The organism is Faecalimonas sp. LCP19S3_D12 (assembly GCF_052121495.1).
Taxonomy (GTDB): domain Bacteria; phylum Bacillota; class Clostridia; order Lachnospirales; family Lachnospiraceae; genus Faecalimonas.
The window spans coordinates 1-44,352 of sequence record NZ_JBQKED010000028.1 but is presented as its reverse complement, the minus strand read 5'-3'; the positions used below and the strand labels follow the sequence as shown (position 1 = coordinate 44,352).

The 44,352-nt window shown below is 45.1% G+C and carries 42 protein-coding genes and 2 pseudogenes; 7 read left to right on the top strand and 37 right to left on the bottom strand.

Annotation, left to right across the window (positions count from 1 at the left end):
* Nucleotides 1-276: 276 nt before the first annotated feature.
* Nucleotides 277-477, top strand: coding sequence for a hypothetical protein (locus ACTQXY_RS09855; RefSeq protein ID WP_002596235.1), 201 nt, complete (start codon nucleotides 277-279; stop codon nucleotides 475-477).
* Nucleotides 478-541: 64 nt separating this feature from the next.
* On the opposite strand, the gene ACTQXY_RS09850 is transcribed toward ACTQXY_RS09855, so the two are convergent.
* The 12 genes and pseudogenes from ACTQXY_RS09850 to ACTQXY_RS09795 form a co-directional block, all read right to left on the bottom strand.
* Entirely contained in the window at nucleotides 542-736 is a 195-nt protein-coding gene (locus tag ACTQXY_RS09850) for a transposon-encoded TnpW family protein (protein ID WP_002596234.1), read from the bottom strand.
* Between the two features lie 14 nt (nucleotides 737-750).
* Nucleotides 751-1,593: an ATP-binding protein gene (locus tag ACTQXY_RS09845; RefSeq protein WP_002596233.1), complete on the bottom strand. Its 843-nt coding sequence runs from the start codon at nucleotides 1,591-1,593 to the stop codon at nucleotides 751-753.
* Nucleotides 1,590-2,324 carry a replication initiator protein A gene (locus ACTQXY_RS09840; protein ID WP_087325174.1) on the bottom strand — a complete coding sequence of 245 codons (735 nt, stop codon included), beginning with the start codon at nucleotides 2,322-2,324 and terminating at the stop codon, nucleotides 1,590-1,592. The genes ACTQXY_RS09845 and ACTQXY_RS09840 overlap by 4 nt, the downstream gene beginning before the upstream one ends.
* 132 nt (nucleotides 2,325-2,456) lie before the next feature.
* Entirely contained in the window at nucleotides 2,457-2,843 is a 387-nt protein-coding gene (locus tag ACTQXY_RS09835; protein ID WP_002596231.1) for a cysteine-rich VLP domain-containing protein, read from the bottom strand.
* Complete coding sequence (locus tag ACTQXY_RS09830) at nucleotides 2,833-4,458, bottom strand: relaxase/mobilization nuclease domain-containing protein (protein ID WP_002596230.1); 1,626 nt, start codon at nucleotides 4,456-4,458, stop codon at nucleotides 2,833-2,835. Before ACTQXY_RS09830 ends, ACTQXY_RS09835 begins: the two co-directional genes overlap by 11 nt.
* Nucleotides 4,430-4,828 carry a plasmid mobilization protein gene (locus ACTQXY_RS09825; RefSeq protein WP_002596229.1) on the bottom strand — a complete coding sequence of 133 codons (399 nt, stop codon included), beginning with the start codon at nucleotides 4,826-4,828 and terminating at the stop codon, nucleotides 4,430-4,432. The genes ACTQXY_RS09830 and ACTQXY_RS09825 overlap by 29 nt, the downstream gene beginning before the upstream one ends.
* A gap of 497 nt (nucleotides 4,829-5,325) precedes the next feature.
* A complete protein-coding gene (locus ACTQXY_RS09820; protein ID WP_002586615.1) occupies nucleotides 5,326-5,538 on the bottom strand; it encodes a helix-turn-helix domain-containing protein in 213 nt (70 codons plus the stop codon).
* Nucleotides 5,531-5,953 (bottom strand): sigma-70 RNA polymerase sigma factor region 4 domain-containing protein, encoded by a 423-nt coding sequence (locus tag ACTQXY_RS09815; RefSeq protein WP_002586616.1) that lies wholly within the window; start codon nucleotides 5,951-5,953, stop codon nucleotides 5,531-5,533. The genes ACTQXY_RS09820 and ACTQXY_RS09815 overlap by 8 nt, the downstream gene beginning before the upstream one ends.
* Nucleotides 5,954-6,124: 171 nt before the next feature.
* Nucleotides 6,125-6,892, bottom strand: coding sequence for a class I SAM-dependent methyltransferase (locus ACTQXY_RS09810; RefSeq protein WP_002586626.1), 768 nt, complete (start codon nucleotides 6,890-6,892; stop codon nucleotides 6,125-6,127).
* A gap of 50 nt (nucleotides 6,893-6,942) precedes the next feature.
* A complete protein-coding gene (gene tet(W), locus ACTQXY_RS09805; protein ID WP_441659297.1) occupies nucleotides 6,943-8,862 on the bottom strand; it encodes a tetracycline resistance ribosomal protection protein Tet(W) in 1,920 nt (639 codons plus the stop codon).
* Between the two features lie 641 nt (nucleotides 8,863-9,503).
* Nucleotides 9,504-9,644 carry a Maff2 family mobile element protein gene (locus tag ACTQXY_RS09800; RefSeq protein ID WP_007037419.1) on the bottom strand — a complete coding sequence of 47 codons (141 nt, stop codon included), beginning with the start codon at nucleotides 9,642-9,644 and terminating at the stop codon, nucleotides 9,504-9,506.
* Between the two features lie 219 nt (nucleotides 9,645-9,863).
* Nucleotides 9,864-10,109 (bottom strand): annotated as a pseudogene (locus ACTQXY_RS09795) (VirD4-like conjugal transfer protein, CD1115 family); the annotation flags it as partial.
* A gap of 312 nt (nucleotides 10,110-10,421) precedes the next feature.
* Between ACTQXY_RS09795 and ACTQXY_RS09790 the strand changes: the two are divergent.
* The 5 genes from ACTQXY_RS09790 to ACTQXY_RS09770 all read left to right on the top strand — a co-directional run bounded on the left by ACTQXY_RS09790 (nucleotide 10,422) and on the right by ACTQXY_RS09770 (nucleotide 17,792).
* Nucleotides 10,422-11,279: a helix-turn-helix domain-containing protein gene (locus tag ACTQXY_RS09790; RefSeq protein ID WP_008978098.1), complete on the top strand. Its 858-nt coding sequence runs from the start codon at nucleotides 10,422-10,424 to the stop codon at nucleotides 11,277-11,279.
* Nucleotides 11,280-11,462: 183 nt separating this feature from the next.
* On the top strand, nucleotides 11,463-12,047 hold the full coding sequence (locus tag ACTQXY_RS09785; protein WP_008978099.1) for an MptD family putative ECF transporter S component: 585 nt from the start codon (nucleotides 11,463-11,465) through the stop codon (nucleotides 12,045-12,047).
* Nucleotides 12,047-12,748: an energy-coupling factor transporter transmembrane component T gene (locus ACTQXY_RS09780; protein ID WP_020990933.1), complete on the top strand. Its 702-nt coding sequence runs from the start codon at nucleotides 12,047-12,049 to the stop codon at nucleotides 12,746-12,748. Before ACTQXY_RS09785 ends, ACTQXY_RS09780 begins: the two co-directional genes overlap by 1 nt.
* An 11-nt stretch (nucleotides 12,749-12,759) precedes the next feature.
* Complete coding sequence (locus ACTQXY_RS09775) at nucleotides 12,760-16,044, top strand: energy-coupling factor transporter ATPase (RefSeq protein ID WP_008978101.1); 3,285 nt, start codon at nucleotides 12,760-12,762, stop codon at nucleotides 16,042-16,044.
* The gene (locus ACTQXY_RS09770; RefSeq protein ID WP_008978102.1) at nucleotides 16,038-17,792 is read left to right on the top strand and encodes an ABC transporter ATP-binding protein; all 1,755 of its coding nucleotides are present in this window, start codon (nucleotides 16,038-16,040) and stop codon (nucleotides 17,790-17,792) included. Before ACTQXY_RS09775 ends, ACTQXY_RS09770 begins: the two co-directional genes overlap by 7 nt.
* 114 nt (nucleotides 17,793-17,906) lie before the next feature.
* Here ACTQXY_RS09770 and ACTQXY_RS09765 read toward each other — a convergent pair whose 3' ends face one another.
* From ACTQXY_RS09765 to ACTQXY_RS09735, 7 genes are all read right to left on the bottom strand, one after another.
* Nucleotides 17,907-19,559 (bottom strand): recombinase family protein, encoded by a 1,653-nt coding sequence (locus ACTQXY_RS09765; RefSeq protein ID WP_441659296.1) that lies wholly within the window; start codon nucleotides 19,557-19,559, stop codon nucleotides 17,907-17,909.
* A 71-nt stretch (nucleotides 19,560-19,630) separates the two neighbouring features.
* Nucleotides 19,631-19,798: a hypothetical protein gene (locus ACTQXY_RS09760; RefSeq protein ID WP_215629828.1), complete on the bottom strand. Its 168-nt coding sequence runs from the start codon at nucleotides 19,796-19,798 to the stop codon at nucleotides 19,631-19,633.
* A 267-nt stretch (nucleotides 19,799-20,065) separates the two neighbouring features.
* Nucleotides 20,066-21,424 carry a virulence-associated E family protein gene (locus ACTQXY_RS09755; protein ID WP_008978105.1) on the bottom strand — a complete coding sequence of 453 codons (1,359 nt, stop codon included), beginning with the start codon at nucleotides 21,422-21,424 and terminating at the stop codon, nucleotides 20,066-20,068.
* The gene (locus ACTQXY_RS09750) at nucleotides 21,384-22,022 is read right to left on the bottom strand and encodes a CHC2 zinc finger domain-containing protein (protein WP_330588830.1); all 639 of its coding nucleotides are present in this window, start codon (nucleotides 22,020-22,022) and stop codon (nucleotides 21,384-21,386) included. The genes ACTQXY_RS09755 and ACTQXY_RS09750 overlap by 41 nt, the downstream gene beginning before the upstream one ends.
* Nucleotides 22,023-22,085: 63 nt before the next feature.
* Entirely contained in the window at nucleotides 22,086-23,330 is a 1,245-nt protein-coding gene (locus ACTQXY_RS09745; protein ID WP_020990931.1) for a plasmid recombination protein, read from the bottom strand.
* Between the two features lie 426 nt (nucleotides 23,331-23,756).
* The gene (locus tag ACTQXY_RS09740) at nucleotides 23,757-24,062 is read right to left on the bottom strand and encodes a hypothetical protein (protein WP_004612788.1); all 306 of its coding nucleotides are present in this window, start codon (nucleotides 24,060-24,062) and stop codon (nucleotides 23,757-23,759) included.
* Nucleotides 24,046-24,339: a hypothetical protein gene (locus ACTQXY_RS09735; protein WP_002594258.1), complete on the bottom strand. Its 294-nt coding sequence runs from the start codon at nucleotides 24,337-24,339 to the stop codon at nucleotides 24,046-24,048. The genes ACTQXY_RS09740 and ACTQXY_RS09735 overlap by 17 nt, the downstream gene beginning before the upstream one ends.
* Nucleotides 24,340-24,680: 341 nt before the next feature.
* Between ACTQXY_RS09735 and ACTQXY_RS09730 the strand changes: the two genes are divergently transcribed.
* Nucleotides 24,681-25,529, top strand: coding sequence for a helix-turn-helix domain-containing protein (locus tag ACTQXY_RS09730; RefSeq protein ID WP_002594259.1), 849 nt, complete (start codon nucleotides 24,681-24,683; stop codon nucleotides 25,527-25,529).
* A 50-nt stretch (nucleotides 25,530-25,579) separates the two neighbouring features.
* Here the strand turns inward: ACTQXY_RS09730 and ACTQXY_RS09725 are convergent, their stop codons facing one another.
* The 18 genes and pseudogenes from ACTQXY_RS09725 to greA all read right to left on the bottom strand — a co-directional run bounded on the left by ACTQXY_RS09725 (nucleotide 25,580) and on the right by greA (nucleotide 44,244).
* Nucleotides 25,580-25,963 carry a TnpV protein gene (locus ACTQXY_RS09725; RefSeq protein ID WP_002593334.1) on the bottom strand — a complete coding sequence of 128 codons (384 nt, stop codon included), beginning with the start codon at nucleotides 25,961-25,963 and terminating at the stop codon, nucleotides 25,580-25,582.
* Between the two features lie 95 nt (nucleotides 25,964-26,058).
* Nucleotides 26,059-27,681 (bottom strand): annotated as a pseudogene (locus ACTQXY_RS09720) (VirD4-like conjugal transfer protein, CD1115 family); the annotation flags it as partial.
* A gap of 50 nt (nucleotides 27,682-27,731) precedes the next feature.
* Entirely contained in the window at nucleotides 27,732-28,250 is a 519-nt protein-coding gene (locus ACTQXY_RS09715; RefSeq protein ID WP_270651285.1) for a PcfB family protein, read from the bottom strand.
* The gene (locus tag ACTQXY_RS09710; protein WP_270651286.1) at nucleotides 28,231-28,512 is read right to left on the bottom strand and encodes a hypothetical protein; all 282 of its coding nucleotides are present in this window, start codon (nucleotides 28,510-28,512) and stop codon (nucleotides 28,231-28,233) included. Before ACTQXY_RS09710 ends, ACTQXY_RS09715 begins: the two co-directional genes overlap by 20 nt.
* Entirely contained in the window at nucleotides 28,496-28,642 is a 147-nt protein-coding gene (locus ACTQXY_RS09705) for a hypothetical protein (protein ID WP_186292040.1), read from the bottom strand. The genes ACTQXY_RS09710 and ACTQXY_RS09705 overlap by 17 nt, the downstream gene beginning before the upstream one ends.
* A gap of 74 nt (nucleotides 28,643-28,716) precedes the next feature.
* Complete coding sequence (locus tag ACTQXY_RS09700) at nucleotides 28,717-34,638, bottom strand: SpaA isopeptide-forming pilin-related protein (RefSeq protein ID WP_441659295.1); 5,922 nt, start codon at nucleotides 34,636-34,638, stop codon at nucleotides 28,717-28,719.
* 430 nt (nucleotides 34,639-35,068) lie between these two features.
* Nucleotides 35,069-35,899, bottom strand: coding sequence for a hypothetical protein (locus ACTQXY_RS09695; RefSeq protein ID WP_441659294.1), 831 nt, complete (start codon nucleotides 35,897-35,899; stop codon nucleotides 35,069-35,071).
* A gap of 82 nt (nucleotides 35,900-35,981) precedes the next feature.
* The gene (locus ACTQXY_RS09690) at nucleotides 35,982-36,425 is read right to left on the bottom strand and encodes a sigma factor-like helix-turn-helix DNA-binding protein (RefSeq protein WP_441659293.1); all 444 of its coding nucleotides are present in this window, start codon (nucleotides 36,423-36,425) and stop codon (nucleotides 35,982-35,984) included.
* A gap of 16 nt (nucleotides 36,426-36,441) precedes the next feature.
* A complete protein-coding gene (locus ACTQXY_RS09685; protein ID WP_441659292.1) occupies nucleotides 36,442-37,059 on the bottom strand; it encodes a sigma-70 family RNA polymerase sigma factor in 618 nt (205 codons plus the stop codon).
* 178 nt (nucleotides 37,060-37,237) lie between these two features.
* Nucleotides 37,238-37,639 (bottom strand): helix-turn-helix domain-containing protein, encoded by a 402-nt coding sequence (locus tag ACTQXY_RS09680; protein WP_441659291.1) that lies wholly within the window; start codon nucleotides 37,637-37,639, stop codon nucleotides 37,238-37,240.
* 115 nt (nucleotides 37,640-37,754) lie between these two features.
* Complete coding sequence (locus tag ACTQXY_RS09675) at nucleotides 37,755-38,078, bottom strand: DUF6050 family protein (protein ID WP_441659290.1); 324 nt, start codon at nucleotides 38,076-38,078, stop codon at nucleotides 37,755-37,757.
* Nucleotides 38,075-39,316 (bottom strand): replication initiator protein A, encoded by a 1,242-nt coding sequence (locus ACTQXY_RS09670; protein ID WP_441659289.1) that lies wholly within the window; start codon nucleotides 39,314-39,316, stop codon nucleotides 38,075-38,077. Before ACTQXY_RS09670 ends, ACTQXY_RS09675 begins: the two co-directional genes overlap by 4 nt.
* Complete coding sequence (locus ACTQXY_RS09665; protein WP_441659288.1) at nucleotides 39,297-40,202, bottom strand: ParB/RepB/Spo0J family partition protein; 906 nt, start codon at nucleotides 40,200-40,202, stop codon at nucleotides 39,297-39,299. The genes ACTQXY_RS09670 and ACTQXY_RS09665 overlap by 20 nt, the downstream gene beginning before the upstream one ends.
* The gene (locus tag ACTQXY_RS09660; RefSeq protein ID WP_441659287.1) at nucleotides 40,192-40,977 is read right to left on the bottom strand and encodes an AAA family ATPase; all 786 of its coding nucleotides are present in this window, start codon (nucleotides 40,975-40,977) and stop codon (nucleotides 40,192-40,194) included. The genes ACTQXY_RS09665 and ACTQXY_RS09660 overlap by 11 nt, the downstream gene beginning before the upstream one ends.
* Nucleotides 40,978-40,979: 2 nt before the next feature.
* A complete protein-coding gene (locus ACTQXY_RS09655; RefSeq protein WP_004611644.1) occupies nucleotides 40,980-41,153 on the bottom strand; it encodes a hypothetical protein in 174 nt (57 codons plus the stop codon).
* Between the two features lie 12 nt (nucleotides 41,154-41,165).
* Nucleotides 41,166-41,600 (bottom strand): DUF6075 family protein, encoded by a 435-nt coding sequence (locus ACTQXY_RS09650; protein ID WP_118014152.1) that lies wholly within the window; start codon nucleotides 41,598-41,600, stop codon nucleotides 41,166-41,168.
* Nucleotides 41,601-41,817: 217 nt separating this feature from the next.
* Nucleotides 41,818-43,743, bottom strand: coding sequence for a lysine--tRNA ligase (gene lysS, locus ACTQXY_RS09645; protein WP_441659286.1), 1,926 nt, complete (start codon nucleotides 43,741-43,743; stop codon nucleotides 41,818-41,820).
* Between the two features lie 18 nt (nucleotides 43,744-43,761).
* Nucleotides 43,762-44,244 (bottom strand): transcription elongation factor GreA, encoded by a 483-nt coding sequence (greA, locus tag ACTQXY_RS09640; RefSeq protein WP_441659285.1) that lies wholly within the window; start codon nucleotides 44,242-44,244, stop codon nucleotides 43,762-43,764.
* Nucleotides 44,245-44,352 lie beyond the last annotated feature (108 nt).

The window sequence follows — 44,352 nt, the reverse complement described above, 5'->3', positions numbered from 1 at the left end:
CAATCTCGGATAAAGGGCGGTAATGAGGTTTTGGGTGGCTTGTCTTAACATAAAATCCTCCGTTTCCGACAGCCAGCCCCACTATTCCGTGGTTTCATTGTACCACGGAACGGCGGGGGCTGTACAGCGGCAAAAGCGTTAAATTTGCTTCTTTACAGCTTTTCAATTTTCCGATTTTTATGGTATGGGTTGTCGTCCCATATTTGCAGTAGAAAAGTTCATAACTCCGTGGTATACTCTGATTTAACAAAAAAATCAGAAGTTAAAGGAGAAAACATGAAGTATACAATAGATGAATTAACCGCGGCCAAAAGGCAAATTGATTCAACTCTGCACAAGCTAAGAGAAACAGTAAAAACATTTGAATCAAAGGATAATTCCGAGCGTTATAAATCACAAATCACATTGGCAAAGAGAAGAATAAAAGCCTTTGAAATTGCAAATTATTTTATAGAGAATGAGATTAAGAATTGCTAAAGCACTTCCGATTTTCGTTCCAGCGGTCATGCTCCCTGGCATGGCCGCTTTTCCATGCCCCGGTTCACGCCGGATAAGTCGGCTCCTGTGTAGCAGCGGCTTCCGCTTCCAGTACCCGCGCCATTTTGTCGGCGGCTGTGGTTGTGGTGTCTTTCTTGAAATAGCCGGACACGACAAGGACGGAATTGCCCATGCGGATTTCCGTCACACAGTCAGGGCGGCGGGTGGTGCGGGTGTCGTGCTGCTTGTTATCTGCCATAGGCAATACTCCTTTCAGTCGGTAATCAGTTTCTTCATGCTCTCCATTTTCCGCTTGGCGGTTTCCTGCCGGAAGTTGTCGCCGGTAAAGCGTACCGGGACGCACATGGAAAGCAGGCGGTCATAAATCCGGGAATGGGCGGTGTCCTCCGGGTTGTGCAGGTCGTCCAGCGTAAGGTTGGTCGTGACGATCAGCGGCTTGCCGCTGCGGTAACGGCTGTCAATCACATTGAACACCTGTTCCAGCCCGTATTCCGTCCCGCGTTCCATGCCGAAGTCGTCAAGGATCAGCAGCGGATAACGACAAAGGCGGGAAATGTACTCGTTGCGCCCCTCAAAGCTGGCGGCAAGGTCATTGAGGATAAGAGCAAAGTTCGTCATGCGGACGGGGATTTCTTTCTCCATGAGGGCGTTTGCGATACAGCCTGCAAGGTAGCTTTTGCCGGTGCCTACGCCGCCCCAGAACAGGCAGCCGATATTGTCTGTCCGCATATCTTCCCAATGCTCCACATACCGGCGGGCAAGCCCGGTCTGCGGGTTCCTGCCGTTGTCGTTCTCGAAAGTCCAGTCCCGCATGGTGGGGTCGGTAAAGCCCCGGCGTTTCAGTTCTTCCACGGTGTCAAGGTGTCTGCGCCGCTTTTCGGCGGCTTCCCGTTCCTCGCGGGCGGTTCTCTGGCAGTCGCACTCTGCCGGGTGGCGGTCGCGCCCGAAGATAGCGGCCTTATCCGGCGCAAAATAGGCTTCTTTCGGCTTGCGGCACTTGCCGCAGTACAGTAAACCGTCCTCGCCGGTGTAGTCCTCCGGCTCCGGGATGGTGGTCGTCATATTCTCCAAAACCGCGTTGATTTCATTCTTCATAAACTCTCGCCCTCCTTGCATGAGTAGTCTGGTATGCCCTTTTTAGGGGCTTCCTTTTTGTCGTTCCCCGCCCATATCCGCAGGGCGGCGGCATAGTTCTGGTAGCTTTTCCCGTTGGCGGCAAGGTAGCGGCTCATTTCCTCGATGAACCGTTCCAGCCTGTCAGGGTACTCTGCCTGCAACTCGTCGTATTCGGTCTGTGACAGAAAAATATTTCCATATCGGCCATAGGGCGCGGACGGCCCCCCACTCACTCCCTTTGTTTGGCTCTCTGTAAGGTTGTTTATAGTAGTTTGGTTAGGGGACGGTTTTCCGACCATCATAAGGTCGGTTTTCTGACCATCAGTAGGACGGTTTTCCGGCTCTATGAGGGGCGGACTTCCGGCCATCAGTTGGTCTGAAAACTGTACCTGTGGCACTGGCGGTACTTTGACATAAAGCCGGTTCGGTGCGGAGAAGCCGCCCCGTTCCCGTTCCAACAGCCCCGCCGTGTCCAGTTCATTAAGCGCCCCCTTGATGGTGGTGCTGCCTTTATCCAGTATTTCTGCTATCTCCGCGATGGGATAGATAATATAAATCCTGCCCTCGTCGTCCAGCCACTTGTTTTTCTGGGAGAGGGTGGAACGGTCTAACAGCAGCGAATACAGCAGCTTGGCGGTCTGTGAAATCTCCATTTTCAGCAGGAAACGGGGATACGGCAGATAGGCGGGCAGCCGCGTGTCTGCCCTGATATAATCAGCGATAGGATCACCTCCCTGTGTTCGGGTTGATTTTGGCGTATTGTCACGCATTAAAACGCCGTTTCCGGGGGAAAAGGATAAATGTATCGCGTACCCTTTGACACCCACGAAAAAAGCCTTGATTTATGCGGGTTTGAAAGGCTCTAAAGCGTGACATCTCTGCCTTTGTTTCCGCTTTCTCTCGGCGGCTTTGATTTTCTTCATGCGCCCGGCGCAGTCGGGGCAGTATTTTCCCCGGTTGGATTTGGGGACAAAGGCCGCCCCGCAGACGGCACACCGTTTCCGGCTTCCCCGGCACAAGAGGGCTGCGGCCAGCTCCCCGTCAAGGGGCAGGACAGCCACACGGAACCAGTGGCACATGAGGGAAAAGGAAATGCTCTGGACGCACACGCAAGGCTCCCCGTCGTCCAATAGCAGGCAGTTCCCCTCATCGTAGTTACAGCACTCATGTACCAGCCGCCGCGCCCGCCGGTGCTGGCGGTAGTCCATGTGGGGCAGGTTATCGCTCATGGCTCTGCTCCTTTCTGCGGTGCGGCTCGTCCCGGCGCAAAATCTGGTCGATGTTCCGCTTGACGGTCTGCAACTCCTTGAACCGCTGTTTCTGTTCGTGATAGGTGTTATACAGGCCGTCTTTCTCGGAGATAAGCTGCTCGATCTCGGCCTGCAACGCTTTCCGGGCGGGCAGCTTGGTAATGCCATGCGCCTTGAAATACCGGGCTGCTGCGTCGGCTATGATAAAATCGCTCTCATGGGCCTGCCGGTATGCGGCGCGGGCTTTCTCGGATTTCTGTGCCCGCAGCCCGTCGCGGGCGGCCTTGGTCTGGGCGTAGGCCAACACCTGCCGCTGCAACTTCTTTTTCCCTTGCAGCTTCGTTTCCAGTGCTTTCAGTTCGCCGCTGGTCTGGCGCATTTTCTGATAGGCGGTGTCAACGGCGGCTTCTAACTGCTCCGGGGAAGTAAAGCCGTATTGCTGGTAGACGGACAGCGTTTTGGCGGCCTGCTTCAGATTGTGTATCTTCGCCCAGCGTTCATAGCCCCGGCCTTTGCCCTCGGCCATTTTCTGCTCAATGTCCACAAGCCGCTGCACTCCGTCCTGTTTCGGGGCGGCTATCTCGGCTCTGGCAACCTGCAAGCGGTCTTTTATGGTGCGTGGGGGATCGGGGGATCTGGCTGGCGCTTCGGCTGCTCTGGCGGCGTTTTGCTCTAAAACGGCAAAGACAGCGGCGCGGTCAAAATCGTCGCCCAGCTTCCGGGCGGTAATTGGCTTTGTCCTGTCCGGCGTGAGGTAGGAAAGCCGCCCCCGGCTCTCCTTGACGGTCACACCCTCCTGCAGCAACAGAGAGGAAAACTCGTCAAAGCTGGCGGCGGTGGCAAGGGCTTTCCGTAGGGTCTGCCGCAGCTTCTCCTTGTTCGTTTCAAACTTGGTCTGCCGGGGCGTGATACTATCGGCAATCATGGGGGCGTTCTGCTTGTCCAGCGCGGCCTGTCCCTTTTTCTGCGCCCAATACTCCCGGTCGGTGACGCGGTTCTTGCTGCCGTTCAAGAGGTCGATTTGATAAAGCCCCTCCCGGTGGCACATCTCCATGACTTCGGATTTGAAGTAGCGCAGGGCAGCGTCGGTACATCGGTGCTTGCAGCCGACTTTCGTATCGGCCGGCCTGTCCATGTAGGGCAGGAACGGCACTTCCTCAATCCGCAGGCTGTTTATGACGATATGCACATGAATGTTGCCGCTGTGGTTATGCCCGTCCGGGTGGGTGCAGACAAGGGCCTGGTGGCCGGGAAAATGCTCTTTACAGAATTGTTCCCCCAACGCCTGCGCCCGGTCTACGGTCAGGCCGTTGTCCGGCCCGTCCCGCGGGTCAAAGCTGATGATGTAGTGGTGGCTTTTCACATCTTCCCGCCGCTGGTTTTTCTGATAGCGGAGATTGGCCCGCATACACGCAACGGCAAAATCCTCCCCGTCGCAGTTCAGCGTGGACAGCCGGTAGTCCTCGCGGGGGATAAGCCTGCCGGTTTCATCAAGGACGGGCTTCATGGTAAACTCGTCATGCTCAAAGAGAAGATATTGCTCGGCGGCTCCGTAGTCGGCGTTTTTAGAGTTGATATGCTTGAGTGTTGCCAACCGCGTCACCTACTTTCTTGAGGACTTCATACTTGAGGACGGCAAGGTCGGATATGGCGGCGCGTACCTCGCCGGAAAGGGTGTTGTAGGGTACGCCGTATTCGTTCAGATACCGGGCAATCTGATTGAGGTTGCCGCCGATCCTGCCGTACTCGGCTGTCAGCTTCCCGACAGCGGAAAGCAACTCGTCATTGACCGACGACACATGGACAACCGGGCGTATGGTCGCCCGCCGTATCGCCTGCCGGAGAAATTCGGACTGGCTGATACCATAGGGCGCAAGCCGCGCTGTGAAGTCGGCATACTCATCTTCGGACAGCCGGGTTTTCACAACGCGGCTGCGGTGGGGCGTGTTGTATTTCTTTCGCATGGTGTGACCTCCTTTCTCGCCCGTAAGGGCGCATGAGCAGGGTTTGGGGAAGGCACTCCCCAACAAGTTTCCCGCGAGGGGCAAAACTGCAGAATTGCGGATTTTGGCACCGTGGTAGAAACTTGCTCTCCGTGACTGCAAACTTTCTCTCACTTCCGTCCGCCACTTTTTTGGAAAACTGCAACCACAAAAGTTTGTTTCTCTTTTTCTGCTACTACTAATCCTGTAAAGGGCATTCCTGCCCGCTTTCGCTAAAATGACACCGGACGCAGTGGTTTCTACCCGGTGTTGGAGAAATCCTTTCTCTTTGCCCTCTACTACGGGTAAATGCTCCAAATGCCAAACACCAGGGCAGAAAAATTCCCTCCTCGCTTACTACTACAACCGGCAGGGGGCAAAATGGCCGGGAGCGGAGCCGGACAACAAAAAAAGCAGTAAATCTTTTTCAAGACTTACTGCTTTCGCTGGCCGCGTCGGTGGCGGCTGGTATTCAGTTTTTATGACTTGTCCGGTGGTTCGTCAAGCCGGAACTTGAATTGACAGTCAATTAACCGCTGCTTTACATAGTCCTCCACCTCGGCGTTGACCTGCCCGTTCACTTTTGAGAAATAGCGGATATATCCGGCGTAGTGGAGCAGGACAGCGTTCACGGCTTCTGGGTCGCCCTCACGGGCTTTGAGGATTGTTTCATAGGGGAGAAGTCTACTCATACCGGCTCACCCCCATTTCTTCGCGTAGCCGCTGCAAGGCAAGCTGGATATGCCGCCCCGCTGTGCTGCGTGACCGGCCAATACACGCGCCGATCACGCGCTGCGGCTGGCGCAGAAAGTAATAGCGCAGGATTTCTTCCCGCGTCTGCTCCGGCAAAACAGAGATCGCGTCGGCAAGGGCGGCGTTGCAGAGCAGGACGGTCTGACCGCAGACGGTAAATGGGTATTCCTCGTCCGGCTCCGACGCGGCAAACTGGACAAACTTCTCGTTCATCAGATAGTCAAGGGAAACTTGCCGTTCCCATTGCCGTTTAAGCTTCAAAATCTTGTCCAAGGCGGCACAGCGGATAACAGTCTTGCAAAAGGCGTTGTACCTGCGCTGGATATATTCTTGATAGGCTATCTGGTCGGTCATGGAAATTCCCCTTTCTGAATAATAGTGCGGGGCGGTGGCACTTCTTGCTGTCGCCCCTTGATTGCCTACCAGCAAAGGCGGGCGGGGCTGTCAACGGCTGCGCATATGCGCCGTTCATCTTGACCGTTGACTGGCTCGGCTGGGTTTGCTATTTACCCGACAAACTTGAATTTATTTTAAGCTATCACGTTTTACCTTCTTAAGCCTTACTATCATTACCATAGGAATTTCTTTGTTGGTTTTAAAACATTCTTCATAAAATCCATCAATGACAAATCCAGCTCTAAAACAAAGGTTAAAAATATCTTGTATGGAACGATGATAATAAATCTGCTCTTTCGGTTGCCCTTCAATCGCTATATCATAGTAACTGTGCGGTGTCATATATTTTTCAGTCAACGTGACAAAACAAGGGTGTTGCGTTGCAAAGACAAAAATTCCGCTTTCCTGCAACAGTTCATAAACAGCCATAAGAAGTGGTTCAATATCCGTAATATCCATAATTGCCATATTAGAAACTGCTTTCGTAAAGGCTCGATTTCTTTTTAATTCTAATATACTTTTTCTATCGGTCGCATCCGCCACACAAAATTCAATTTGTTTTGCATATTGTGATTGCCGTCTTTTAGCCAATTCTATCATTTTTTTGCTGTAATCAAAAGCGACAACCGAAGCGCCTCTTTGTGCAAGATACGAAGAATAATTTCCATTGCCACACGCAATATCCAAAATGTAATCCGCAGGATTAGGAGATAGAAGTTCCGTTACTTTGGGACGCACTACCTCTCTGTGAAATTCATTAGATTCGTCACCCATTGCATTATCCCAAAATTGTGCGTTCTCCTCCCAGATTTTTTTACTTTCCTCTGTTCCCATGTTCTCTCCCACTCCCCAAATTTGCTTTTTTGCTTCCATTAAATCTTCCTTACTATATTCCATTGTTACCCTCCATAACTTCTGATTGTTGCCGTCTTGACGATTATGTATCTTTACATTACCTTCTGAAACATATGGCGCACCTTGTCCAGGCGGCTGTTTGGACGGCGGGGCTGGATGACCGGCTGACCGACAGCGGCCTGATATCCTTTCAGCTCTGTAAGGCATACGCTCCGCCCGTTGGTGTAAAAGGCCAGATCAGTACGGTATGCCTGTATACAGCGGGCGGGAATCTCGCCAGTAAAGACAACTTCATCCTTTTTTACCTGGGCCGTTTCGATGGTGGCACAGTATTTCGGTGCATCATGATAAGCCCTGGAAAGGTATTCCTGGGGCGCATAGAGGATGAAGGAGAGATAAGGTTCCAGCAGCTGCGTCCCCGATTCCTTCAATGCCTGTTCCAATACAATCGGGGCCAATGAGCGGAAGTCCGCCGGCGTGCTGACCGGACTGTAATAAAGCCCGTATTCAAAGCAAATCTTACAGTCCGTTACGTTCCAGCCGAACAAGCCCTGCTCCAGCCCGTAACGGATACCATCCCTGACAGCGTTTTGAAAACTCTGGTTCAAGTATCCCAGCGAAACCCGGCTCTCGTATTGTACACCGGAGCCAAGCGAGAGTGGTGTAACAGACAGTCCTATGGATGCCCAAAACGGGTTGGGCGGCACCTCGATATGGATGGTGTGGCTGGCTGCTTTGAGCGGCCGCTCCATATAAATGACGGAGGGTTCCTTTACCACTGTTTCAAGCTTGTATTTTTCCGACAGCAAAGCGGAAACAACCTCCAACTGCACCCGGCCCAAAAAAGAAAGAATGATCTCATGGGTGATGGAATCCACTTCGCAACGCAAAAGCGGGTCAGTATCCGCAAGTTGCGTAAGAGCGTCCAGCAGCCGTTCTCTTTGCGCTGCCGTTTTCGGCGCAATCGTCGTCCGCAGCATGGGGAGGGGGTCCTCGCGCCACCTTTTACGAGGGAGCCGGGTTTGGTCCCCTAATACATCGTTTAACCTCACGCTGTCGCTGGGAAGGATAACAATTTCACCCGGATAAGCGGTGTCTGTCCGAACAATTTCCCCTTTGGATGGAATACGCATCTCTGTGATTTTCAGCTTTTCTCTCCCGGCCAGGGCCACCGTATCCCGCAGGCGCAGCGTTCCGCTGTATAGCCGTAGATAGACACGCCGCTGGCCGCAATCTGTATACTCCACCTTGAAAACGCTGCCGCATAGGGCGGCGCTCCCCTGTTCCCCAATCGGTTGGAACAGCCCTGTCACCGCATCCATCAACGGTTGAATGCCAAGGCCCTTTTTGGCGCTGCCATAATAGACCGGGAACAGGGAGGCGTCTTGAACCCGCCGCTGTTCCTCCCGCACAAGTTTTTCCCGGCTGATTGGTTCTCCTGCGATATACTTTTCCAATAATTTATCGTTATTTTCGATGACCGCATCCCATGCTTCTATGTCGGTATTTTCCTCCAGGACTATTTCCGGGGACAGCGACACCGTCTGCTTGATGATAATATCGGCGGAGAGCTTATCCCGAACAGACTGAACCACGCTCTGCAAATCAACGCCAGCCTGGTCGATCTTGTTGATAAAGATAACGGTGGGAATGTTCATTTTCCGCAGGGCATGGAACAGAATACGGGTCTGGGCCTGCACGCCATCTTTAGCGGAGATCACCAAGATGGCCCCATCTAAAACAGCCAAAGAGCGGTACACCTCCGCCAAAAAATCCATGTGGCCGGGCGTATCCACAATGTTGACTTTACATCTGTGCCACTGGAAGGAAGTGACTGCCGCTTGAATGGTAATTCCCCGCTGCCGTTCCAAAATCATAGTGTCTGTTCTTGTAGTCCCTTTATCCACGTTTCCCTGTTCCGCAATCGCTCCACTGGTGTATAGCAGACTTTCCGTCAATGTTGTTTTTCCTGCGTCTACGTGGGCAAGAATGCCAATATTGATTATTTTCATGTGATTGTCCTCCTTTTACAGCCCGAAAGGGCACAAAAATCCCCAGCAGTAAAATACTTTTACCACTGGGGATTATAATTTGCGGACATACACATATACAGCATACACCTATTTGTGACTGCTGTTTTTTTGGATATGTCAAAATTGATAAGGCAAAAGTATTCTTAAATTGGGTACAAAAAATCAAGCCCCCACAAAAGGAACTATCATAATCCTTTGTTCCCACTATTTGATTATAGTTTTATTTAAGAATACCTTGCCGCATATTTTTTACTCCTTTTCTGGAATGAAACTATTATATCACATCAGTTTTAGGAAAGCAAGTACCTAAAAGAAATTTTTCTTCCCCTTATATGTAACAATCATACCGGCTTCCTGGCGTTCAGAATGGTTTCTGCTGTCTGCTGTGGTGTTTGGTTGGAATTGTCCAGCCAAAAGCCGATCCGTGGTGTTGTCTGCATTTTACTAAATACAAATTCAATGTATACAGAAAGATATAAGGAGTGGGAGGGATTCCGCCGTAGTTGGCATTGTAGGAAAATCCAAAAGTTTAGATTTTCCCACAATGCTTATCTTTTGGTCTTTGGTTCGGAATAGTGTAGTGCTGGCGGTCTATCTCTTGTTTTCGGTTGCTTGCTTCCTTACCGTACATGAGCATTTGCACCAGGGTTGTCGTTTCCGTAACCTTCCAGCAGGTTGATGACGCCCCAGATACCAAGACCGGCACCGAGCGCGATAACGAGGGTCTGAAGAACGGTGATTGCCTGTTCAAAAAATGCCATATAGTTTGTTAGCCGGAATCTGATTAAAAAATAGGTTTGTCATGTTTCATAGGCATACAAAAGCCGGAACAATCTGCCACCCGGTTTCCGGGGGCATGATTCCGGCTGTCCTCCTTTTTCATTATTTTTTCTTGCGATTGTCCGCTTTGTACGCCAATGGCCCCAAAAGGGCAGTTGCGGCGAATAGATAAGATCACTCCCTTCTAAAGCGGAACGAAATTAAGCGCCCTGAGTATCTACTTCGTACACGTCGCAGACCTCATTGGGCTTGAGTTTCAGCCGGGTGGACAGGAACGCTTCAATGTCAAAAGTGTTCTTGTCGCTTGCGTCGGCTGTGTATTTGAAATTGGGGTGCTTGGTAATGTCGTACTTATCCGAAAGGAAAGGCCGCACACCGCGCAGCTGAAGGATGCACTTGCCGCCGTCCATAACGGCCAGTTCATCCTGGCTCATCAGCTCTTTGCCACAATGTCAAGTGATGAATTAAGAAAATAAACATACAGCCATCTTCTCCACAAAGAAAAATAAATCACTGTCGATTCCAGTGTAGATAAATTTTCTTTTGCTTTCTTCATAAGGAACTTTTCTGTGTTCAAATTGACTTTTATGTCCCCGTATTGTAAACTATGATTAGTTGCCGCTAACCATATAAAAGCGTCATCTGGAGGTGTATCAGCTACGACAGAACTTCAATATTTAAAGCAAGATAAGAAAATTCCGGGCAAGGAACCTTTTATTACTTATGTAGATTATCAGGCGGGCGATGCCCCTGCTGATATGTGGGTATATGATATTTTTTCGGGCGTACAGTTAATGGTGGTTGATTTTGCTATCGAAAGCTGTTTTCGTGGAAGCGGAAAAGAAAATGTGATTGGAATTAATCATTGCGAAAAAGGTAGATATGAGTGCGCTTTCGATAATAAGAGCTATATCTATTTAGGAGAAGGAGATATTGCGATTAACAGTCAACTGCATCCTCCGGTTGCTTCTTCTTTTCCTTTAAAATATTTTTACGGCTCTACCATTCTGCTTTTTCCGGAAATCATGAAAAGGGGACACGAATTACAGGCTTTTCAAATCAGCGCAGAGAAAATAGTTGAAAAATATTCTCTCAATACAGAATGCCATGTATATCGCTGGAATGCGGAAATAGAGCATGTATATCAGGAGTTATATGCGCATTTGACACTTCCGCATCCATCGTTGCCATTTTTGAGATTAAAGGTGTTGGAGCTGCTTTATCATTTTCAGTCAAAGCAAATTGTTTTTGAAGAAAATCGGGAGTATCTTTCAGGGGCAACTGTGGAGCGTATTAAACATGTAAAAGAGCATTTACTGCAGGACATGACGCAGAGAACAAATTTGAAGGAGTTGGCTTTGGAGCATGGTTTAAGCCTGACGCAGCTGAAAGATGGCTTTCGGCAAGTGTATGGAGAATCTCCTTATGCGTATTTGCGGAATTACAAAATGCATCAGGCTGCGCAGCTGCTGCGTCAGACTGATCAGAAAATCAGTGAGATTGCACTAATGATGGGGTATGAGAATCCAAGCAAGTTTTCAGAAGCATTTTACGCCGTGATCGGATGTAAACCCAAAGCCTATCGTAAGACGCAAAAATCAAGTAATACGGTGTAGCCAAAGCAAAATCAATAGGAACGAAAGATTCGGTGATGCTGTCTTTTGATAGCGTCACTTTTTGGCTTTTTGGAGCATTTTTGCAATTTTTCGGCTTTTTAGAGTAGAAGTAAATCGGGATAATTGCTATAATGCAGGAGTTAGCAACAACTAACCAATAATAATGAAAAGGTAGGTATCTATATGAAAACAAAACTTACGACAAAAGATTTAATTGCCGCAGGAGCTTTCGGCGCGATTTATCTGGTAATCCTGACCGTCCTGTCATCATTGGTTCTGCCCATTGTTCCGGTTCTCTTTTTAGCAACTCCACTGATTGCCGGCATCGTTCTGGGTACAGTATATATGCTGTATGCGACAAAGGTTCAAAAGAAAGGCGCAATCTTGATATTGGCTGTGTTGGTGGGACTGATTACTTCTATGTCAACATTTTATCCGCTGCTGTTTTCCGTTATCTGGGGAATCCTTGCGGAAGTGATTGCTTCCAGGAAAGAGAGAAAATCTGCCGGTATGCTGGCTGCAAGCTATGTTGTATTCAACATGACTTCAATGGGCCCGTTTTTTGCGATTATCCTCGCAAAGGAAGCGTTTCTTGAAAATTGTGCAACCTATTATGGTGCAGATTATGCTGCAACATTGAACACCCTGACGCCTAATTGGATTGTTGTGGTTCTGATCGCATTTGCGCTGATCGGCGGTCTTCTGGGTGGTCTCCTTGGAAAGCGCATTCTGAAAAAGCATTTTGAGAAAGCGGGAATTACTGCGTGATGGCGCGGAGTAATCCGACTGGCATGTTAGATCCGAGGAGCAAGCTTGCAGTCTTTGTCGCAGTTTGCTTCTCGGTTTTTTCGGGCTTGTCGTACATACAGGAAATATCGTTGCTTGCATTATGCGTGGTTACCTTGCTTCTTTGCCGCAAATGGAAACGGGCATTTTATATCAGTGTTCTCTTTCTTGCCATGCTACTTTCGGATTTGTATGTTGTACCGCATTTAACCGGTGTATCAAGGAACATTACGACATCCATCTGCCATGTTTTGCGTTTTATTCTTCCCCTGTTTGCGTCCTTTTATCTTGTTACAAGGACGACAAAAATTGGAGCATATATATCCGCACTGACCAAAATGCATATGCCGTCCGAGATTGTGATACCACTGGCAGTAATGTTTCGTTTTGTTCCCACGATTCAGGAAGAATGGCAAATGGTAAATCAAGCGCTCCGCTTGAGGGGGCTGGCATGGAACTGGCACAACGTTTTTACTCGGCCTATCCATATGCTGGAGTATATGATGGTTCCTTTTTTGATGCAAAGCTCCGTTGTGGTGGACGAAATGTCAGCCGCTGTGATGGCAAGAGGATTTGACCGTGACACACGCCGCAGCAGCTACATAGAGGTAAAATTGTCATTTCTGGACTGGTGCATCGTTGTCGTATCTGCCGGAATATTGGCATGGAACCTGATTGTTTGAAGGAGGGAACTATGATTACCTTTGATGATGTCAGCTTTACATATCAAGGCAGTATTTCAGACGGATCAGAACCACCGGTTCTCCGGCATATTCATTTTCATGCAGAACGTGGCGAATGTATCGTATTATGCGGCAAAAGCGGATGCGGGAAAACGACAATGCTACGCATGGTCAATGGTCTTGTTCCTCATTTTTATCAAGGATGTCTGGAGGGAGACATTACTGTTGGAAACGTCAATATAAAGGAGGCGTCTCTTCCTCAGATTGCCGCCGTTGCAGGCAGCGTGTTTCAGAATCCAAGGACGCAGTTTTTCCATCTGGATACGACCGGAGAAATGGCGTTCAATATGGAAAATTTGAATGTCCCGCATGACAAAATGGTAGAACGCTTAAAGGAAACTGCCTGGAAGTTGGATATACAGGCTTTGATGGATCGAGATATTTTTCAACTATCCGGTGGGGAAAAGCAGCAAATTGCATGTGGTTCCGTGTATGCCTCTATGCCTGCGGTCATCGTTATGGATGAACCATCCTCAAATCTGGACATGGAAAGCATCCGAAAGCTGCAAGACCTGATCAGAACCATGAAGGACGAAGGAAAGACGATTCTAATCTCCGAACACCGTTTATGGTATTTGGAAGATATTGCAGACAGGTATGTTCTGTTGAATGACGGACAGATAGAACATGAATTTACAGGGGATGAAATCCTGACGCTATCATCCCGAAAGCTTGAGCAGGCAGGCTTACGAGCAGTACGCCCTGAACAGATCTGGAATACGGGGAGACACACGATCAAGCAGAAGAATGACTTGGATGAAACAGCTTTTCTTGAAATAGAGGGGCTTCAGTTTTCACGTCAAATGAAGCAAGTATTGGATATAAACAGATTGGCGATTCCCAAAGGGGCAATCGTAGCGGTTATTGGAGAAAATGGTGCAGGAAAATCAACATTTGCGCTTTGTCTTTGCGGACTGCTAAAGCATCATGGAACCGTGCGGATCAATGGAGAACGAATTCCAAATAAAAAGCTGTCGGAGCAAACTTATCTGGTAATGCAGGAGCCCGGTCATCAGTTGTTCAGTGATTCCGTACTGGGCGAACTGATGCTGAATAATGGAACGATTACAGAGACTGAAGCAGCAGATGTTTTGGAAAAAATAGGGCTGGCAGGCTTGGGAAAACGCCATCCGGGTGCTCTGTCAGGCGGTCAACAGCAGCGGCTTTCTCTTGGTGTTGCATTATGCATGAATCGAAAAATTATGCTGTATGACGAACCCACAAGCGGACAGGATGGTAGCAATCTGATGAGAACCGCAAAAATGATCCGGGAAGCAAACGAAAAGGCTTTTTGCAGTATGATGATCACGCATGATCCGGAACTGATCCTGCGCTGCGCTACGCATATTCTTCATATCCATTCAGGCGAAATAAAAAAATTTACGAAATTGGATGAAAGGGGGATACTTTATATGAAAAAGGTGTTTGGAGAAAATTCACAAACAGAAAAACCGTTAAAAACAGGAATCCCGCGGCTGCTTGAATTCTCCGGAAAATACAGAGGACTTTTCAGTGTGTCTCAGATATTGGCAGGATTTAGTTCTTTGTTATTACTGGCACCCTTCCTGTGTATTTATTTTGCTGCAAGAGAATTACTCGTTGGTATGTCGGGCAGCGGATACGACACAGTACATATGCTGCAATGGGGGATATGGGCGCTTGTGTTCGAGCTGGCTGGGTTAGCTGTCAACTTCATTGCGCTTCTCTGCTCCCATGTTGGAGCATTCCATACAGAAAAGAATCTGAAAATGGCAGTGCTTCGTCATCTTTCTGAAATGCCGTTGGGTTATTTTGAAGAAAATCCCGGCGGAAAATTAAGGAAGATTATTGATGAGAACAGCGCTCAGGTGGAAGGCTATCTGGCACATCAGATGCCCGATCTTGTGGGCGCACAGGTAACAACAGTTGTCGGGCTTATATTAATGCTTGCGATTGACTGGCGAATTGGCTTGCCATTGATTCTGCTTCTGATTGCCGGTTTTGCCTGCCAGATGACCATGATGGGCGAAAAAACCATGAGCTTTATGAAACGGTATCAGGACGCACAGGAAGAAATGAACCACGAGGCGGTGGAATTTGTACGGGGAATATCGGTTATCAAGGTTTTTGGACAATCCGCCTATTCCATAAGAAAATTCCGGGACGCAATTACTGCATACCGTGATGACGCTCTTGCTTTTACAATGGCGTGCAAACCGGGATATGTCGGATTTAATACGATTGTAAACTCCTCTTTTTTGGTACTTGTCCCGGCAGCGCTAATAGGGATGACGTTTTCAGGTGATACCGTTGCTTTTGCAGGAAAATTCCTGTTTTATCTGGCGTTCGCTCCGGCCTGCGCTTCTATGCTCAACAAAATTATGTATATGAGCAACTATAAAATGCAGGCAGTAGAATCTATGAGAAGAATAGATACCATACTTCTGGCGAAACCGCAAAAACAGCCAATGCAGCCTGTAAAACCGCAGAGCGGAGATATTTGTTTTGAACATGTGACATTTACCTATCCCACAGGTGAAGCACCTGCAATCACTGATATTAGCTTTATTGCCCGGGCTGGTACTACAACTGCGTTAGTAGGGCACTCAGGCTCCGGAAAGACAACCATTGCCAGCTTGATTCCCCGTTTTTACGATACACAGGAAGGAAGCATCATGATCGGAGGAACGTCGCTGAATCAGATTGAGAGGGAATCTCTGATGAAGCAGGTCGCTTTCGTATTCCAGAATCCCAAATTACGGAAAGCAACGCTTGAGGATAATATTCGCGGCGGTTGTCATGATGCAGACAGGGATGCAATTCTTCGTGCGGCACATCTGGCTCAATGTGATGATATTTTAAAAAAACTGCCGGATGGTCTTGACAGTGTAGTCGGGAAAAAGGGCGTATACTTGTCCGGTGGCGAGGTACAACGGATTGCTATTGCCAGAGCAATACTAAAAAATGCGCCTATCCTTGTATTAGATGAAGCCACAGCATTCGCTGATCCAGAAAACGAGGTACAGCTCCAGAAAGCTCTCACGGAACTGCAAAAGGGGAAAACAGTTATTATGGTTGCGCATCGTTTGAGTACCGTACAAAATGCGGATCAGATTTTAGTAATGAAAGAAGGAAACATTGTAGAGCGGGGAACACATGAAACATTGTTGGAACTGCACGGAGAATATGCCCATATGTGGGAGAATTATAATCAGTCTATTTCGTGGAAAATTGCAAAGGAGGTGCGATCATGCTAAAAGAAACGCTTGCTCTCAGTGACAAAGGCACACGGGATTTAAAAAAAGGTATCGTTGCGACAGCGGTGGCGCATCTCTGTGTCATGCTGCCTGTTTCCTTGCTGATGACTGTGACAATGGCGTTGATTGATAAAACGGTCGGTCGTGGCGGCGCAGAATTAAATATTCCGTTTATCCTTTTATTATGTGCTTTTTTGACTGCGCTTATCTTTGTCACTCAGTGGGTTCAATACAACTTGACCTATAAGGTGGCATATGAGGAAAGCGCTGAGCGCCGGATGTCCCTTGCTGAAAAAATGCGTCGTCTGCCGTTGTCTTTCTTTGGTCAAAGAGATCTATCCGATTTGACAACAACGATGATGGGGGATTGCTCAAAATTGGAACGCATGTTTTCAAATGCGGTACCCGGCTTTTTGGGAACTGTCATCATGTTTATCATTATTTCCTGCGGATTGCTGGTGATTGACTGGCGTATGGGATTGTGTATTATCCTTCCGGTTCCAATTTCTGCACTTGTAGTGCTTGCCGCACGAAAAAAACAAATAAAAGCAGAAGAACGGAATCTGGATGCGCATCGAGCCGCATATGACAGTGTGCAGGAGTATTTAGATGTGATGAAAGAACTGCGCTCGGACGGACTTGAAAAAGCATATCTTGAGGATGTGGACAAAAAGTTAGAGCATGTTGTGTCTTGTGCGTTCCAAAATGAGCTGGCCCCCGGAATCGCCGTGACATTAGCACAATTTTTCTTACGGTTTGGGATTGTGGCGGTATTGCTTGCAGGTGGTCTGATGGTTGTGGATGGAAGCCTTTCGGTTACCATGTTTATTTTATATCTTGTTATAGCCGGGCGTGTATATGAGCCATTTAGTTCATCGTTCATGCTGATGGCGGAAATGATCTTATCTCTTGTCAGTATTAAACGGACAAAACAAATGGAGGCTATCAAGGAGCAGGGCGGGCAGCCTGTCTGCAATAATCAGGGATATGATATTGAATTTCAGGATGTTGTGTTTACCTATCATGCAGATTTGGAGGATACGGCTGTTTCTGGCAGACATGGCGAGCGTGTCCTGAATGGTGTTTCCTTTGTGGCAAAGCAGGGTGAGATTACTGCGCTGGTAGGCCCGTCAGGCGGCGGAAAATCTACCGTTTCCCGGCTGGCGGCAAGATTTTGGGATGCTGATTCCGGCAGGGTTTTATTAGGCGGTGTGGACGTTACTACAGTAGAGCCTGAAACGCTGTTCAAAAATTATTCGATTGTGTTCCAGGAAGTTACTTTGTTTGATCAATCCGTCATGGAAAATATCCGGCTGGGGCGGCAGAATGCCACCGATGAGGAAGTGCTGGCGGCGGCAAGAGCCGCGCAATGCGAGGAGTTCGTATCACGGCTACCAGAAGGCTATCAAAGCGATATCGGAGAAAATGGGTGCATTCTTTCCGGCGGTGAGAGACAGCGTATTTCGATTGCCAGGGCAATCTTAAAGGATGCTCCTGTTGTAATATTGGACGAGGCCACCGCTTCTATGGATGCGGAAAATGAAACCCTTGTACAGCAGGCGTTGTCAGAACTGCTGCAAGGAAAAACTGTGTTGGTGATTGCTCACCGCATGAGGACGATTGCAAATGCGGATAAAGTTGTTGTTTTGGATCACGGACAGGTCGTGGAAATGGGAACGCCAACAGAATTATTAGAAGAAAACGGGTTGTTCCAGCGATTGGTTGCAGCACAAGGCGGACACTTATAAAAATGCAGATATTTGCATGTGCGTTAAATACTCAAACAATTATTCGCAATTTGAACATCACATATTTAGCCAAAATAAAAGGCCCTCCCCTGCATGGGGAGGGCTTCGCTGTTCTTATGCTGCAATCTCCGGGATTTCCCCGACAAAGTTATAAACAATTCTGACTTCCTGCACCTTCTGGCCGTCCACCTTCCTGACCTCGCCGATCAGAATTTTGCTGATAAGACGGTTCAGTATCGCCTCGTCCAATTCCTCGATAGCGGCATAGCGCCGGATTTCCTTGATAAAGGTGCGAACTTCGATTTCCTGCATGTCCGCCCGACTCTGCATCATCGCCAGATCGTGCAGGCGCTTCTGGTTGGCTTCCTGCTCCTGTTCCAGCGCCGCCGTCAGTTTCATAAACCGCTGTTCGGTCAGGATGCCTTTGGCCTTATCGGTGTACAGGCTTAAAAACATCCCGTCAATTTCCTGATTCCGGGCTTCCAGCCGTTTCCGTTCTTTCTCGGTCTGAGAAGCGTCCACCAGATACCGGCGCTCCATCCGGCTGCTGAGCCGCTGGTAAAACATATCAGCATCTTTCATGGCCTGCGCCGCCAATTCCTGTATATCCTTCAGCACCAGATTATACAAATCCCTTGCTTCAATCTTGTGGCTGGTACAGGCGTTCTTGCCCAACCGGTTATAGGTCTGGCAGATATAATACGCCTTATCAATTGGTTCCCGCATCTCGCCGGTAAAACGGTTCTTGCCGGTTCTGCCGACTTTTTCATACCGCACCTGCATGGACTTCCCGCAAGTGCCACAGTAGACCAGCCCGTGGAACAGGTTATAGAAGGGGCAGGCGTTGCCTTTCATAATGGTGGGCCTGCGGTCAATGATTTCCTGCACCTGTTCCCATTCCTCCGGGGAAACGATTGCTTCATGGCAATCCTCAATGATTTCCCAGTCCTCACGGGGGATAATGTCATAGGTGTTGGAACGAATCCCTTTCTGATGTGTCCGGCAGACCAGATGTGCGCCCTTATAGAATGGGTTTCGCAGGATATGACTGATTCTTGCACCGCCCCACGCATAATAGTTGACGTCACATTCCGTATTGCTCTTTACCCTCGTGATAGGAACCTTGTCATCCATGAGCTGCTTTGCGATTCGCATACAGCCCCAGCCGTCCAGTGCCATGTCATAGATTTTTCGGATAACCGGCGCTGTCTCCGGGTCAAGGATAAGATGCCCTTTGTCCTCCGGGTCACGCATCAGGCCAAGAGGCGGCTGCCCACCGCAAAACTTTCCCTGCCGGGAACGGGTCATGCGTCCCGCCAGCACCTTTTTGGAAATATCCCGGCTGTACATATCGTTCAGGATATTCTTAAAGGGCGTAATGTCCATTTCCTGACGGGTCAGGCTGTCCACTCCGTCTGTAATGGCAATATAGCGTACATTGTGTTTTGGGAAAAAGATTTCGATATAGCTGCCAGCTTCGATATAATTCCTGCCCAGTCTGGACAGGTCTTTGGTGATAACGCAGCCGATCTTTCCCGCCTCAATATCGGCAATCATGCGCTGAAAAGAAGGGCGGTTGAAATTTCGGCCTGTATAACCGTCATCCACATAATACTCATACTGGAACATTCCGTTTTTTTCGGCAAAGTCCCGGAGCATAAGTTTCTGGTTGCTGATGCTCATGCTCTCATTATCGCCGCCATCCTCCAGAGAGATACGGCAATAAAGAGCCGTGATTTTCTGATTAACTTGTTTTTTCCTGCTCATAGTGTTCTCCTTCTATGAACAGGGACACGATACCATTATAATACCATGTCCCTGTCCATGATTCAACTACTTTACGCCGCTTTCTGTGCCATTTCCCGATGCTCCAACCATTCCTCGAAGTGTTCGCAGGTCTGACGCTCGATCAGCTGCTCAAAGGCTTCTCGCATGGTTTTGTCCCCAGAAAACTCACGAACCACTACAAACTGGACTTTTTTATTCTGCTTCCTGTTTTTCTTCATAGGCTACCTCCATAGAATAGGGGATCAGACGGTGGCTGCGGCAACGAAGTCCGGCAACGAACATCAAAAAACCTGTAAACTATCGTCTGACCCTGATTTCTTACTTTTCAAATTTTCTTATAAAATCTCGTTGCTTTCGTTGCCGGAGATAAAGATAAATAGTAAAATATCCCTTATTTACAGGCTTTTCCCGTATCCAGACAGGGAAATCCCCGGCAACGAACCCGGCAACCAAGTGACAACCAACCCGGCAACAGGCCGATGGTTTTATGCGATCCACTCCTTCGGAAGTTCCATCTGGCGGCATTCTTCCTCACTCAGCTCCACAAATCCATCTTCGTTGCCGGGCAGTTCGTTGCCGGAGGCGATCCGCTCCCAGCCCTTCTGCCTGCCGTATCCGGCGAACATCCTCGGATTGGAGAACGGCTTCCAGCCAGTCACCACCGTGTTCATGATCTCGTTGATATTGTGAAGCTGCCACCGCTTCGGCTCGTCATAGGTGTGGCCCAGCGCCTCCTTGAAAAGCTGTTTGGAGCAGACCATGCTGCCGGTGTAGTGTTCCAGAAAGCCCTGTATCTGCCCGGCCTCCGTGTCCTCCGGCATGAAATCCTTCTGCACCTCCACAAGCTGCCTCTGGATGGACTTGCTGAATTTCATGGAATAGTGGCCGCTGCGGTAAACCGTCATGGCCTCCGCCCAGACCTGCAAAAGATAGGCTCTGGAAGCGTCCTCGTCCTCCAAGATGTGAACCTCCGCATTCTCCGGATAAATCATGATGGGAAGGAAACGCCGGTTCCCGGCCCGGTCAAGGGGCAGGAAGTCCAGCGTGTTGGAAGAACCGCCGAACACGCACTGTCGCAGCCGGTCTTTGGGCTGGGCCTCATAGGGTGTGCGGTAGGTTTCCTTCTGGCGGCTGATAAACGAGCGGATTTCCTCAATGCTTTTGGCGCTGCTGGTCGCCAGCATCTCCGACATTTCAATGATCCAGTGGCCTTGCAACTTCAAAAACACCCGGTCATCATCCAGCTTTTTCAGGTCATCGGAAAACCACTCGTCCCGGATCGCAAGCAGACGGAAGAAGCTGGACTTGCCAGCCCCCTGTCCGCCCACCAGACAAAGCATTTCCTCATATTTGGAGCCGGGAGAAAACACCCGCCGGATAGCGCCCAGCAGAAAGTGCTTTAACATTTCCTCCACATAGTCGCTGACCTCTGCACCTAAGAAGTGATGGAGACAGGATCGGATACGAGGCGTCCCGTCCCATACAAGGCCGTTCAGTACGTCCTGTATGGGATGGTAGCAGTTTTCATTCGCCACAATGGACAGGGCCGCTGTCATTTTCTTCTCGCTGGTCAGGCCGTAGTTCTGCTCAAAATAGAGAAGCAGATACTTCACGTCCGTATCCGTCAGGGCGCTGGTGTTCCTGCGCCAGCCCAAATCCCGCACGATGTCCACCCGGTCAGTCAGGAGGTTCAGCCGTATGGCGTCCCGCAGCAGCGGGTCATGGCAGAACACCGTCCGGCAGTTGCCGATAGTGTTAGCGGGTTGGCCTTTTTCCGTGACAGAAAGGCTTTCCCGCACCTCGTCAACGCTCTGCTCCGGCGCTAAAGCTTCGGCTGCGCTCATGACGGCCTGCCGGGTGGCTGGCGGTAAACTCTGATATTCGCTGCTCAATCTTCCTCACCTCTTTTCCATACTCAGCGACCACGCAGGCCCGTTCCTCCATACTGCCGGACAGCAGAATATCCAGCAGATACTCCGTGTACGGCTTTTTTTGCAGGGCCTCCACAAACAGCGGGTTCCATGCTTCCTCCGGCGTCTGCGGGGCATATTCCTTCTCCCAGCGTTCCAGCAGATGCAGGTAATCGCACAACACCCGGAAACATTTCTGTTCCGCCTGCCGGTAGCGCAGTTCCTCGCTGATTTTTCGCTTGACCGGCTTCCTGCGGGGCGGGTCATGGCCTTTAGCGTCAAAGCCGACCGAGAAATCCTCCGCCAGCTTCAAGGCCGCATCTTTCTTGTTCAGCCCGAACAGACGGGCGGTAAAATCAATCACATCCCCGTCCGCCTGACAGCCGAAGCAGTGGAACCGGCGGTCAACCTTCATGCTGGGATGTTTGTCATCATGGAAGGGACAGCAGGCCATCCCGTTCCTGCCGAGCTGTATCCCATAAGATTCCGCAGCCTGCCTTGTGGGGACAGCCTGCTTCACCGCTTCAAACACATTCGATTTTCTCACCTCCAGACAGAGAAAAAGGCATCCGGTTTCCGCAGAAAATCAGATGCCTCATAACTCCATATCGTTCTTTTTGTTTGGGGCGATCCGCCCCTCACGTTCCCAACGCTCCCGGTTATCCCGGTCAGCGTTGATCTTTGCCTTTGCCAGCTTATCCATAATGGATTCTTTGGCTTTCTTCTTGATCTGCTCCTTCCCGGCCTGCTTGACCTCCGGCTGCATCAGCGTCCGCTGGATTTTCGCCAGAGCGTGCTGCATGGCGTTTTTGATTTTGGTAATAACCCCATCCAGCCGGGCGGCGGCATACTCACGTTCCTTCTTTGAGGCCTTGCGCTCCGGCGAAAGCACCCACTTTTTTGATTCCTCCACCAGACGAATATCTTCCTTGTGCGTCTCCTGCCGGACGGTATCGGTCACGACCTCCACCGCCTTGTCGTAAGCCGCATCGGAAACATCATCTAACAGTGTCTCCACATCCTCGATTCTGAGGGTCAGTTCTTCCAGCTTCTGCTCCTGCGCCGCAAGCTGCTCCTTCTGTTTCATCAGGATATAATCCTGCTTTTCCAGATAGTCCCGCCCGCCGTAAGACGGCTCCTGATCCAGCTGCAGCCCATGCCGTCTGGCGATGTCAAACAGGAGCGTCCGGCAGACCGCATCAAAGGTCTGCTTGCGGTTGTTGTTCCGGCCTTTGGGCTTCTCCGGGTTGGGGAGAGGGATGCCCAGTTCTTCCAGCGCCTTTTCCTGCTGGGGACACAGTTCCCCGTAGCGGTTCTCACAATCAAAGACGTGCCGCTCATGGATGTGGGGCGTCCCCTCGTCCAGATGGAGCGCCCAGTCTAAGATGTGGATATGGGAACCGAAGCGACGCTCAAATTCCTCATAAAACTCATTGACGATGGAAAAGAGCGTATCCGGCGGGACGGATTCTCCCATCGTGCCGATCTGGTAGATGCTTTCCTCCGGGCAGGTCTTGTTGTTTTTCAGCAAGTCCTCCACGGTGCGGTTGCGCTCCATGTGCCGGGTTTTCTCATTCCGGGCGTTCTGGGCCTCCACATGGCCGCCGTAATGCTCGTAGTAGTACATCCGCTCGATTTCCTCAAAGCTGAAATCCGGCTGCTCCGAGTTCTCCCGGAACTCGTGTGTCGTAAAGCCCCGGTAGCAGTCCCAGTAGACATTTTGCCTTGCCCGTTCTGCGTCAATGTGTTCGCTGTTTTCCACATCGAACCGGCGGTCATTGTGACGGGGATTGTAAGTGCCATGCTTGCCGGAGCGTCCATTGTGTCGTGTCAGTTTCAAACAGATTTCCTCCTTCCTGCGAAGATGCTGCGGGGTCGGGGAAGGGCGGCGAAGCCGCAAATCCTGCGAATTTTGCGTCAGGTAATACCCAGTACAAGTTGACGCAGGCATCAACTTTCCCTGGGCAAGGCGTTTCACCCTTGACCCGATGAGGCTGGCTGCCCTCAACCCGCCAATGGGCGTTGCCCCTTGACCCCAGCAGTGCGCTGCCGTCCCTGCACCCCGGCACAAAGGGCTGGCTGCCCTCTGTACTCCCGCACCGGCGAAGCTGGCCTTCACCGCAGAAGCGGTTTTTGCCAGTTTCACCGGCTCCGTATCCGTACATTTACGCCCATAGGCGAGAAGTGGATACAGAATACGCCTGCGGAAATTGCCAATCAAAACAGCGGGTGCAGACCCGATATTTTTTCGTAAATCGCCCTCATTTTAAGCGATTTTTTCTTCTGTCTGTATGACCTGAAAGCCATGCTCTTTTGCGTACTCCCTTGCAGCTGCCAGCCGTTCTTCGCTGTACGGCGGCACCAGCCGGATCGAAAGTCGGGACTTGTCCAGTACATAGGTCACGCTACCTTCCGGCGTACTGCGTTCCAAGCGGCACAGCAGAGGGTACTTTCGGCTGAAATCCTCCAGTCTGCGTTTCAAGCTGGCATTGAAGGTGTAGATACTGGCAATCGTCTCGCCCTCATTCCAGTTGATGATGGTTTCTTTTTCATATTTAGACAGCTTCCTCATACAGTTCCTCCTCATAATCGGTGTTTGCTTTCAGCGCACGCAGACTGCGTCTAATCCGGCGGTATTCGTCCATCTCCATACGCAGATGATGGTAAAAGGCTTCGTACCACCTTTCCTCTGTCTCTGTCTCAATTTTACGAGCAAGATGAAGCATCTGGCTTTTCGCCTCCGGGTCAACAGTCAATGCTGTCAGCCATTTCAGCCTTGTCACTGTGTTGTGATGGCTGGGGCAGGCGTAAGCGTAAAGTATTTTCTTTTCCTTCATATTCAGTTTCATAATGATCTACCTCCATTCATTTGATGCGGTATGTCCCGCATCGTTTATTTTTCTGTCTGCCGGTCTGTCTGCAAAATATTCCTGCCCGGATTCTCTCCCAGCGTATTGTCCTCTTTGGTGCGCTCTTATCGTGGCGTCACTTCCCCGGAGGTCATCCCCCTTGCAGTCGGTCATTCATTTTTCAAGGTTCTATGTCTCCTGACAAGAACCAGTTTACCGAAAAAAGAGGGCTGCTCCCGTATGTCCAAGACGCAGGAAAATCACACGAAAACCGCATATTTCCACGCTCTCGGAAATGTGCTATAATGGAAAACAAAAACCGTTGGCAAGGAGGTGCTTTGATGTACACAAAACTGTCGATCCCGGAACGGCTCAAAGACCTGCGGGTGGTGGATAAGCACCTGACGCTGGAACAGCTGGCAGAACAGACCGGCCTGTCTAAGTCGGCACTGGGAAAATATGAGAGCGATGACTACAAAGACATCAGCCCATTTGCGATTGCGACACTGGCAAAGTTTTACGGTGTGTCCACTGATTATCTGATGGGTGTGTCAGAAAATAAAAATCACCCAAACACGGAGCTTCAAGCTCTGCATCTGAGTGACGCTATGGTGGAACTTTTGAGCAGCGGAAAGATCAACAACCGCCTGCTTTGTGAACTGGCGACTCATCCAAATTTTTTGCGGCTGATGGTTGATATGGAAATCTTTATTGACCAGATCGCTGATATGCGAGTGAACCAGATGAATCTGATTCTGGAAGCTACCCGGCAGACCATTCTGAAAGAACACGCACCGGGAGAAAATGATCTGTATATGCGGACGCTGGAATTGGGTCAGGTACAGGAGAACGATTTTTACAGCCATATCCTTCATGATGATCTGGACAGCATTGTCCGGGATATACGGGAAGCCCATTTGAAAGACAAGACCACAGCCGACCCACAGCCAACACTGGATGAGGTCAAAGAGAATTTTGAACAGGCCATACAGATGGGAACCGACACAGAAGCTATGATCCATGAGTTCTGTGATAAAATGCAGATTCCTTTTGAAAAAATTTCATCCGAGGACTTTTCGGCTTTTCTGCGGATACTGAGCCTGTCCAAACTGCTTAAAAACCCAAACAATATGCGGGGAAAAGCCAAGTCACAGCCGTATTATATGCCAAAAAAGAAAAAGCGCAGGTAGCAAAAAGGCCATCCACTATAAAAGTGAATGGCCTCAGTTTTTCCACCTTCTCAGACGAAAATCATCTCAGACCGAATGACTTCCTCTGCCCGGTGGCGTATGCTGTTCATGTGACCGACCCATGCAAGCTGGTCTTTTGCTTTCAATTCCTCCGTGACTCCCTCTGTTTCTTTTATCTGGGCAATGATACAATCCAGACGGTTCTGTGCCTGCTCATCCAGATCGGCAAGATATGTCCACAGCTTTCCAGACAGAAGCAATTCATTGTACCGGTCGGGACAATACTCTTGCAGATATTCCCTGTGCATCCGTCCCCACCGTCCGATTGGGCGGCTTTCCTCCGGCAGCTGTAAGTCTGGAATATAGTAGTCTCCGACCAGAACATAGTCCAGACCGTTACTGTCATCATGGATATGCTTTTTCAATTTCTCCATAGCGACCTCCTGTTTTCGTTTTATCCGAATCCAGTTGATCGTGTCCCTGTTCATCTGTTATTCAAGGCAACTGAACTCGTCACCATGAATTATGGCATATCTTTTCCAGTCTTCTGATAATTCAGTCCATAGGATCGGCTTTGTCCACGGGTATCGGAAGTATTATAAAGGTCTATGGTTTCCTTTCCTAATGTTTCTGATATTTCCTTTAAAGTGCTTCCTTCTTTTCCTCCTAAAAATAACATGGTATCGCAATTCCCTAAAATGGTTTCTGCGGCATCTTTATAAATGGTCTTTAACTGACTCTGGGACTGTAAAATAATCGAAGCAGAAATTTCCCTGCTTCGTATCGTTGCAATCAGCTTATCAAATTTGGGAATTTGCCCGATATTGGCAAACTCATCTAATAACAATCTCACATGGTAAGGTAAACGTCCTCCATGTACATCATCTGCTCTGTCACACAGCAAATTAAAAAGCTGCGTATACATAATTGCCACAAGGAAATTAAATGTATCGTCCGTATCAGAAATAATAACAAACATTGCAGTTCTCTGATCTCCCAGCATATCCAATTCCAGCTCATCATAAGAAGTCAGTTCCCGCAGTTCTGCAATATCAAATGGTGCCAGCCTTGCCCCACAGGAAATCAGAATAGATTTCGCAGTCTTTCCGGCAGCCAGCTTATATTTCTTGTATTGTCTGACTGCAAAATGCTCTGGTTTTTCCTTTTCCAGTTCCTCAAACAGTTCATCAACTGCATTTTTAAATTCTTCATCATCTTCTCTTGCCTCAGAAGCATTGATAAATTCCAAAAGCGTGGAAAAATTCTGTTCTTCTTCCGGCGCTTCGTAATAGATATACCCAATTAAAGCACAATACAGCAATCGCTCCGCTTTTATCCAGAAATCTTCTCCTGATTTTTCCCCATCACCTTTTGTATTGGCAATGATTGTATTGACCAGTTTCAAAATATCTTTTTCACTGCGTATATAACGAAACGGGTTATAGTGCATACTCTTTTTGAAGTTGATTGTATTTAAAACCTTAATTTTGTACGGTTCGTAGATTACTTTCCCCTTTTTATCCAGTACCGGCTTTCCATCTTTCATTTTTGGTGTCCCTTTTTGCAGCATCTTTCCACATTCCACCAAGATCGTTCCTTTCGGATCAGTCACTACATAACTGACATTTGGTGTCATCTGCATTAAATTGGGTTTCACATAAAATCTCGTCTTACCTGAACCGGAGCCACCAATAATCATGACATTTTTATTTCTGGCATACTTTGGTTTTTTCGGGCGGCTGTTCATGGTAAGTCTTTCTGTCTGTGTCAGAATGATATTGTTTTCAAATACAGAATCCATAAAAGGTGCAATATCCTTTGCTGTCCCCCAGCGGGCAGAACCATATTCCACTCCCTGACGGAACTTCTTTGCATTCTTACCTTTCACATAGACAATCCCTTTTAATAAAACTGCACCTGCAAGTCCCACTCCTATATCAGAAAATACCGGACTTGGCAATATATTTTCAAATGCCAGTGATATATGCAGCACCAAAACACTCAATCGTTCCAGTAGGGAATTTCCCTGACAATACCGATAAAGCCATGCCAGTTTATTTACTGCATAAAATACAAACACATAGGGCAGGTTAGTAAGAAACAGCTTCTTTCTATCTACTTCTGACAGTGTTCCACTTATATCCTGCCACAGTTTTTTCCATACTTTTTGGAATGGATTTTCTCTTTTCTGTTTTTTCTTTTTTATCGTGCAGTATCCCTCTCCTTCCTCTTTGTTTTCTGCCTTTCTCGCTGCTGTGCCTGCCTTTCTTTTACTTTGGAAAGTTTTTTCCGTATCGATATTTTTTTACTTTTCTTCATGCTCCAGCCTGTATATTCCTTAAATGCTGCGGTCATAGAATCTACATCTCTGGCTTTAAAAAACACATAATAACGGGGCGGTTCGGAAGAACGGTCTTTTTTCAGGCAATAGTCCACATTATATTTTCTGGCATACTTTTCAAAGGATTTAATATTTCCGTCTGTAATCTCAATGTTGGAAAGTTCACAGTTCTGCTCCTTGAGTTTCTCCATGCTTTGTTTTCCTTTATAAACTGCCAAATTTTTTTCTTCCTTAGATACCCCTTTCTTTTGCTTCCTTTGGGATTTCTGCTGTTCCAGCTTTGTCAAAGTTTTTAATAATGCACTTTTTAAAATCTGTGCAGAAATTTTTCCTCCACGAATACACAGGGACACAACTTTCTCATTGACTTCGTCCTGCATAGGCTGTTTCTTCCTTTCCTGATTTCTTCTTTCTCATGTCCTGTAAAATTTTCTGCAAACAGTATCCAATACAAGGAGAATGTTTTCCATAAGGGCAACCCACACATTGTCCTGCTTTTTTCGTATCTTTCTCTGGCTGTTTTGGGAGAAGATAATAGCACTGTTTTCTGGTGCAGCCATTTTTTCGTCTGCTCCAAAAATAGCAGTTCTCACACACCAAAGGTTTGTCCTCTGCGTATTTTCTCTTATCCGCTTTCTCCATTTTCCTGATCCTTCCTTTTCTTTTGCAACATTTCTTCCATCTGGCGATCCGCCTGACCACCTACACAGACACAACAATATAAGCCAAATGTCAAAATAACAGCAACTCCAAAAATTATTTTTCCTACCATGTTTTCTGCTCCTTTAAAAAGAGGCAGCCACAGCTTTTCCGTGACCGCCTTTCCAGTTATGGGAAACTCCCATGTTATTTTTTCCTTTTCTTAATCCAGTAATAAGAAGAACCTGCCAGTAACACTGCCATTGCAGATAACAGCACCCACAATTCTACATGGCTGGTATCTCCTGTTTTGGGGGCATTTCCTGTCGGTTTTGATTCCTGTGGCTGTTCCACATTTTCAGAAGGCTTCCTCTCATCTTTCATCACAACCTTCTGGATTTCCCCTGTATCTTTTACCTCAAAAATAATATCTTCTGCTACCAGATACCCGTCCGGTGCAGACACTTCATGAAGCGTATACTTTCCAATTGGAAGCATCTCGATATAGTGAGCTTTCTCACCAGACGTCCATCTTTCTACTTCATTTCCTTCCTGATCCAAAATCGTTAATTTTGCGCCGGGAAGCTCTTTTCCTGAAATGTCCGTTTTAGAAATTTCGACTTTCGTAATATCATCTTTCATTTCCACTTTCTGGACTTCTCCTGTATCTTCAACAGTAAAAGAGATACTTTCTGCTGTTACATAACCATCTGCCGGAAGTGTTTCTTCCAGCACATACGTATGCCCTGCCACCAATTCTTTAATAATATGTGGTTCTTTTACAGAAACCCATTCGTCAATAACCTTTCCCTGCTCATCTTTTACCTGAAGTTTTGCACCTTCTACCTCTTTTCCATCTGTCAGAGAAGTTTTCGTAAATTCTACCACTGTCGGTACATTCTCAAAAGTAAATTCATAAGATACACACGCTTCCTCACTGTTTTCTGGATCAAAAGTAAATTCTTTTCTCTCTCCGGTCATAGAAAAGCCCGGTGCCGGAGCTGTTTCTTTGATATAATAAGTATATCCCACTGGTAAATCTGCCTCGAAACGCAGCATTCCCTGTGCATTTGTTGCCTGTTCCTCAATGACGGTATCTGCCTTCATGATTACGTTTCCCTGTGCATTTTTTATATCTTCCTTGACACAAAGGGCAAATACTGCACCTTGCAGCATACGGTCTGCATCTTTTTCTTTCTTCCACACAGTCACTTCTGCTTTCTGGCGTTTATTCTGCCAGTCTGTGGAATATGTAATTTCTGCTGTTTCCTGATCACGATACAACAGGTCAATTTCTCTGGCTTCCTGATCCAGTACAAATCCATGTGCTGTTTCCTTTTCCTTTACATAGTATTTTCCAAGTGGCAAACCGGAAATTCTTGCAACACCTGCGTGATCTGTGGTAATCTCCGCTACCAATTCATCTTTTTTATAATAATCCTTGCTTTCCCCATCTGCCGCCGGAATATCTTCCCTCGCATACACTGCAAAAGTAACTTCTTTCAATGAGCCTGACAGGTATTCAAATACATGGGAAATCCAGCCTCCAATCTGCTCAAAGACTGATACCTTTTCTAAAAATTCACCTTTTTTGTTAATCAGAATACTTCCCGTCGGCACATCATCTTTCATTTCCACTTTCTGAATTTCCTCCGTGTCTTTCACAGTAAAGGAAACTTCCTCTGCCCTCAGATAACCATACGGGGCAGTTTCCTCTCTTAAAGTATACGTTTCTCCAACTTGTAGTCCACGAATGACATGTGCTTCCCCTTTGACCGATTTCCAACTGTCTACAATTTCTCCATCTTTATCAAGTACCATAAGGGTTGCCCCGGAAAGTTCGACTCCTGTTGCAGTATCAACTTTAGTAATGGAAACTTTTGTCGGTTGATTTAAAAATTCTGATGTAAGTTCTACCACATCAATTTCCTGTCCCTGATAGGAAAAATCGACATCCAGCACTTGCTCCGAAGATACATAGCCCGCTGGCGCTTCCAGTTCCTTCACATAATATTTTCCAAATGGCAGATCAAAAGAAAATGTCGCCTTTCCATCTTCCCCTGTTTCTGCTTTCCCAATCAGTGTATCCGCTTTTACTAAAGTCTGATTTCCCACCTGAATATCTTCTTTCGCATACAATCCAAAGACTGCACCTTTTATTTCTTTTTTTGTTTCTGCATCTCGCTTTACTACGGAAATTTTTGCTTTCTGACGTTCATTTTTTAACAGGACTTCCTGCTCAATTACAGGAGTATTCTGATCTTCATATTTGAATGTCACTTTCTGCGGCTCTGGATTTTTCACAAATCCTTCGGGTGCTGTGATCTCTACCAACTCATACGTTCCAAGTGGTAAATCTGACACACTTGCTTTTCCTTCTTGATCTGTTGTCAGGGTAGCAACTTTCGTCCCCTCTGCGTATTCCAATATACGGTTTCCCTGCTCGTCCTTCTGAGCATCTGCAGTATAAATATCCTCTGCCGCATACAAATCAAAAACTGCACCGGAAAGATTGATTTCCTGATAAGAAAAGTCTTTATCAAAATCTTCTAAGATTTCTCCCTTTTTTACAATCTGCAATTCGCCTTTTACCGGGTGATTTTCATATACCACTTCAATAATGACATCTCCTGAAATACTGTCCATCTGATATGCTGTATCAGAAGCTACGGAAACCTCATAATAATTTTCATTCAGAGTATAGCCGTCTGGTGCTGTAACTTCCTCAATACGGTAATGTCCTGCGTCCAAATTCTGCGGAAGAATTAAATACCCGGTTTCATCTGTAAAATAAGACTTATGCACTACCGTTGTGGGATAGGTGGTAGCCTGTTCCACATATTTTTTTCTGTCCAAATCATATACCTTAAACTCTGTCCCCTTTTTCAGTACAGGCTTTTTACTTTCATCGTCCTTTTTTACGATTTTTAACTTTGCCTCAAACTCTTTATCCAGAAGAACTCTCCAGATCTGTGGTGTATCCGGCTTATGCTCTGTAATTCGGACAATAAAATCTTTTACGGGTTTATAATTGGGTGGTGTTGTTGTTTCCCTGACCACATACGTTCCATACGGAAGCGGAATACTGCAAGCATACCCTCTTTCATCTGTAAATAATTCTGTTGCTCCGTTTTCGCCAATTACTACGGGAATTGCAGAAGCAAAATCATAGCTTCCATCTTCTTTTTTCTTTAAAGAAGATTCCAGATATGCCTGAAAACCTGCTCCTTTTAAAAGTTCTGCATCTGTGTTTCCATTGTTTCCGGCTTTAATTAACTGAAATGGCTGTTTCTTTACCTGTTCCTTTACATTGCAGCTTCTCTTCACAATAGCAACGGTATCACCTTCAGCATCGCATACCACATCATGCTCCGTTTCATCTAGCAGATAACCCGCCGGAGGAGTAATCTCTTTGATATAATAATTTCCTAAATACAAGTCCTTTACTTCTGCTTTGCCTGTATCATCGGTTTTTAAAGTCGCTACCTGTTCGTCCTTTTGATACAAAACTCCGGTTTTCCCATCTGGATGCACGATATTTTCACGGGCATACAGTCCATATACAGCCCCTTTTAAAGACGCATCTCCCTGTGGTATTTTTCCAGTTTCAGCATCTTCTTTTTCCAAAACAATTTCTGCCTTTACCCTCTCATTTTGAAACGTATGAGAAAAGGAACATTGTTCTTCTCCCTCTACATACTGAAAATGAAAAGAAAACTTCTCGGTTTCATTTTTTACATACTGAGCAGGTGCCTGCAATTCTTTGATATAGTAAGTATATCCAATGGGAAGGTCTGCCTGATAACTGGCTGTTCCATTTTCTCCCGTCATAACTTTTTCAATCAAAGTATCTTTTTCTACCAGCAGTTTTCCAGACTTTCCATAGACGTCTTCTGCCGTATATAATCCGTAAATGCCACCTGCCAGTGGGTTTTCCGTGTCCTGATCCTCTTTTCTTACGGACACACTTGCTTTCTGCCTGTCATTTACAAATGTTACGGTTTCAAAAACAACTTCTTCATTCTGTCCTGCATAGGACAAGGTAACTGTCTGGGCTTCTCCCTTGCATACAAAATTTTCAGGTGCTTTTACTTCCACTACTTTATAAGTACCAAGAGGAAGTTCTGAAAGTGTAACACTTCCATCTTCTCCTGTTTTTAGTCCTTTTTTCACCACAGCACCTTTTTTATAAGCAACTGTTCCATCTGCCCGGACAACCTCTTTTTCTGCATAAACATCATACACAGCACCTTCTTGTTTCTCTTTTGTATAAGAAAAGGTCACCCCTTCTTCCGTAACCTCTGCGCCTGTCAAAACTTCTCCTTCTTTATAAACGGTTAAAGAAGCTAGCTGCTCCTGATCCGTAACTTCTATCTGTACCGTCTTTCCTACTTCCAATTTCACGCCATAGGATTTTGTATCCAGCACATATCCCTGTGGTGCGGAGATTTCTTTTAAGTAAACGGTATCCTGTGTCTTTTCTATGGTAACACTGGAAGCACCTTTTTTATCCGTTGCAGGCATTTCTACAATCAAATCTGTGCAATCTTCATCACGATATACACCATATACCGCTCCTTCCATTTTCTTCTGACTGCCCTGATCTTTTTTAACAAGTTCTATTTTCGCATTTTTCAGCCACTCTACAGAAAATTCAACGTACTGTTCCTGTTCCACTCCTTCTCCAAATACAAATGCCAAATCCTGCACACTGTCATTTGTTGTCAGTTTATATGCAGAGTAATCCTTTGTAATACTTCCCTGCATGGTTGCTGTCCAAGAACCTTCCACATCTTCTGTCTGTGTAAGCGGCGCACTTAAATAAAACTTCGTTCCACCCGAAAGTGTTACCTTTGCTCCGGCAGCGCTGTTTTTTCCAGTTGTAAGGTTATGAAATACAACTCCTTTTGGAAGCTGCATAGTAATGGACTGCAAAGAATCTGCAGTAAATGTAATATCCTCTGTCCGCTGTTCCTGCCCTTCCTGAAATGCCTTCACATGATTGTTAGAAAAAGACATGGAAACCTCTGGAATTTCCGGCTTTCCTACACAATAATTATAGATTTCCATTGCCAAAGATTTTGCTGTTTCATTTGCCCCATAAAAGGCATCTGCACTTCCATAGGCATACGCTGCCGCTATATGCGTAAGAATAAACCGCTTTCCTTCTGAAAAATCACTATGATGTTTTGCAAAATAACTTTCTTTTCCTGCCGCTTCTGTCCCATAATAGCAGACCTTTGCAAGTGCCTGATTATCCTCAATTTTTGTAATTGTATAAGTGCCTGTTCCCGGTCCCGGTAAAGACGGCTGGATACAATAAGCGGTGGCATGGACATTTCCATAAGAAATAAAATAAGGCTCTGTCACATAAGTACCCAGATCATAATCCTGATAACGATATAACGGACCTTTTGTGATTGTAACTGTCTGTGTTGCCCTTACTGCCTGATCGGAAGCATTTGCTACAAAAGTAACTGTTTCTCCTTCTTTCATCTGAAAAAGATCAATCTCCTGTTCCTCTGCCTGTGCCATCACATCGTAAAGACCTAACCCGGATTCTTCATCATAAGTATCCTGTTTCTTGCTTTCCTCAAGTGCCTGTGAAAATTCATCTTCTGTTAAAATCTGTTCCTCTTTTTGCGATGCTTCTTCTTCCTCTTCTGAATTTTTCTCCTGTTTTCCATGCTCTTTTGACGGTGACGGATTTTCTTTTTCTTTACGCTCGGTAACTGTAATATTTCTAATCACATGATAACTCGGTGCCTCCCGAACCGGCTCTACAAAATATACTGCCTGATAAGTGTCCGCATGGTCTATATGAAACTCCTGTCCCTTCTGATTCTTCGCTTCATAAAATCTCACTTTGACTTTATCAGAATGAAACTTCATGCCGGAAAAATCTGTCTTTATATCAAAGTCACTGCCTTTTTCCACTTCATAATCCTGCACAGTTACAATCTCATCTTCCTGAAGCTGCGTTTTTACCTGTTCCAGCGCAGGATATTCCATTTCATAAGATTTTGGATTTGTTTCTCCTGCATACGCTGTCATCGGCTGCACAACAGAGGTTAAGATTGTAAGTGCCGAAAGTACACCTGAGAAAATTCTTTTTACTGTTTTTTTCATACTTTTCTCTGCCTCTTTTCTATATTTTACTGATACTATGTATTTTATTTCTTTTTTCCAACTCACTCCCTTCTCTAAGTCCTGCCTGTTCTCTTTCCAAATCCGTTCCTACTCCAAATTTCCTTTCGCAGCGTTTTCTCTGATAAGGCAGGCAGAATGCCCACTCAATATCCGGTATCACTTTGGACAGGCAATTCAATTTTCAAGGTACAAAAAAGGGATTTTTTTAAGATTTGTGTTATCCCTTCACTAATCGCATATTAGAAAAGGGATTTTTTAACCATTCAGAAGAATAAATATTAGAAATTTAATATGATTGATTATAGTGATAAGCATTTACAAGAGGCTCTATTCTCTAAATTATCAAACTTTTATTACTATAATAAATAAGCCTGCAAGTTTTTTTAAATAACCTGCAGGCTTATTGTTTCTAGTTTTCTCTCTCTAAAATTTTTCTCACATTTTCATCATATTTTCGATACATGTCTTGATTTGATATAATTAAACATGGAACAAGTAAAACAGCGATTGCCACAAACAAAAATACCATTTCAAAATTTTCCCACTTCCATGCTAAAATCAGCATAGCTCCTAGTTCTATGCCAACTAAAATGAAACTTAAAGTCACTTTGTCCATCTTCGAATACCACTCTTTTGCTCTTAAAATTTGCATTCTTTCTATTCCGTATATTACCCATAACAATATATAAAGCAATGAAAACGCTATTATAAAAATGAAAATATTGATTAGATTTTCTTGAATACTCTTTAAAGGAAATCTAGAAAACACACAAACTATTACTCCCATTCCAAATGAAACAATAGAAATTGGAATTGCTTTTTCACCTTTTATCTCTTGCTTAGATCGTTCCCAATCAAACTTTAATAATAAAAACAGATAGTGTATTAAATTCTTTTTTGACTTTTCGAAATTAGGCATATTATGTTCATTTACTGCTTTTTGAATTATGTCCATTTCTCTCCATATATGTTCATCTTTTAAAAAATCAAGCTTGTCATTTTCATACCTACCCTCTGGACAATAACCATACGCATTTAAGTTTTTTCCCAAATCCGTCAAACACTTTTCTATTGTTTGAAAGTCTGCTATCCCTATTTCTGTAATTATCTCTTTTATTTCTTTTCTCCATTTTGCTCGTTCTTCTGTAATATATTGCAATTTATTGTTCTTTTCACCCTGAAAATATTGTATTACTGCAACTATGACTGCCGACGATAATAAAACTTCAATCAATGACATATTTCTCTCCTGTACAAATTTAAAATTTTTATTTTATTATAGTCTATAATTCAGATCTATGAAAGAGAATAATCATAGTTTTTTAAAAAGCACCGCCTACAATTCCTAAATCATGCAGAATAGATTGCAGTTCTGACAAAATACGTTTTCTTCGATTATAAATAGTTTTCCGGCTACACCCCATAATTTGAGCTGCATCTTTGATTGTCACTTCTTCAAAAAATAGCAAATAAATCAAACGGGCATCTTCCTTTGCCAACCGGGCTATTCCTTCCCGTACTTTTGCTTCATACAACTTACAAAGTACCGTTTCCTCTGTATCATATTTTTCTTCTTCCAAATCTCCATATCCATTCAGTGCCTCTAAACTACACACCCCTTGTTTCTTCTGCCTTTCCATCTGGTATCTTTCTTTTCGTCTGGACTGATACCATTCTAAGTATACTTCTCTGGTCACCTCAATCAGTGAACCGTCGGGCATTCTCAATACATAGCTTTTTCTCTCTTTTGGCTTTTTCCCTCGCATTCAGTTTCTCCTCCTCTTATACAGCCTCTTTCCATTCCATACATTTTTTACGAAGCCGTGTGACTGCTCTTGTCAGGATTTTTGATACGGCGGCATGAGAAACACCGAGTTTTTCTGCAATTTCACTTTGAGATTTCTGCTCCCAAAAATACTCGAAAACTACTTCTTTCTGCCGCTCTGTCAGTAATCCAAATAATTCCTGTATCATTTCTTTCCTTATCGCTGTTTCCAAAACAGTTGCTTCTAAAGAACCCAAAACTCCCCATTCTTCTGAAACTGCACTATAAGAAATGCTCTTTCTCTGTTGCCTTGTTTCCAGATTTCGATTGATACGATCTTCACCCTCTAAAATTAAGCGAAGATACCAAGCCTCTTTTTCAAACCATTGCTCTGAAATTTCATTTTGTTCCATCTCATAGCGATAATTCTGACAATCCCAAATAGGAAATACCGTTGCAAGACCAGATATTTCATAAAGGGCATATCCATTTTGATAAACGGAAATTTTTACATTCGTAGCAATGCTTTTTGACACAAATATTGTGCCATGTGTTTTTAAATACTTTGCAGTTGGGTAATTTTCTTCCAGAACTGGAATCGGCATGAAATGTTTTAATTCTGCTAATGTAAGCATATCCTGACCACCTTTCAACGGGCAGCCAGAAATACCAGATTGAATGTGTGTTAAGGCAATAGAAAGCAGCCCCAGACATACCCGTTTTTTTTAACGGGACTGGAACCTTCCATAACCCTCTGTTTCTCACTTACTGGATTTCTTACGCTTAGTGCAACAGTTTCGCTTACTATTTTCCTCAACGGGTGTGTAGAACCTGACTACTCTTATCCGTAGAAATTTTTAAACGGTTTTTCTCCATACTTTCGATCAAGGCATTCATGGTATGCTTTAAAATCTCCTGCTCATTTTCCTTCAATTCCTGCACTCTGCTGGAAAATGCAGATACCCATATCTTTGTTTCATTTACCTCTGTGCTTACTCCAAGCAGCGTATTTGCATCTACCCCAAGAGCTTTTACAATTTTTTGTAAAATTCCCACTGACATTGCCATCTGTCCCCCTTCAATACGGCTGATTGTATTGGTACTGACACCGGATTTCTCAGCAAGAATTTCCTGTGAAAATCCTCTTTCCTTCCGATACTCCCGAATACGATTTCCTAAGATGATTAACTCCTGTGATACTGCCCGGTTCCCCAAAATAGTCCCTCCTTCTTCTCCAAAATCTCACCTTGCGCCATGATGTCGTAAAGTTCCAAAACGCAAAAAGGCAGCCATTTTCAGGCTGCCAAACATAATCAACGTTTATCATCTTCTACTTTATCAACTTTTTTATTGCTTTATAAAGTTGTAATACCATAAAAACAAACAATAAAAAAAGTTTCCACACTAATACAACTCCCCCTATTATGCCTCCAATCAGCATTTGAAACACCAACATGGCAATCGTACTTCCCACATCTCTATTTCGTGGAACAATCCATATCTGCATCTTACGGATTCCAAAAGGAATCCCTACCAGTAGCCATAACTTTAAATAATCACAATTCCCTCCTTCTACACAAAATGGATAAAAAATCACTGTCCACAATAACACCTCTGTCACAAAAATCATACGGCAAAAAATTTCCTGCCTCATTTTCCCCATCCTCCTCCGTATAAATCATGGTTTACTTCTGCCTGATAGTAATGATTGATTGTCAAAACGGAATTATAAAGTGCTGTTAAAAGATAGGACTTAATGTTTCCGACTTTCGTTGTATTTTTATTCAGGCAAAGACAGACATACTCAATATGGGCATGTGTCAATTTCATAAACTGGCTTTTTACCAGTGATACTAATTTATCTTCTCCGGCAATTCGGATTTTTCCCTGATCCGGCATTACCATAACCTCTACCATCAATTCCACCAACTCATCAACTTCTTCTCTTGCATGTGGGGTATCATTCCGGAAACACTCATACGAAATGTTTTCCCGAATTATTTCCCGGTATGTATTCCTCTGCTCAATCTCATCTATCGTTTTTTCTTTTTCCGGACAGATAAGATTTGATAGGATACTACTACTCTCTGTTTCATTATTCTCTGTCTTGTTAATATCAGTATTATTAGATTGTGATTTTGGACATTCTTGAATTGTGGTTTTCACAACTCCTGAATTGTGATTTTCATCATTCTTGAATTGTGATTTTGGATATTCCTGAATTGTGGTTTTCACAACTCTTGAATTGTGATTTTCACAATTCTGGAAGCTTTCTTCCCCAATCCCCTCATTTCCCTGCATTTTTATCTCCATATTTTCTAAAATTTCCTTCCCATCACTCAAATATGGCGCCTTTTCCAACCGTTCTGTTTCTATGTCTATGGGTTCCGCATCTTCTGAATTGTGATTTTCATCATTCTTGAATTGTGATTTTGGAAACTCTTGAATTGTGGTTTTCACAACTCCTGAATTGTGATTTTCACAATTCTGCAAATCTGATGTATCACTATTTTCTTCATCATTTTTCTGAACCAAGAAATTCTTTACATAAATTACATTTGGTCTGCCAAGTCCCAACCGCTTTTTTTCAATCAATCCAATCCCTTTTTCACTGTCCAGTTCTTTCAGCAGTTTTACCGCTTTTTGCGTTCCGCAGTTTAATAACTCTGCAATTTCTTCTACGGTAAAAATAATATATACCCGTTCTTCTTCGTCCAGCCAATGATTTTTCATACTGAGGCTCATACGGTCTAATAATAGACCGTAGAGTATTTTTGCTTCACAGGAAAGTTCTTTAAAGCATTCTGCAGTGAACAGAATTTTAGGAACACGGTAAAAACTGTACTGCTCTGCCTCCATTCCCCTATAATAATCAAATTGTATCTTTTCCATGCTCCAATTCCTCCTCTCTGCCATTTTTCCATTCTTCCAGCAAGGTATAAATTACATTCTCTATCTCTTGTTTTGTATATGCAGGTGGAAAATAACTGCTGATTTTCTTCGCTGAAATCGTCACTCCATTCCCGCTATTTTTCTTTTTTAATAACAGTCCATATATGGCATTTCCGTCCAGTTTTTTCTCTTCACTAAACATCTTGATTGCTTCTGCCTGTGCCGCTGTTGGCATAATTTCACAATTTCTCACTGCCTCCAAAACAAGCTCCTGTTCTTCCCTTGTAAGATAAGATAGTTTTTCTCCTACAATCATAGGAACTTTCTTCACATCAACAAGGTCTAACAATCCGCCAATCAAATTTGCCAGACGAATATACCTCTGAACGGTTCTTCCGCTGTCACCTGCAGTTTCTCCGACCATTTCAGCAGTATATTTTTCCCCTTTACTTCCCTGATGTTTCAGTGCCTCATACTTCATTTTATAAGCAAAGGCTTTTTCACTTGGCAGAATATCCTCTCTTTGGATATTAGTATCCACCATAATCACCGTCGCAGTATCATCATCTATATCCCGAATAATGACAGGCATTTCCTCTAACCCGGCAAGTTCACATGCTCTCCACCTGCGGTGTCCTGCTACTACCTCATATCCGCCATCTGGATAAGGGCGGACGATCCCCGGCATCAAAATCCCATATTGCTTGACGCTCTCTACGGTTTCTTCCATTTTTTCATCGTCCTGCACATGAAACGGGTGATTTTTAAATGGGTGCAGCAAATCAATCGGAACAGAAGTGACTACCTCACCACTTACTGTTTCTTCCTTACCAAACAAATCATCAAAAGAAGAAAGTTTTACTTTTTCTGCGCTCTTACTCCTCATGTGCAAGCACCTCCTCTGTCAGAGAAATATATCCTTTTGCTACTATCCCTTTCGGATCATGCAGATAAATACTCTTTCCTTCTGCTGTTGTTTCTGCAGCCCGAACAGACAGAGGAATACAATTCTTAAAAATATGTACTCTTGTTCCATATACCTGCCGGATTTGTTTGGCTATATCTCTTGCAAAATTTGTCCTTCGGTCAACCTTTGTAAATAAAATTCCCATAATAGAAAGCTGGGGATTTAATTTTCTGTGTACTCTCCCAATCGTTTTAATCAACTGCTGAAGTCCTTTTACCGGAAGATACGCTGCTTCTACCGGGATCAACACATAATCCGACGCTACCAGCGCATTGATTGTGATCATTCCCAGTGACGGCATACAATCAATCAGAATATAGTCATACTCTGCCTTTACCGTATCAAGATATTGTTTTAATATCATTTCTCTGCTCATCACATTCACCAGCGCAGTTTCTAATCCTGCCAGTTCAATATTTGCCGGAATAAAGGCAATGCCTTCATCATGCCAGATAATCCCCTCATTTGGTTCAACATCTTCATCATTGATTACTTTTTCCATGATTGTTACTAAAGTAACTTCCAACTCGTCCGGCTCCTGTATCCCTAAACTTGCAGCCATACTTCCCTGTGCGTCGGCTTCTATTAAAAGAACTCTTTTACCTTCTCTTGCTAAGCCAATCCCTAAATTGACACAAGTTGTTGTCTTTCCGACTCCACCTTTTTGATTTGCGATTGCGATTACTTTACACATACTTATCTTCCGCCTTTCTTTTCTTCTATCTCTGCATACATACGAAAATATTTTGTAGTTCCTTTATTGGAAAACAGGTCAGATACCTGCAGCACCGCTATCTGAGGGTGCTGCTCCAACTTTTCCCGAAACCATCGAATATCTGATTTTGTTCCCTGAACTCTGACTTTTAACATGCTTCTTCTCCTCTAAAAGCAATATTCCGGATAACGAATTTTGATTGCCTCCCAAAAGTATCTCGCATACCCACAGCAAAATAATTCTTCCGGTGTATATCCTGCATACTCCTGTAATTTTCCATCTTCACTTTCATAGTCATATACGCTTGGCGTCCCGTTACAGTATAAATTAAAAGCCATACGGACAATCCTTACGCTTCCACTGGTCTGCCACCCTTCTTGAAGGCATTCTGTTTTTACATATCCTGTTCTCAAATCGTAAATACGATCTATATTGACTCTTGTATCTTCACTAATCCCAAGACAATAAATCAGGGCTTTGTGATACACATCTTGACGGCGGCATTTTTTCATATAGGTTTGATAAAAGTCTTTGTGTTTCTCGTTTCTGAAGATAATTGTGTTTGTGATTTCTTTCTCTGCTCTTAACGCTGTGTTGTTCATGTTTTTCCCTCCATTTTGAAATTCTTGACCATAACAAAAAAGACACTTCTCTAAAATTTCTCTTAGAAAAGTGTCCTCATAGTACAAAAATATTGCTTTGGTTCTTATCGGACTATTTAAAATCATTTATTTTAGCCCATTAAGGAGGTTCAATTTGTCGTACTCTTGTCGTACTCCATACCAAAAAGCCTATATTTTTAAATCTTATATTAGATTTTTAATACAGCTTTGCACCTGCTGGAATTCTATCATCTACCATCAGTAGATTTAATCCCTCTCTACCATCTTCCTCATGTACTGCTGAAATCAGCATACCCTCAGAATCAATTCCCATCATCTTTCTTGGTGGTAAATTAACAATAGCAATCGCTGTTTTTCCGACCAGTGTTTCTGGTTCATAATATTCGTGAATACCGCTTAAAATCGTGCGTTTGCGGTCTGTTCCGTCATTCAAAGTGAACTTCAATAACTTCTTACTTTTTGGAACTGCCTCACATGCTTCAATTTTTACTGCACGAAAATCTGACTTGCTAAAAGTATCAAAGTCAACTGTTTCTTCAAAAAGCGGTTCAATCTTCACATTAGAAAAATCAATTTTTTCTGCTGGTTTTTCTTCTGTTTTTACCTGTGTTGCATTATTTGCTTCGTTCTTCGCAGCGCCCTGTGACTTCATTGTCGGGAATAATAACACATCACGGATTGCTGCGCTGTCTGTCAACAGCATACACATTCTGTCGATTCCGAATCCGATACCTCCTGTTGGCGGCATACCGATTTCAAGTGCGTTCAAGAAATCTTCGTCTGTTGTGTTCGCCTCTTCGTCACCCTGAGCAAGCAATTCTTCCTGCGCTTTGAAACGTTCTCTCTGGTCGATTGGGTCATTCAGCTCTGAGTACGCATTTGCCATTTCCCATCCATTCATAAAGAACTCGAAACGTTCTGTGTATTCTGGATTCTCTGGTTTTTTCTTTGTAAGTGGAGAAATCTCGATTGGATGATCCATTACAAATGTTGGCTGAATCAAGTGCTCCTCTGCAAATTCTTCGAAGAATAACGCAAGAATATCACCTTTTTTGTGACGTTCTTCAAATTCTACGTGATGTTCTTTTGCAGCTGCTCTTGCTTCTTCCAATGTGTGAATCTCATCAAAATCAACACCTGCATATTTCTTTACAGCGTCTACCATTGTGATTCTCTCAAATGGTTTTCCAAGATCCATCTCTACCCCATTGTAAGTGATTGTTGTTGTTCCAAGCACTTCCTGTGCCACATAGCGGTATAAGTTCTCTGTCAGATCCATCATTCCGTTGTAGTCTGTATATGCCTGATATAACTCCATCAATGTAAATTCCGGATTATGTCTTGTATCCAAACCTTCGTTACGGAATACTCGTCCAATTTCATAAACGCGTTCCAATCCGCCGACAATCAATCTCTTCAAATACAATTCCAAAGAAATACGAAGTTTGAGATCTTCATTTAAAGCATTGAAGTGTGTCTCAAACGGTCTTGCCGCTGCACCACCGGCATTTGCTACCAGCATCGGTGTCTCAACTTCCATGAATCCCTGTCCGTCTAAATATCTTCTAATAGAAGCCAAAATTTTAGAACGTTTAACAAATGTATCTTTTACATCCGGATTCATAATCAAATCCACATATCTTTGACGGTAACGTAAATCTGTGTTTGTCAATCCGTGGAATTTCTCCGGAAGAATCTGCAAACTCTTTGCAAGCAATGTCACTTCCTCTGCATGGATCGAAATCTCACCCATCTTTGTGCGGAATACATCACCTTTAATTCCCACAATATCACCGATATCCATTTTCTTGAAATCTTTATATTCTTCTTCTCCAACACAGTCTCTTGCAACATAAGACTGAATATTTCCCTGTAAATCCTGCACATTACAGAATGAAGCTTTTCCCATCACACGCTTAGACATGATACGTCCTGCTATGGACACTTTTTTCCCTTCCATTGTCTCAAAGTTATCTTTGATCTCCTGGCTGTGTGCATCTGCATCATATTTTGTAATCTGGAATGGATCTTTTCCATTTGCCTGCAAATCTGCAAATTTCTCACGGCGCACTTTTCTCAATTGATTAATATCTTGTTCTTGTACATTCTTTTGTTCAGCCATGTCTCTTCTCTCCTATTCTTATACGCTTCTGTCGATTTTCAGCACTTCGTACTCGATAATACCAGCCTGAGCTTCTACCTCTACTTTATCTCCCACTTTTTTGCCAATCAATGCTTTTCCAAGCGGAGACTCATTCGAAATCTTACCTGCAAGGCTGTTTGCCTCTGTAGAACCTACGATTTTGTATTCTACTTCTTCCTCAAATTCTACGTCATATAATGAAACAGTGCAGCCTACGTTGATTTTGTCAAAGTCTACTTCATCTTCTACAACAACCTCTGCATTTTTCAAGATTTTCTCAATCTCTTCAATACGGGCTTCAATATCACGCTGTTCATCTTTTGCTGCATCGTATTCTGCGTTTTCTGATAAGTCGCCCTGCTCTCTTGCTTCTTTGATCTTTGCAGCCACTTCTTTACGTCTTACCACCTTTAAATTTTCCAACTCTTCTTCCAGCGCTTTTAATCCTGCATAAGTGAGTAATGTTTTCTTTTCTTCCATTTTTATATCCATTCCTTTCGCTTTGCTCAGGCACAAAACGTTATGAAAACAGTTTTCTACCCGGCTTTTTTTCTTTATAATTCTTTTTGTAGGGAACTCGGTATACTA

Excerpts from the sequence above, each read along its gene's own strand:
- ACTQXY_RS09855 (WP_002596235.1), top strand. The coding sequence starts at position 277 with ATGAAGTATACAATAGATGAATTAACCGCGGCCAAAAGGCAAATTGAT.
- ACTQXY_RS09810 (WP_002586626.1), bottom strand. The coding sequence starts at position 6,892 with ATGGAATATAGTAAGGAAGATTTAATGGAAGCAAAAAAGCAAATTTGG.
- ACTQXY_RS09715 (WP_270651285.1), bottom strand. The coding sequence starts at position 28,250 with ATGCAGGACGAAGTCAATGAGAAAGTTGTGTCCCTGTGTATTCGTGGA.
- ACTQXY_RS09685 (WP_441659292.1), bottom strand. The coding sequence starts at position 37,059 with ATGCTTACATTAGCAGAATTAAAACATTTCATGCCGATTCCAGTTCTG.
- ACTQXY_RS09655 (WP_004611644.1), bottom strand. The coding sequence starts at position 41,153 with ATGTTAAAAGTCAGAGTTCAGGGAACAAAATCAGATATTCGATGGTTT.
- ACTQXY_RS09700 (WP_441659295.1), bottom strand. The coding sequence starts at position 34,638 with ATGAAAAAAACAGTAAAAAGAATTTTCTCAGGTGTACTTTCGGCACTT.
- ACTQXY_RS09815 (WP_002586616.1), bottom strand. The coding sequence starts at position 5,953 with ATGACCGACCAGATAGCCTATCAAGAATATATCCAGCGCAGGTACAAC.
- lysS (WP_441659286.1), bottom strand. The coding sequence starts at position 43,743 with ATGGCTGAACAAAAGAATGTACAAGAACAAGATATTAATCAATTGAGA.
- ACTQXY_RS09740 (WP_004612788.1), bottom strand. The coding sequence starts at position 24,062 with ATGAGGAAGCTGTCTAAATATGAAAAAGAAACCATCATCAACTGGAAT.
- ACTQXY_RS09770 (WP_008978102.1), top strand. The coding sequence starts at position 16,038 with ATGCTAAAAGAAACGCTTGCTCTCAGTGACAAAGGCACACGGGATTTA.
- ACTQXY_RS09760 (WP_215629828.1), bottom strand. The coding sequence starts at position 19,798 with ATGAAGAAAAACAGGAAGCAGAATAAAAAAGTCCAGTTTGTAGTGGTT.
- ACTQXY_RS09755 (WP_008978105.1), bottom strand. The coding sequence starts at position 21,424 with ATGAGCGCAGCCGAAGCTTTAGCGCCGGAGCAGAGCGTTGACGAGGTG.
- ACTQXY_RS09785 (WP_008978099.1), top strand. The coding sequence starts at position 11,463 with ATGAAAACAAAACTTACGACAAAAGATTTAATTGCCGCAGGAGCTTTC.
- greA (WP_441659285.1), bottom strand. The coding sequence starts at position 44,244 with ATGGAAGAAAAGAAAACATTACTCACTTATGCAGGATTAAAAGCGCTG.
- ACTQXY_RS09845 (WP_002596233.1), bottom strand. The coding sequence starts at position 1,593 with ATGAAGAATGAAATCAACGCGGTTTTGGAGAATATGACGACCACCATC.
- ACTQXY_RS09730 (WP_002594259.1), top strand. The coding sequence starts at position 24,681 with ATGTACACAAAACTGTCGATCCCGGAACGGCTCAAAGACCTGCGGGTG.
- ACTQXY_RS09690 (WP_441659293.1), bottom strand. The coding sequence starts at position 36,425 with ATGCGAGGGAAAAAGCCAAAAGAGAGAAAAAGCTATGTATTGAGAATG.
- ACTQXY_RS09650 (WP_118014152.1), bottom strand. The coding sequence starts at position 41,600 with ATGAACAACACAGCGTTAAGAGCAGAGAAAGAAATCACAAACACAATT.
- ACTQXY_RS09725 (WP_002593334.1), bottom strand. The coding sequence starts at position 25,963 with ATGGAGAAATTGAAAAAGCATATCCATGATGACAGTAACGGTCTGGAC.
- ACTQXY_RS09695 (WP_441659294.1), bottom strand. The coding sequence starts at position 35,899 with ATGTCATTGATTGAAGTTTTATTATCGTCGGCAGTCATAGTTGCAGTA.
- ACTQXY_RS09825 (WP_002596229.1), bottom strand. The coding sequence starts at position 4,828 with ATGCGAAAGAAATACAACACGCCCCACCGCAGCCGCGTTGTGAAAACC.
- ACTQXY_RS09820 (WP_002586615.1), bottom strand. The coding sequence starts at position 5,538 with ATGAGTAGACTTCTCCCCTATGAAACAATCCTCAAAGCCCGTGAGGGC.
- ACTQXY_RS09790 (WP_008978098.1), top strand. The coding sequence starts at position 10,422 with ATGTGGGTATATGATATTTTTTCGGGCGTACAGTTAATGGTGGTTGAT.
- ACTQXY_RS09660 (WP_441659287.1), bottom strand. The coding sequence starts at position 40,977 with ATGTGTAAAGTAATCGCAATCGCAAATCAAAAAGGTGGAGTCGGAAAG.
- ACTQXY_RS09710 (WP_270651286.1), bottom strand. The coding sequence starts at position 28,512 with ATGGAGAAAGCGGATAAGAGAAAATACGCAGAGGACAAACCTTTGGTG.
- ACTQXY_RS09665 (WP_441659288.1), bottom strand. The coding sequence starts at position 40,202 with ATGAGGAGTAAGAGCGCAGAAAAAGTAAAACTTTCTTCTTTTGATGAT.
- ACTQXY_RS09800 (WP_007037419.1), bottom strand. The coding sequence starts at position 9,644 with ATGGCATTTTTTGAACAGGCAATCACCGTTCTTCAGACCCTCGTTATC.
- ACTQXY_RS09675 (WP_441659290.1), bottom strand. The coding sequence starts at position 38,078 with ATGAGGCAGGAAATTTTTTGCCGTATGATTTTTGTGACAGAGGTGTTA.
- ACTQXY_RS09775 (WP_008978101.1), top strand. The coding sequence starts at position 12,760 with ATGATTACCTTTGATGATGTCAGCTTTACATATCAAGGCAGTATTTCA.
- ACTQXY_RS09670 (WP_441659289.1), bottom strand. The coding sequence starts at position 39,316 with ATGGAAAAGATACAATTTGATTATTATAGGGGAATGGAGGCAGAGCAG.
- ACTQXY_RS09780 (WP_020990933.1), top strand. The coding sequence starts at position 12,047 with ATGGCGCGGAGTAATCCGACTGGCATGTTAGATCCGAGGAGCAAGCTT.
- ACTQXY_RS09735 (WP_002594258.1), bottom strand. The coding sequence starts at position 24,339 with ATGAAACTGAATATGAAGGAAAAGAAAATACTTTACGCTTACGCCTGC.
- ACTQXY_RS09835 (WP_002596231.1), bottom strand. The coding sequence starts at position 2,843 with ATGAGCGATAACCTGCCCCACATGGACTACCGCCAGCACCGGCGGGCG.
- ACTQXY_RS09765 (WP_441659296.1), bottom strand. The coding sequence starts at position 19,559 with ATGAGCAGGAAAAAACAAGTTAATCAGAAAATCACGGCTCTTTATTGC.
- ACTQXY_RS09705 (WP_186292040.1), bottom strand. The coding sequence starts at position 28,642 with ATGGTAGGAAAAATAATTTTTGGAGTTGCTGTTATTTTGACATTTGGC.
- ACTQXY_RS09850 (WP_002596234.1), bottom strand. The coding sequence starts at position 736 with ATGGCAGATAACAAGCAGCACGACACCCGCACCACCCGCCGCCCTGAC.